Origin of the sequence: Actinomadura miaoliensis, assembly GCF_039536785.1 — a bacterium.
GTDB lineage: Bacteria > Actinomycetota > Actinomycetes > Streptosporangiales > Streptosporangiaceae > Spirillospora > Spirillospora miaoliensis.
Genome location: NZ_BAAAZG010000086.1, coordinates 1 through 56,318 on the forward strand (window position 1 = coordinate 1; position 56,318 = coordinate 56,318).

Annotated in this window: 49 protein-coding genes, 2 tRNA genes and 1 pseudogene (1 of these 52 running past the window's edge); 25 read left to right on the forward strand and 27 right to left on the reverse strand. The window is 73.6% G+C overall.

Translation table 11 applies throughout. The annotated features are described in order from the left end of the window. Positions 1-98 precede the first annotated feature (98 nt). Genes ABD811_RS42600 through ABD811_RS42610 form a run of 3 tightly spaced genes read right to left on the reverse strand, consistent with a single transcriptional unit; the run spans position 99 to position 1,836 of the window. Entirely contained in the window at positions 99-566 is a 468-nt protein-coding gene (locus ABD811_RS42600; RefSeq protein WP_344959278.1) for a hypothetical protein, read from the reverse strand. Further along, a complete protein-coding gene (locus ABD811_RS42605; protein WP_344959280.1) occupies positions 563-1,108 on the reverse strand; it encodes a MauE/DoxX family redox-associated membrane protein in 546 nt (181 codons plus the stop codon). The genes ABD811_RS42600 and ABD811_RS42605 overlap by 4 nt, the downstream gene beginning before the upstream one ends. Continuing rightward, a complete protein-coding gene (locus tag ABD811_RS42610; protein WP_344959282.1) occupies positions 1,105-1,836 on the reverse strand; it encodes a hypothetical protein in 732 nt (243 codons plus the stop codon). The genes ABD811_RS42605 and ABD811_RS42610 overlap by 4 nt, the downstream gene beginning before the upstream one ends. 219 nt (positions 1,837-2,055) lie before the next feature. Here ABD811_RS42610 and dut point away from each other — a divergent pair, with 219 nt between their 5' ends. Then, positions 2,056-2,529, forward strand: coding sequence for a dUTP diphosphatase (gene dut, locus ABD811_RS42615; protein ID WP_425549516.1), 474 nt, complete (start codon positions 2,056-2,058; stop codon positions 2,527-2,529). A gap of 3 nt (positions 2,530-2,532) precedes the next feature. Continuing rightward, a complete protein-coding gene (locus ABD811_RS42620) occupies positions 2,533-3,372 on the forward strand; it encodes a DUF3710 domain-containing protein (protein ID WP_344959284.1) in 840 nt (279 codons plus the stop codon). 84 nt (positions 3,373-3,456) lie between these two features. On the opposite strand, the gene ABD811_RS42625 is transcribed toward ABD811_RS42620, so the two are convergent. Next, complete coding sequence (locus ABD811_RS42625; RefSeq protein ID WP_344959286.1) at positions 3,457-3,939, reverse strand: CBS domain-containing protein; 483 nt, start codon at positions 3,937-3,939, stop codon at positions 3,457-3,459. A 97-nt stretch (positions 3,940-4,036) separates the two neighbouring features. Here ABD811_RS42625 and ABD811_RS42630 point away from each other — a divergent pair, with 97 nt between their 5' ends. Then, positions 4,037-4,861 carry a DsbA family protein gene (locus tag ABD811_RS42630; RefSeq protein WP_344959288.1) on the forward strand — a complete coding sequence of 275 codons (825 nt, stop codon included), beginning with the start codon at positions 4,037-4,039 and terminating at the stop codon, positions 4,859-4,861. A gap of 12 nt (positions 4,862-4,873) precedes the next feature. Here the strand turns inward: ABD811_RS42630 and ABD811_RS42635 are convergent, their stop codons facing one another. After that, positions 4,874-6,133, reverse strand: a complete 1,260-nt coding sequence (locus tag ABD811_RS42635) for a L,D-transpeptidase (protein WP_344959289.1) — start codon at positions 6,131-6,133, stop codon at positions 4,874-4,876. 270 nt (positions 6,134-6,403) lie between these two features. Between ABD811_RS42635 and ABD811_RS42640 the strand changes: the two genes are divergently transcribed. Beyond that, positions 6,404-6,829, forward strand: a complete 426-nt coding sequence (locus ABD811_RS42640) for an OB-fold nucleic acid binding domain-containing protein (RefSeq protein WP_344959291.1) — start codon at positions 6,404-6,406, stop codon at positions 6,827-6,829. Between the two features lie 25 nt (positions 6,830-6,854). Beyond that, positions 6,855-7,613, forward strand: coding sequence for a DUF3159 domain-containing protein (locus ABD811_RS42645; protein ID WP_425549517.1), 759 nt, complete (start codon positions 6,855-6,857; stop codon positions 7,611-7,613). A gap of 195 nt (positions 7,614-7,808) precedes the next feature. Here ABD811_RS42645 and ABD811_RS42650 read toward each other — a convergent pair whose 3' ends face one another. After that, positions 7,809-8,468, reverse strand: a complete 660-nt coding sequence (locus ABD811_RS42650) for a potassium channel family protein (protein WP_344959293.1) — start codon at positions 8,466-8,468, stop codon at positions 7,809-7,811. Beyond that, a complete protein-coding gene (locus ABD811_RS42655; protein WP_344959295.1) occupies positions 8,468-9,133 on the reverse strand; it encodes a potassium channel family protein in 666 nt (221 codons plus the stop codon). The genes ABD811_RS42650 and ABD811_RS42655 overlap by 1 nt, the downstream gene beginning before the upstream one ends. Before the next feature lie 176 nt (positions 9,134-9,309). Between ABD811_RS42655 and ABD811_RS42660 the strand changes: the two genes are divergently transcribed. Then, positions 9,310-11,361 carry an APC family permease gene (locus ABD811_RS42660; protein WP_344959297.1) on the forward strand — a complete coding sequence of 684 codons (2,052 nt, stop codon included), beginning with the start codon at positions 9,310-9,312 and terminating at the stop codon, positions 11,359-11,361. Between the two features lie 19 nt (positions 11,362-11,380). Then, positions 11,381-12,694, forward strand: a complete 1,314-nt coding sequence (locus ABD811_RS42665) for a class I SAM-dependent RNA methyltransferase (RefSeq protein ID WP_344959404.1) — start codon at positions 11,381-11,383, stop codon at positions 12,692-12,694. A 27-nt stretch (positions 12,695-12,721) separates the two neighbouring features. Here ABD811_RS42665 and ABD811_RS42670 read toward each other — a convergent pair whose 3' ends face one another. Both ABD811_RS42670 and ABD811_RS42675 read right to left on the reverse strand, forming a co-directional pair. Beyond that, positions 12,722-13,483 (reverse strand): class I SAM-dependent DNA methyltransferase, encoded by a 762-nt coding sequence (locus tag ABD811_RS42670; RefSeq protein ID WP_344959299.1) that lies wholly within the window; start codon positions 13,481-13,483, stop codon positions 12,722-12,724. Positions 13,484-13,560: 77 nt separating this feature from the next. Next, the gene (locus ABD811_RS42675; protein ID WP_344959301.1) at positions 13,561-13,884 is read right to left on the reverse strand and encodes a hypothetical protein; all 324 of its coding nucleotides are present in this window, start codon (positions 13,882-13,884) and stop codon (positions 13,561-13,563) included. 207 nt (positions 13,885-14,091) lie between these two features. On the opposite strand from ABD811_RS42675, the gene ABD811_RS42680 reads away from it, so the two are divergent. After that, positions 14,092-14,496: a helix-turn-helix domain-containing protein gene (locus tag ABD811_RS42680; RefSeq protein WP_344959303.1), complete on the forward strand. Its 405-nt coding sequence runs from the start codon at positions 14,092-14,094 to the stop codon at positions 14,494-14,496. Between the two features lie 152 nt (positions 14,497-14,648). Next, on the forward strand, positions 14,649-15,068 hold the full coding sequence (locus ABD811_RS42685) for a hypothetical protein (protein ID WP_344959305.1): 420 nt from the start codon (positions 14,649-14,651) through the stop codon (positions 15,066-15,068). Between the two features lie 36 nt (positions 15,069-15,104). Here the strand turns inward: ABD811_RS42685 and ABD811_RS42690 are convergent, their stop codons facing one another. After that, complete coding sequence (locus ABD811_RS42690) at positions 15,105-16,133, reverse strand: DUF1906 domain-containing protein (protein WP_344959307.1); 1,029 nt, start codon at positions 16,131-16,133, stop codon at positions 15,105-15,107. Between the two features lie 237 nt (positions 16,134-16,370). Between ABD811_RS42690 and ABD811_RS42695 the strand changes: the two genes are divergently transcribed. Then, a complete protein-coding gene (locus ABD811_RS42695; protein WP_344959309.1) occupies positions 16,371-17,345 on the forward strand; it encodes a hypothetical protein in 975 nt (324 codons plus the stop codon). A gap of 95 nt (positions 17,346-17,440) precedes the next feature. Beyond that, the gene (locus tag ABD811_RS42700) at positions 17,441-18,367 is read left to right on the forward strand and encodes an LLM class F420-dependent oxidoreductase (protein ID WP_344959406.1); all 927 of its coding nucleotides are present in this window, start codon (positions 17,441-17,443) and stop codon (positions 18,365-18,367) included. A gap of 459 nt (positions 18,368-18,826) precedes the next feature. On the opposite strand, the pseudogene ABD811_RS42705 reads toward ABD811_RS42700, so the two are convergent. After that, positions 18,827-20,077: pseudogene (locus tag ABD811_RS42705) on the reverse strand (MFS transporter); the annotation flags it as partial. A 211-nt stretch (positions 20,078-20,288) separates the two neighbouring features. Here ABD811_RS42705 and ABD811_RS42710 point away from each other — a divergent pair. Further along, entirely contained in the window at positions 20,289-21,044 is a 756-nt protein-coding gene (locus tag ABD811_RS42710; RefSeq protein WP_344959311.1) for a TetR/AcrR family transcriptional regulator, read from the forward strand. 8 nt (positions 21,045-21,052) lie between these two features. Here ABD811_RS42710 and ABD811_RS42715 read toward each other — a convergent pair whose 3' ends face one another. Next, complete coding sequence (locus tag ABD811_RS42715; RefSeq protein WP_344959312.1) at positions 21,053-21,904, reverse strand: TIGR02452 family protein; 852 nt, start codon at positions 21,902-21,904, stop codon at positions 21,053-21,055. A gap of 140 nt (positions 21,905-22,044) precedes the next feature. Here ABD811_RS42715 and ABD811_RS42720 point away from each other — a divergent pair, with 140 nt between their 5' ends. The 3 genes from ABD811_RS42720 to ABD811_RS42730 are packed head-to-tail and all read left to right on the forward strand — an operon-like array spanning position 22,045 to position 27,050. After that, a complete protein-coding gene (locus ABD811_RS42720; protein ID WP_344959314.1) occupies positions 22,045-22,947 on the forward strand; it encodes a DUF3152 domain-containing protein in 903 nt (300 codons plus the stop codon). Positions 22,948-22,995: 48 nt separating this feature from the next. Next, positions 22,996-24,495: a 3' terminal RNA ribose 2'-O-methyltransferase Hen1 gene (locus tag ABD811_RS42725; protein WP_344959316.1), complete on the forward strand. Its 1,500-nt coding sequence runs from the start codon at positions 22,996-22,998 to the stop codon at positions 24,493-24,495. Positions 24,496-24,515: 20 nt separating this feature from the next. Continuing rightward, complete coding sequence (locus ABD811_RS42730) at positions 24,516-27,050, forward strand: polynucleotide kinase-phosphatase (RefSeq protein ID WP_425549518.1); 2,535 nt, start codon at positions 24,516-24,518, stop codon at positions 27,048-27,050. Positions 27,051-27,128: 78 nt separating this feature from the next. Here the strand turns inward: ABD811_RS42730 and ABD811_RS42735 are convergent, their stop codons facing one another. Genes ABD811_RS42735 through ABD811_RS42745 form a run of 3 tightly spaced genes read right to left on the reverse strand, consistent with a single transcriptional unit; the run spans position 27,129 to position 30,088 of the window. Beyond that, positions 27,129-27,404, reverse strand: a complete 276-nt coding sequence (locus ABD811_RS42735) for a TFIIB-type zinc ribbon-containing protein (RefSeq protein ID WP_344959320.1) — start codon at positions 27,402-27,404, stop codon at positions 27,129-27,131. A gap of 59 nt (positions 27,405-27,463) precedes the next feature. After that, on the reverse strand, positions 27,464-28,390 hold the full coding sequence (locus tag ABD811_RS42740; protein ID WP_344959322.1) for a phosphotransferase family protein: 927 nt from the start codon (positions 28,388-28,390) through the stop codon (positions 27,464-27,466). Positions 28,391-28,438: 48 nt separating this feature from the next. Beyond that, entirely contained in the window at positions 28,439-30,088 is a 1,650-nt protein-coding gene (locus tag ABD811_RS42745) for a long-chain-fatty-acid--CoA ligase (RefSeq protein WP_344959324.1), read from the reverse strand. A 212-nt stretch (positions 30,089-30,300) separates the two neighbouring features. Here ABD811_RS42745 and ABD811_RS42750 point away from each other — a divergent pair, with 212 nt between their 5' ends. Next, the gene (locus ABD811_RS42750; RefSeq protein WP_344959326.1) at positions 30,301-30,858 is read left to right on the forward strand and encodes an NUDIX domain-containing protein; all 558 of its coding nucleotides are present in this window, start codon (positions 30,301-30,303) and stop codon (positions 30,856-30,858) included. Here the strand turns inward: ABD811_RS42750 and ABD811_RS42755 are convergent. Next, on the reverse strand, positions 30,855-31,787 hold the full coding sequence (locus ABD811_RS42755; protein WP_344959327.1) for a hypothetical protein: 933 nt from the start codon (positions 31,785-31,787) through the stop codon (positions 30,855-30,857). The genes ABD811_RS42750 and ABD811_RS42755 overlap by 4 nt on opposite strands. Positions 31,788-32,006: 219 nt before the next feature. On the opposite strand from ABD811_RS42755, the gene ABD811_RS42760 reads away from it, so the two are divergent. The 5 genes from ABD811_RS42760 to ABD811_RS42780 all read left to right on the forward strand — a co-directional run bounded on the left by ABD811_RS42760 (position 32,007) and on the right by ABD811_RS42780 (position 35,888). Further along, a complete protein-coding gene (locus tag ABD811_RS42760; protein WP_344959329.1) occupies positions 32,007-32,246 on the forward strand; it encodes a sigma factor-like helix-turn-helix DNA-binding protein in 240 nt (79 codons plus the stop codon). A gap of 304 nt (positions 32,247-32,550) precedes the next feature. Then, positions 32,551-32,635 (forward strand) — tRNA-Ser (locus ABD811_RS42765). A gap of 5 nt (positions 32,636-32,640) precedes the next feature. Further along, a tRNA-Met gene (locus ABD811_RS42770) sits at positions 32,641-32,713 on the forward strand. Positions 32,714-33,029: 316 nt separating this feature from the next. Next, a complete protein-coding gene (locus tag ABD811_RS42775; protein WP_344959331.1) occupies positions 33,030-34,907 on the forward strand; it encodes a glycoside hydrolase family 3 protein in 1,878 nt (625 codons plus the stop codon). A 9-nt stretch (positions 34,908-34,916) separates the two neighbouring features. Then, on the forward strand, positions 34,917-35,888 hold the full coding sequence (locus ABD811_RS42780; RefSeq protein ID WP_344959333.1) for a TAXI family TRAP transporter solute-binding subunit: 972 nt from the start codon (positions 34,917-34,919) through the stop codon (positions 35,886-35,888). On the opposite strand, the gene ABD811_RS42785 is transcribed toward ABD811_RS42780, so the two are convergent. From ABD811_RS42785 to ABD811_RS42795, 3 genes are all read right to left on the reverse strand, one after another. Further along, entirely contained in the window at positions 35,879-37,255 is a 1,377-nt protein-coding gene (locus tag ABD811_RS42785; protein WP_344959335.1) for a sensor histidine kinase, read from the reverse strand. The genes ABD811_RS42780 and ABD811_RS42785 overlap by 10 nt on opposite strands. Continuing rightward, complete coding sequence (locus tag ABD811_RS42790) at positions 37,255-37,950, reverse strand: response regulator transcription factor (protein WP_344959408.1); 696 nt, start codon at positions 37,948-37,950, stop codon at positions 37,255-37,257. The genes ABD811_RS42785 and ABD811_RS42790 overlap by 1 nt, the downstream gene beginning before the upstream one ends. 80 nt (positions 37,951-38,030) lie before the next feature. Continuing rightward, entirely contained in the window at positions 38,031-39,374 is a 1,344-nt protein-coding gene (locus tag ABD811_RS42795; protein WP_344959337.1) for an MFS transporter, read from the reverse strand. Positions 39,375-39,876: 502 nt separating this feature from the next. On the opposite strand from ABD811_RS42795, the gene ABD811_RS42800 reads away from it, so the two are divergent. Next, positions 39,877-40,599, forward strand: coding sequence for a GlxA family transcriptional regulator (locus ABD811_RS42800; RefSeq protein WP_344959338.1), 723 nt, complete (start codon positions 39,877-39,879; stop codon positions 40,597-40,599). On the opposite strand, the gene ABD811_RS42805 is transcribed toward ABD811_RS42800, so the two are convergent. From ABD811_RS42805 to ABD811_RS42830, 6 genes are all read right to left on the reverse strand, one after another. Then, positions 40,589-41,536 carry a polysaccharide lyase family protein gene (locus ABD811_RS42805; RefSeq protein WP_344959340.1) on the reverse strand — a complete coding sequence of 316 codons (948 nt, stop codon included), beginning with the start codon at positions 41,534-41,536 and terminating at the stop codon, positions 40,589-40,591. The genes ABD811_RS42800 and ABD811_RS42805 overlap by 11 nt on opposite strands. A gap of 4 nt (positions 41,537-41,540) precedes the next feature. Continuing rightward, positions 41,541-43,130 carry an alkaline phosphatase D family protein gene (locus ABD811_RS42810; RefSeq protein ID WP_344959343.1) on the reverse strand — a complete coding sequence of 530 codons (1,590 nt, stop codon included), beginning with the start codon at positions 43,128-43,130 and terminating at the stop codon, positions 41,541-41,543. Positions 43,131-43,244: 114 nt separating this feature from the next. Continuing rightward, positions 43,245-44,060, reverse strand: coding sequence for a carbohydrate ABC transporter permease (locus ABD811_RS42815; protein WP_344959345.1), 816 nt, complete (start codon positions 44,058-44,060; stop codon positions 43,245-43,247). Next, positions 44,057-45,082 carry a carbohydrate ABC transporter permease gene (locus tag ABD811_RS42820; RefSeq protein ID WP_344959347.1) on the reverse strand — a complete coding sequence of 342 codons (1,026 nt, stop codon included), beginning with the start codon at positions 45,080-45,082 and terminating at the stop codon, positions 44,057-44,059. Before ABD811_RS42820 ends, ABD811_RS42815 begins: the two co-directional genes overlap by 4 nt. Positions 45,083-45,087: 5 nt before the next feature. Continuing rightward, positions 45,088-46,383 carry an ABC transporter substrate-binding protein gene (locus ABD811_RS42825; RefSeq protein ID WP_344959349.1) on the reverse strand — a complete coding sequence of 432 codons (1,296 nt, stop codon included), beginning with the start codon at positions 46,381-46,383 and terminating at the stop codon, positions 45,088-45,090. Positions 46,384-46,429: 46 nt separating this feature from the next. Continuing rightward, the gene (locus ABD811_RS42830; protein WP_344959351.1) at positions 46,430-47,695 is read right to left on the reverse strand and encodes a Gfo/Idh/MocA family protein; all 1,266 of its coding nucleotides are present in this window, start codon (positions 47,693-47,695) and stop codon (positions 46,430-46,432) included. Positions 47,696-47,853: 158 nt separating this feature from the next. On the opposite strand from ABD811_RS42830, the gene ABD811_RS42835 reads away from it, so the two are divergent. After that, complete coding sequence (locus ABD811_RS42835; protein ID WP_344959352.1) at positions 47,854-49,056, forward strand: ROK family transcriptional regulator; 1,203 nt, start codon at positions 47,854-47,856, stop codon at positions 49,054-49,056. A 237-nt stretch (positions 49,057-49,293) separates the two neighbouring features. Beyond that, positions 49,294-53,082 (forward strand): glycoside hydrolase family 2 TIM barrel-domain containing protein, encoded by a 3,789-nt coding sequence (locus ABD811_RS42840; protein WP_344959354.1) that lies wholly within the window; start codon positions 49,294-49,296, stop codon positions 53,080-53,082. Positions 53,083-53,212: 130 nt separating this feature from the next. On the opposite strand, the gene ABD811_RS42845 is transcribed toward ABD811_RS42840, so the two are convergent. Continuing rightward, positions 53,213-54,106 carry a transporter substrate-binding domain-containing protein gene (locus ABD811_RS42845; protein WP_344959355.1) on the reverse strand — a complete coding sequence of 298 codons (894 nt, stop codon included), beginning with the start codon at positions 54,104-54,106 and terminating at the stop codon, positions 53,213-53,215. Between the two features lie 12 nt (positions 54,107-54,118). Further along, positions 54,119-55,435 carry a hypothetical protein gene (locus ABD811_RS42850; protein ID WP_344959356.1) on the reverse strand — a complete coding sequence of 439 codons (1,317 nt, stop codon included), beginning with the start codon at positions 55,433-55,435 and terminating at the stop codon, positions 54,119-54,121. Positions 55,436-55,988: 553 nt separating this feature from the next. Between ABD811_RS42850 and ABD811_RS42855 the strand changes: the two genes are divergently transcribed. Continuing rightward, positions 55,989-56,318 carry the beginning of a hypothetical protein gene (locus ABD811_RS42855; RefSeq protein WP_344959358.1) on the forward strand. Its footprint extends 357 nt past the window's final position, so only the first 330 of its 687 coding nucleotides appear in the window; its start codon is at positions 55,989-55,991; the stop codon falls past the right edge of the window.

Sequence of the window (56,318 nt, forward strand, 5' to 3'; positions counted from 1 at the left end):
CCCGAGCAGGGGCGGGCGCTCGCCCGGCACGCGGCGCCGGACGCGTCCGGCGCCCGGCGGGCGGGGGCCGCGCAGGGGCGGCACGTCCTCCAGGCTGATCACCGCGCCGCCTCCGGCGCCGCCAGCTCGCGCAGGGCCTCGGGCGAGCCCACGGGTTCGGCGGCGCGCACGTGCCCGGTGTCGTCCACGAGCACCGCGAACGGCGTGGCGGGGATGCGGTACGCGGCGAACAGGCCGTCGTGCTCGTCGGCCAGGACGGTCGCCGCGGCCGGCGCCGCGTCGGCCGGCGCCGGGCCGGAGAAGATCGCCCGGACCGGGCGGCCGAACGTCCCGGCGGCCGCCAGGACCTGCGCGCACACGCCGCAGTCGCGGTCCAGGAACAGCAGCAGGCCGGGGCCGAGGCGGTCGAACCCGGGCGCGGGCGACCCCGGGGCGGGGCCGAGCGGCGTGGTGCGCGGGGCACCCCGGCCCAGGGCGTGCACCTGCCGGACGAGCCCGGCCACCACCAGGGCCAGCAGAAGCAGCGCCGCCCACGTCACCAGCAGCGCACTGGTCTCGAAGCTCATCCGGCCGGGCTCCTCTCCCGCTCCTGCGCCATGGCGGGCGGGAGCGACCACAGCAGCACCGCCCACACCAGCCCCATGGCGACGACGATCAACGACTCGGCCGGGGGACGGGAGGCGGGCGGCCCCCAGACGGCACCGGCCAGCGCCAGGACCGCCAGCGCGCCCGCGCGGACGGCGACCCAGCCGGTCATGGGCGTCGAGGCGTCTCCCGCGCACCCGCAGGGCACCGCGTGCGTGCGGGTCCTCGCCACGTACGTCCCGTAGAGCGCGTAGGCCCCCAGCAGGACGGCGGCCAGAGCGAGGCAGGCGCACAGCAGATCGTCCAGGCCCAGCAGCAGCCCCGCCGCGGCCCCCGCGCCGGTGACCGCCTCGGCCGCCACCGCCAGCGCCGCCACCGGCCGCACCAGCGGACCCGGCACCGTCCCGTGCGCCCGGACCGCCGCGACGAGCACCCCGGGACGCCGCGCGTGCCCCCACAGCGAGACGGCCAGCACCACCGGAACCGTGACCGCCGCGATCCCGGCCGCCAGCCCGGCCGTCACCGGACCGCCTCGACCGCCAGCCCGGCCAGCCGTCCGGGAATCCGCTCGGCCAGATGCTCCTCCGGCAGCACCGTGACCAGCAGCGACCGCAGCGCCAGCAGGAAGTACAGGCCCTGCCCGGGCACGGTGTCCTGGAACAGTTCCCCGCCCGCGACCGACGCGCCCCGCCACGGCGGCAGGCGCCGCCGGGTCCGCGCGTCCAGCGCGGTGATCTCCAGCAGCCCGAGACCCGGCACCTCCTTCACCAGCATGGCGTCGGTGATGGCGGAGGCCGCCGGTGACGACGGGACCGAGGACTCGCGGCGGCGGGCGCGGCCGCGCGGCACGGCGATGATCCCGTCGTCGTGCTCGGTGAGCCGCAGCGCGTCGAAGAACGCCACCGCGTCGGCCGGGCGCGCGTGGTACAGGTGCGTGAACACCGCGTGGCGGCGTCCCTCCCATATCGCGGCCAGCACCGGCTCGCGCACGCCGGTGCCGGGGTCGCGGGTCGCGGTGCGGCCGGTGCGCAGCCGTCCGCCCTGGATGCGGAACTCCTGGTCGAGCCGCCGCACGCCGATGTCCTCGGCCCAGGCCAGCGCGTCGGCGTGGGTGCCGGCGGAGAACTCGTGCAGCCGGTCGGCGACGGCGACCCGCGCCACCGAGGTGACCGGACGGCCCAGGTCGTGCCGGCCCGACAGCCGGACCCGGACGCCGTCGAGCGACCGGTGGACGGCGACCTGGCGCCTCACTGCGGCCCCCTCTCCCGCGACCACGGAAGCGAAACACGACGAAAGTGACACTACGCGATCGAGACGTCACACGGTGCAATGTCCCCGGAAGTGGTCATCAGGCTGTAGGTAAAGTCCTTTCGGTGTTCCGGCGCGGCGTGCTCGGCACCGTTCACCGCGCCGCCCTCGGTACGCTCGGACGGTTCCCGGCGGCGCCCGACCGACCAGCGAGGTGACTTCGTGAGCAAGGTGGACGTGCTCATCCAGCGGCTCGACCCCGACCTGCCGCTGCCCGCGTACGCCCATCCCGGAGACGCCGGCGCCGACCTGGTCGCCGCGGTCGACGTCGAACTGGCCCCCGGAGAGCGCGCGATGGTGCCCACCGGCATGGCGATCGCGCTGCCGGACGGCTATGCCGCGTTCATTCACCCGCGTTCCGGTTTGGGCGCTAGGTTGGGGGTGACCATTGTGAACGCACCGGGTACGGTCGATGCCGGCTATCGCGGTGAGATCAAGGTGACCCTGCTGAACACCGACCCACGCGCCACCGTCCGGCTGCGGCGCGGCGACCGCATCGCCCAGATGGTCGTGCAGCGGGTCGAACACGCGGTCTTCCACGAGGTCGCCCAGCTTCCCGGGTCCGCCCGTGGGGACAACGGTTTCGGCTCCACGGGCGGGTTCGCGGATAATCGGTACGGTAACGAAGGAGCGTGAGTCGTGGCTTTTGGACGTCGCCGGCAGGCCGACAAGCCCGCCGAGGAGCCCGAGCGGACAGCCGACGAGCGGGCGGAGGCGGCGGACGCCGAGACCGAGGCCGAGACCGAGGCTCCCGCGCAGGAGGCCCCCTCCGACAGCGGGCCGTGGGACTCCCAGGACTCCTACCCCGAGATGCAGCGGCTGGACTTCGGGTCCCTGCTGGTCCCCGTGGCGCAGGGGCTGGGTTTCCAGGTGAACTTCGAGGCGACCCAGGTCGACGAGGAGGGCAACCCGCTGGACGCCCGGCCGGTCGCGGTGCTCGTCCAGTACGGCGAGAGCGCCATGCAGTTGCAGGCCTTCGCCGCGCCCAAGCGCAGCGGCATCTGGGACGACGTGCGCCGTGAGACCGCCACGGACATCCAGGAGCAGGCCAACGGCCAGGTCCAGGAGGGCGAGGGCCCGTTCGGTCCCGAGATGGTGGCCATGGTGCCCGCCGCGCTGACCGAGGAGGTCCTGGCGGAGATGCCGCAGGAGGTGCGCGAGCAGATCCCCCAGGAGTTCATCGACCAGGGCTGGGCGCCGCAGCTGATCCGCTTCCTGGGCGTCGACGGGCCGCGCTGGTTCCTGCAGGCCGTGGTGCAGGGCGCCGCGGTGCAGGACGAGGAGCAGTGGCAGGTCCTGGAGGACGTGCTGCGCAACGTGGTGGTGATCCGCGGCGAGCACCCCATGCCCCCGCGCGAGCTGCTGGAGCTGCGCGTGCCCAAGGAGTTCAACGAGGCCGACGAGCAGGAGCAGGAGGAGGAGAAGGTGCAGACCTTCGACCCCTTCGAACGCGGCCCGGAGATCACCGAGGTCCGCTGACCCCGCCGTCGCCCGCGGATCGGCCCCCGCGGCCCCCGCGGGCCGAGCAGGACCGGGCCCATCGACCATGGGCCCGTCCTGCGCTCAGCCGTCCTGTGCGGTGGCGGACGCGGGCAGCAGCCGCCCGAGCAGGTCGGACACGGTGATGGCGCCGATCAGGCGGGCCCGCCCGCCCTCGTGGCCGTCCACGACCGCCACCACCGGGCTGTGCGCGTCGGCCATCAGCGCGGCGATCTCCATCGCCTGCGCGTCGCCGGGCACCACCGGCAGGTGCGGCGCCCTCTCGGGGATCAGCACGTCCCGCACCTTCCGGCCGCCGAGCCGCTGGCACATGCGGTCGGCGTGGCCCTCGTCGTAGACGCGGGCCAGGGTCGGGTCGTCCTGGACATAGCGCGGGACGACGAACCGCAGGATCTGCGACCCGGGCAGCACCGCCACCGGGTGCTCGTCGTCGTCCACCACGATCAGCCCGGGCAGTCGCTGCTCGGCCAGCATCCGGGCCGCCTCCAGCGCGTCGGCGTCCAGCCGCGTGACGGGGAAGGGCCTCGCCAGTTCATGAGCCTGCACAACCTGGACGCTACTCCGCCGTGGCGGAGTCGGCACCGGGCGCTCCGATCATCCAGACTGGGGCCGGACCGGCCGTGTGGAGGAAGGGAGGCGTGCGGTGCCGCAGAGCGGTGACGAGCCCGCGGACGTGATCGAGGCGGGGACGGATGACGAGCGCGACGGGCGGCGCGGCGGCCCGCTCGCGCGCCTGTTCGGCGGGCGGTCCCGCCCGGCCGTCGCCGTCGCCGCCGCGATCGTCGTGCTGGGGGTGATGGCGTTCGCCGCGCTGACCCGCGACGGCGACCGGACGTCCGACCGCGCCGACGGGCAGGCCGGCATTCCCGAGGTGGAGGCGCCCTCGTCCCCGAGCCCCAACCCCACCCCGACGGTGACGTGGGCCGGCCCCACCCCGCCGCCCGCCGACCCCGCCCTGTTCAAGGGCAGCGACAAGGCGCCGGTCACGATCGTGGAGTTCGGCGACTTCCAGTGCCCCAAGTGCGGCACGTTCGCCCGCCGCACCAAGCCCGAGCTGACCCGCCGCTACATCGACACCGGGGTGGTCCGGCTGATCTGGCGCGACTTCCCCACGTTCGGCAAGGAGTCCATGCGGGCGGCGGTGGCGTCCCGCGCGGCGGCCCGGCAGGGCCGGTTCTGGCAGTTCCACGACGCCCTGTACGCGCGGCAGCCCCGCATGAACAGCGGCGAGATCGACGACGCGTTCCTGCGCGACGTGGCCCGCCGCGCCGGACTGGACCTGGCCCGCTTCGACGCCGACCGCCGCGACAAGAAGGTCCGCGGCGCCGTCGAGGACGACTTCGCGTTCGGCCAGCGGCTCGGCGTCCCCGGCACCCCGGCGTTCCTGATCAACGGCGAGCCGTTCTTCGGCGCGCAGCCGCTGTCGGCGTTCGAGCAGGCCATCCAGAAGGCCCGCGCCGCCCGCTGACCCGCGCGGCCGTCACAGGCGCGAGGGCCGGACCGGGTGTTTCAGCGCGCTGCCCGCCCGCCACACCGACCACGGAAGCTGCCAGTACCCCCAGCCGTTGTGCCACTCCAGGGGACGGTCGGTGCCGAGGATGGTGACGACGTCGCCCCGCAGCGACTGCCCGTAGAACCAGCGGGCGAACTCCGGGGAGGCGTTCACGCAGCCGTGGCTGACGTTCGCCCGCCCCTGCGAGCGGACCGACCAGGGCGCGGAGTGGACGTACTCGCCGCTGGAGGAGATCTGCACCGCGTGGCGGACCGTCTTCTTGTAGTAGCGGGGATCCTTGCGGTCGGTGACGCCCATCCACGCCGACGACATCACCACCGGGTCGGCCTTGCCCATGGTCAGGTGGACGCCGCTGGTGGTGGTGTACTTGCGGACCCCGCCCTTGCCCGCGCTGATCCCCGCCGACCGCACGGGACGGCCGTTCACCCGCACGGTCATGCGGTGCCGCGGCACGTCCACGGTGCTGATCCGGGACGGGCCCACGTGGAAGCCGGTCGCGTGGTCGGACCTGCCGTACACGCCCGGCGCCGCCCGCACCCCCGCGGTGTGCGCCACCAGCGCCACCCGCTGCCCGGCGGGCCAGAAGCGGCGCGGCCGGAACACCACCTGGCGGCCGTCCAGCCAGCGCCACGCGCCCGGCACGGGACGGCTCATGCGCAGCTCCAGGGACCGCTCCACGGCCGCGCGGTCGAGCACCGGCCGGTCGAAGACGACGATGACCGGCATGCCGACCCCGACCGCCTCGCCCGCGCGGGGCGTCACGTCGGCGATCCCGAACGTGGCCTGGGGGCGCAGTGTGCTGAACCGGGCGGTCGCGGCCGTGGGGCGGTCCCGTTCGACGCCGGTGGAGTCGACGGTGTAGGCGGTGCCGGGACGCAGCGTCCAGCGCGTCCGCCAGGTGCGGCGGTCGCGCGACATGCGTCCGGGCGCGCGGGTGCCGTCGGCGGCGCGCACGACGACGCGGCGCAGCGTCCCGCGCCGCGCGGTGACCACGACCCGGCGGTCGGGCCGCACCCCGCGCGTCCCGTGCGCGGGCGTGATCAGGATGGGCGGCGGCACGGACGGCGCGGCCGCCGCCCCGAACGCGCGGGCCGCTCGTCCGTCCCCGCCGGTCTCCTCTCCGCCTCCGCCGCACGTGGCCAGGGCGGTGAGGGCGGCCGCGAGCGTCGCGGCCGCGCCTCCGGCCGTCCAGTTCCTCCAAGTCCGTGCGTTGCCCCTGCGCAGCATCCTGTCCCCGTACCGTCTGCCGTGACCTGCGATGAGAATCCCTCGGTGGCGATTCGCCTACCGAGGGTGACGTCCACCAAAAACTAGACGTCGAGCGGCCCGGGCGGGGGGAGGCCGCCGAAGTCGCGCGTCTCGATTGGGTGACGGAACGGGCCGCCGCGCCGTGGCACCGGCGCCGCCCGCCCGACTTGTCGAACGTCGCCCCGGTTTCCACGGGTTCACCCCTGTCACCCCCGACAGTTCCTCCTTGGGATGCCTTACGCTTCGAACATGGACGAGGTGCCGGCCGACACGCGGGCCGAGACACGCAGGACCCCCGAGTCCGACCGCGGACGCGGCGGACTGCGACGCTTCCTGCGCCGCATGACGTCGAGCAAGGCCGAGATGGAGGCCGAGGAGCTGCAGAAGACCAGCGGGGCGGAGGGCGCCACCCCCATCACCGCCTGCGCGGCGCGCAAGCGCGCCTGCGTGGCGGGTACGCTACGTACGGTGACCCTGCGGCCCCGTGGCGGAGCGCCGGCCCTGGAGGCCGAGCTCTACGACGGCACCGACGTGATCAACCTGGTCTGGCTGGGCCGCCGCAAGATCGCCGGGATCGACCCGGGGCGGCGGCTGCGCGCCGAGGGCCTGGTGAGCGTGCAGGACGGTCGCAAGGTCATGTTCAACCCCCGCTACGAGCTGCGCGGGTCCGCGTGACCGTGCCGCGGGCGGGGGCGACCCGGTGAACGAGCGCGAGGCGAACGGGGGCGGCGTGGCCGCGGACGACGAGGGCGCGACCGGCGGGGCGGGGACCTCCGCCCCGGCGGCCGGCGAGGGCACGGCGCGTGGCGAGGGCGCCGCGCACGACACGGTCGAGGCGGCGGTGCGGGCGCAGCTGTCCAAGGCCCTGGGCGGCGTCCGCGGCATGATCGAGGCCGCCGTGCCCACCATCGCCTTCACCACCGCCTACGTGGCGAGCAAGGACGTCAAGCTGGCCGCGAGCATCGGGGTGGGCGCGGCGGTGCTGCTGCTCGTCGTGCGGATCGCGCAGCGCTCCACCCCGCAGTTCGTGCTCAACAGCCTGGTGGGCATCGCGATCGCGGCGTTCTTCGCGCTGCGCTCGGGCCGGGCCGAGGACGCGTTCGTCCCCGGCATCCTGCTCAACGCCGCCTACGCGGTCGGCATGATCTTCTCGATCGCGGTGCGCTGGCCGGTGGTGGGGTTCATCATCGGCTCCGTCACCGGCGACCCCACCGGCTGGCGGTCCGACCCGGGCGTGGTGCGGCTGTGCACGCGGCTGACCTGGCTGCTGGCGGTGCCCAACGTGCTGCGCGTGGCCGTGCAGTACCCGATCTACCTGGCCGACGGCGACCAGAGCGCCCTGCTGGGCCCCGCCAAGATCGTGATGGGGTGGCCGCTCCAGGTCGCCGCCCTGGCCACCATGGTCTGGCTGCTCGCCCGCGGCCGCACCCCCCTCACTCCGCCCCGCCACTCCGCCTGACCGAGGCGAGGAGCACAGGGGCGGTGTGCCCGCGGAGAGCGCGGGCCGTTTGCTCCTCGTGATTTTGCCCAGGGGGCGACCCCCTGGAACCCCCGAGGTGCAGGGGGGCAGTGTGCCCGCGGAGAGCGCGGGCCGTTTGCTCCTCGTTCTTCCCCCGTGATCGCCCTGCGGGCGCTCGGCGCCCGCAGGGCGGGGTCAGCGGGCGCCGAGGAGTTCGGCGAGTTCCTCTTCCACGTCCTGGCTGGCGACGAACATCAGCTCGTCGCCCGGTTCGAGGGTGTCGTCGCCGCTGGGGACCAGCACGCGGCCCTCCCGCAGGATCGCCACCAGCGCGGTGTCGCGCGGCCAGGACACCGAGCCGACGCGCTCGCCGCCCAGCGGGGCGTCCTCGGGCAGCGTCAGCTCGACCAGGTTGGCCTCGCCCTGCCGGAACGTCATCAGCCGGACCAGGTCGCCGACGCTGACCGCCTCCTCGACCAGGGCCGACAGCAGCCGCGGCGTCGAGACCGCCACGTCCACGCCCCACGACTCGTTGAACAGCCACTCGTTCTTGGGGTGGTTGATACGGGCCACCACGCGCGGCACCCCGTACTCGGTCTTGGCCAGCAGCGACACCACCAGGTTGACCTTGTCGTCCCCGGAGGCGGCGACGACGACCTGGCAGCGCTCCAGCGCCGCGTCGTCCAGCGAGGCGATCTCGCAGGCGTCGGCCAGCAGCCACTCGGCCCGCGGCACCGTCTCCACCTTGATGGCGCGCGGGCTCTTGTCGATGAGCAGCACCTCGTGGCCGTTCTCCAGCAGCTCCTGGGCGATGGAACGGCCCACCGCCCCGGCTCCGGCGATCGCGACCCGCATCACACGTCCTCCTCGCTGCGCGTGGCCACCGCCGCGTTGACCCGCTCCAGGTCGTCGGCGCGGGTCATGATGTGGACGATGTCGCCGTCCTGGATCACGGTGTCGGCCTCGGGCACCAGGGCCTCGCCCATCCGTGACAGAAATGCCACCCGCGTGCGGGCGGCCTCTTCCAGCGCGGCCACCTTGTCGCCGACCCAGGCGGGGCCGAGGTCCAGTTCGGCCAGCACGACCTCGCCGGTCGGGTCCCGCCACAGCGGCTCGGCGCCCTCGGGCAGCAGCCGGCGCAGGATCTGGTCGGCCGTCCACCGCACGGTCGCGACCGTCGGGATGCCGAGCCGCTGGTACACCTCGGCGCGGCGGGGGTCGTAGATGCGGGCGACGACGTTGTCGACGCCGAAGGTCTCCCTGGCCACCCGGGCGGAGATGATGTTGGAGTTGTCGCCGCTGCTGACCGCCACGAAGGCCGACGCCTGCTCGATCCCCGCCTCGGCGATGACGTCGCGGTCGAACCCGAACCCGGTGATGCGCCGGCCCTTGAAGCCGCTGCGCAACCGGCGGAACGCCTCGGGATTCTGGTCGATGATGGCCACCGAGTGGCCCTTGTCCTCCAGGATGTGGGCGAGCGTCGACCCCACCCGCCCGCAGCCCATGATCACGATATGCACGGCCGTTCCTTCTCCGGTTGCCCCCAGGATCGGTCCCGCTCGGACGATCCATGCCGGGCTGCAAAACTACACATCCGCCCAGGCAAGTACTACCCAACCGGGCGGACCTCCAGCCACCGGAACGCCCGGGACGGGCCGGTGCGAACGGCGCGGCACCGGCGGCTAGAGTCTCATCCGTGTCGAAGGCTTCCGACCTCGTCAAGCGGCTGGTCGTCGGCAGGGCCCTGCGCAGCACGCAGCTGCACGAACAGCTGCTGCCCAAGCGCATCGCGCTGCCGATCTTCGCCAGCGACCCGCTGTCCTCGGTCGCGTACGCGCCGCAGGAACTGCTCATGATGCTGGCGGTCGCCGGAGCGTCATTCTACGCCTACGGGCCGTGGATCGCCCTGGCGATCGTCTTCTTGATGGCGGTCGTCGTCGCGTCGTACCGGCAGAACGTCCACGCCTACCCCAGCGGCGGCGGCGACTACGAGGTCGCCACCGTCAACCTGGGGCCCAACGCCGGGCTCACCGTGGCCAGTGCCCTGCTGGTCGACTACGTGCTGACCGTCGCGGTGTCGGTGTCGTCGGGGGTGGACAACATCGGCTCGGCCGTCCCGATCATCGGGGAGAACCCGGTGATCGCCGCGCTGGCCATCATCACGCTGCTGACCGTGATGAACCTGCGGGGCGTCCGGGAGTCCGGGACGTTCTTCGCGATCCCCACCTACGCGTTCGTCGTCGGCGTGCTGTGCATGGTCGTCTACGGGCTGTTCCGGCTGGGCGTGCTCGGCGACCACCTGCGCGCGCCGACCGCCGACCTGGAGGTGCGCGCCGAGCAGAGCGACCTGGCCGGGTTCGCCGTGCTGTTCCTGCTGCTGCGGGCGTTCTCGTCCGGCTGCGCCGCGCTGACCGGCGTGGAGGCGATCAGCAACGGGGTGCCGGCGTTCCGCAAGCCCAAGAGCCGCAACGCCGCCACCACGCTGCTGATGATGGGCATGATCGCGGTCACCATGTTCTGCGGCGTGATCGTGCTGGCGCTGGAGTCGCACGTGCGGGTGGCCGAGAACCCCGCCCACGACCTGCTGCGCAACGGGCAGCCGGTGGGGGCCGGCTACATCCAGGAGCCGATCCTCACCCAGGTCGCCTCGGCGGTGTTCGGCGGCGACTCGCTGCCGTTCTTCTACATCGCGGTGGTCACCGCGCTGATCCTGTTCCTGGCCGCCAACACCGCCTACAACGGCTTCCCGGTGCTCGGCTCGATCCTGGCGCGCGACGGCTACCTGCCGCGCCAGCTGCACACCCGCGGCGACCGGCTGGCGTTCAGCAACGGCATCATCATCCTGGCGACCATGGCCGGGCTGCTGGTGTACGCCTTCCAGGCCGAGGTCACCAAGCTGATCCAGCTCTACATCGTGGGCGTGTTCGTGTCGTTCACGCTCAGCCAGATCGGCATGGTGCGGCACTGGAACCGGCACCTGGTCACCGAGACCGACCCGGCCAAGCGCCGGCACATGAAGCGCTCGCGGATCATCAACGCGGTCGGCGGCTCCACGACCGGGTTCGTGCTGGTGGTCGTGCTGCTGACCAAGTTCACGCACGGCGCGTGGATCGTGTGCATCGCCATGCCGGTGCTGTTCCTGATCATGAAGGGCATCCGGCGGCACTACGACCGGGTGCGCGAGGAGCTGACCCCCACCGGCGAGGACGTGGCGCTGCCCGCCCGCAACCACGCGATCGTGCTGGTGTCCAAGCTGCACAAGCCGACGCTGCGGGCGCTGGCGTACGCGCGGGCGACCCGGCCCTCCACCCTGGAGGCGGTCACCGTGGCCGTCGACTCGGAGGAGTCGCAGCGGCTGCAGGGCGAGTGGGACGCCCTCGACCTGCCCGTCCCGCTGAAGATCCTCGACTCGCCGTACCGGGAGGTCACCCGGCCGGTGCTGGAGTACGTCAAGAGCGTGCGGCGCAAGAGCCCGCGCGACGTGGTGACGGTGTTCCTGCCCGAGTACGTGGTGGGGCACTGGTGGGAGCACCTGCTGCACAACCAGAGCGCGCTGCGGCTCAAGGGGCGGCTGCTGTTCGTGCCCGGCGTGATGGTGACCAGCGTGCCGTGGCAGCTGGCCTCGTCCGACCGGCTCAAGGGGCGCCCGGAGCCGCCCGGCCCGGGGTCGGTGCGGCGGCCGTACCGCGAGGCCCCGCGAGGGGACGGGCTGCACGCCGGCGGCGGTATCGTGTCCAAGCGTGACTGATCTGGGGGCGGACCCGGGCATGGACCCGGAAGCGGACGAACTCCTCGAACTGGAAGTGGGCGGCGTCGGCAACGGCGGCGTCTGCGTGGCCCGCCACGAGGGGCGGGTGGTGTTCGTCCGGCACGCCCTGCCGGGGGAGCGCGTGCGGGCGCGGGTGACCGAGCGCACCAAGCGGTTCCTGCGCGCCGACGCCGTGGACATCCTGGAGGCGTCCCCCGACCGGGTGCAGGCGCCGTGCCCGTTCGCCGGGCCGGGCCGCTGCGGCGGCTGCGACTGGCAGCACGCGTCGCTGCCCGCGCAGCGCCGGCTCAAGGCGGCCGTCGTGGAGGAGCAGCTGCGGCGGGTGGCGGGCATCGAACGCACGGTCGTCGTCGAGGAGCTGCCGCACGCGCCGGACGGCCTGGGCTGGCGCACGCGGGTGCAGTTCGCCGTCCGCCGCGACGGCGCCGTCGGCCTGCACCGGCACCGCTCCCACGACATCGAGCCGATCGACGAGTGCCTGATCGCCCACCCCGGGGTCGAGGTGATGGGCATCGAGCGCAAGCCCTGGCGCGGCGCCGCGTCCGTCGAGGGCGTCGTGTCCGCCGCGACCGGTGACCGGGTGGTGGTCGTCCGCGGCGGCGCGAAGGCGCGCGTGCCCCGCCTGGACGTGCCCGTCCGGCTGGTGCGCGGCCGTCCCGCGCCCGGGACGCAGATCCCGTACGTGCGCGAGGAGGTGTCCGGGCGCCTGTTCCAGGTCAGCGGCAGCGGCTTCTGGCAGGTGCACCCGGGCGCCGCGCAGGTGCTCACCGACGCGGTGATGGACGCCCTGCAGCCCCGGCCCGGGGAGATCGCCCTCGACCTGTACAGCGGCGCCGGGCTGTTCGCCGCCGCCCTCGGCGAACGGGTCGGCCCGGACGGGCTGGTGGTGGCCGTCGAGTCGGACGCCCAGGCCGTCCGGGACGCCAAGTTCAACCTGCGCGACCTGCCCCAGGTGGCCGTCGAGCGCGGCCAGGTCGCCGACGTGATCGCCGAGCTGGAGTTCGGCCGCGCCGATGGCGGCTCCGACCGCGCCCAGCCCAAGCGCGGCGACCACCGGCGCGGCGCCCGGGTGCGGGGCGCCGACGTGATCGTCCTGGACCCGCCCCGTGCCGGGGCGGGCCGCGAGGTGGTCGAGCATGTCGCCCGCCTGGGCGGCCGCCGGATCGCCTACGTCTCGTGCGACCCGGCCACCCTTGCCCGCGACCTGTCCTACTTCGCCGACCGCGGCTGGACGCTGGCGAACCTGCGCGCCTTCGACGCCTTCCCCATGACCCAGCATGTGGAGGTCCTGGCGGTGCTGACCAGGGGCTAGAGTGCGGCCGGGTGGGCCGGCTCCGGGTCAGACGTGGGTGAGGCGGAGCTTGGACTGGCGGTGGCCGGTCAGGTCCCAGTCGTCCATGGGCCGGGCGGACAGGCCGTGCCGGGCGGCGAGCGCGACGAGCGTGCCGGTGCGGTAGTAGAAGTCCTCCCGCAGGACGTGGTGCTCCTCCCCGTCGGTGCGGTTGAAGGTGAAGTCGAAGAAGCCGCCCGGGGCCAGCACCCGCCCCACGTTCGCCAGGCACTCCTCGATGACCTGGACGGGGGAGTGGGAGAACACGCTGTGGGCGTGCACGACGGTGAAGTAGGCCGCGGGCAGGAAGTCCAGGCGCAGGTCGCGCACCAGCGTCAGGTGCGGTAGGCGGTCCTGCAGCCCGTCCCGGACGATGGTGTCCTGGGCGGCCAGCAGGATGTCGGGGGAGATGTCCACCCCGTAGTAGTGGCCGGGCTCCAGGAACCGGACGAACAGCCGTCCCGCGCGCAGGTTGCCGCAGCCGATCTCCAGCATCCGGTCGCCGGGGGACAGCCCGTGCCCGGTCAGGTAGTCGAACTGGAGCCTGCCGAGCCGCTCCCAGTGCTCGGGCGACGGCGTGCCGACCGCGCCGTTCGGGCTGCGCGCCGCGTCCGAGCGCATCACGGCCCGGTAGTAGCTCACGTGGTCGCGGGCCCGCGTCCGCAGCCAGGCGTCGCGGGCCAGCCTGCGCGCGTACGGCACGACGCGCCGCGGATTGCGGACGGCGTATCCCACCTTGTACGACAGGCGGGAGCGATTCTTGGCCTCCATGGGCAGAGCATGCCCAACCCGGACGAAGCGGAACGCCCGGAGCGTCCGCCGTCGTGCCGCACGCGACACCGCGGCCGTCAGCGGCCGAGGAGGGCGACGGCGGCGCCCACCACGGTCGAGGCGACGGCCGCCAGCAGGGACAGCAGCGCCACGGTGTGGCGGAAGCGGTTGTCCAGATGGCCGCGGGTCACCTGCTCGCGTTCGATGGCGACCAGCCGGTCGCCGAGCTCCTCCAGCAGCCGCGCCTGGTCCTCGGCGCGGCGCTCCTGCACGTCGGCGCGCTGGTGCAGCAGCGCCATCCGGCCCTCCAGCCCGGCCAGCCGGACGTCGACGCCGCGGCGCAGTTCGGCCAGTGCCAGTTCCATGGTGATCGGTCCAGTGATCGGTCCGTCGTCGGTCACGTCGAACCCGCCCCTTCGTTGGTGTTCGTGCGGGCCGCGCCGGGGACCGGGTCTGTGCCGGGGGACCGGAGACGCGCGTCTCGGCGGACCCGTCTCCACACTAGGAACCTATCGGTAACACTGCAAGAAGGAACCGGTAATTAATGGAAAGGATGATGAAGAAAACCTTCGCCGTTCGGTTACTGGATGTTCCTGAATGTTTCCGTCATGCTGAAACGCATGGGTGGTGAGCTGGACCGGGGTCGGGTCGCCAAGTACGTGGTGGCCCGCCGGGGAGCGCTCGGCCTGACGCAGGAGCGCCTGGCCGAACGCGCGGGGGTCACCGTCAAGACGGTCTACAACCTGGAGTCGGCCGAGCGCTGGCCGCAGGCGCGCACCCGCGCCGCCATCGAGGAGGCGCTGGAGTGGCGGCCGGGCGACCTGGTGCGCATCGCCGAGGGCGGCGAGCCGGCCCCGGGCCGGGACGGGACGCCGGACGAGATGGCCGTGGCGCTGCGCGAGCTGGAGGAGCTCAACGCCTACTTCGCCGACCTGCAGGCCGACTCGGGGGACAAGCGCCGGATGGCCCTGGCCTTCCTGCGCGCCCTGTACGGGGAGCCGGAGGGGCGCTGACCGGCGGCTCCGCCCGGGATTTTCCGTGATCTGAAAAGATTTCCGGAACTGACCGGTTGTTGCGCCCCTGACAGCCGGGCACACTGGGGGTGCCGGTTCAGGTCAGGATCCTCCGGCCTGGGCCCACCCCGCGGTGAAGGAAGTGGTCGCCCATGCGCGCAGTCGGACGCGCGTCGGCTGTCCGGTGCGCCCTTTTCCGGTATGCGCTCGCCCGGTATGCGCTCGTCCGGTGCGCGCTCGCCGCCGCGGCGGCCGGCGCGGGGGCCGCCGCCGTCGCCGTGCCGCTGCGCGGCCTCGCCGAGGTGCTGCTGATCGCGGTGAACGCCGCGCTGGCCGTCGTGGTCCTGGGCACGGGGCTGTGGACGGTCCGGCTCGCGCGGGAGCTGCGCGAGGGGCAGGCCGAGCTGATCCGCCACGTCGAGCTGCAGACGCGCGTGCTGCACAACGCCGCCCGGCTCGCCGCCGCGGCCGCCCGCTCCGACGAGCGTGGCCCGGGCGCCGGCCCGGGTGCCGGCCCGCAGGGGCCGGACGTCACGCCGCCCGAGCCGCGACGTCCGCCGGACGAGCGGTAGCCGCCCCACGTGACCGGGCGCGGCGCGGACGCCCGGTCACGTGCGCCAGAAGAGCAGTTTCGCGCTGCCGCCGGTGACGGCGGCCTCGGCGCCGCCGTGCTGGACGACCTGGAAGCGCACCCGGTGGCCGTCGTTGACGGTGTCGGCCGACACCCCGTACAGCACGTTGGTCTCGTCGCCGGAGGACACGAAGTCCTGCACCGGCCCGACGTCGAACCGCGCGGTGTCGCCGGCGTCGACCTCGATCAGCCGCGCCTGGACGCGCGTGCCCGCCGGGACGCCGCGCAGCCTCACCGCCGCGGTGAGGCTGTACCGGGCGGGGCCGTTGAGCAGGCTCGGGCCGCCCTCGTCGGCGTGCTGGTGCTCGCTGTCGGCGTATTCCTTGTCCCACCGGATCGTCGTCCACGTGCCGGGGGCGAGCGTCTGCTCGCCGGTGACGCCGACGGACACGTAGTCGGGCATGTCGTCCTCCCCGGGCGAGACGCCGACGCGCCACTGCCCGTAGTCGTCCTTCATGGCGCGGTCGTAGTCGACGCCCACACCGTTGATCTTGTGGTCGTTGGAGTACTGCTGGATGTGGGCGCGCGCGTCCCACTTCCCGCCCGACCAGGCGTAGGTCTGCCACGCCCAGCGGGCCTTGCCCGCGTCCAGCGCGCGCTTGGTGGGGCCGTAGCCCGCGTACAGGCCGACCCGGTCGCGGCCGATCACCGACGCCGCGCCGTCCAGGTAGGCGTTGACGGCGGCCTGCTGGCTCGCGGACGCGTCGAAGTCGACGGCGAAGTAGATCGGCCGGTCCTCGGGCATGCCGCAGTTCGCGGCCTGCTTGGCGGCGTCCCGGGCGTCGGCGGCGCCGCCCGAGCGGCCCGACAGCGCCCGCCGCGCCGTGGTCTCCCACACGACGACGAGCCACAGGCCGGCCCGCGACAGCTGGTCGGCCTCGGCCCGGGTCAGGTTCTTGCCCGAGGTGTCGTGCGACAGGTAGCGGCACACGAACCTGGCCCCGGCCTTCTTCAGGGCGTCCGGGCCCGGGCGCCCCCAGGCGTAGTCGACGCCGAACACGCTCATGCTCACTCCACGTGGCGACAGCGGTCGTTGTGTAGTCGATTCAACCTGCCCAGATGGGGCGTCCGCAGAGAATCGCTCATATTTCGGGGCGTCCTGGCCGCCTCGACAGGCCGACCGTTACTTGGCGAAAGGTTGACGTGACCGCCGGTGCGACACGCCGCCGCCGCGCTAGTAACTCGTCCGGGCCCCGGCTACAACTGATCTGCTCTGATCGGCCGGGGTCACGGGGGGACCATCATGATCGAGAAGGTGGGCGTGCGCGCCGTCGCGCGCGGCCTCGTCGTACCGCTGACCGCGGTGCCGCTGCTGGCGACGGCCCAGGCGGCCGGGCCCGCGGGCGCCGCCGAGACGCGGCCCTGGCCGCCCACGGGCACCGCGACGTCGGCCTGGCCGTCCGGCGTGTACGGCGCGCCGTCGCTCGCGGGGTCCCGCGGCGGCAGGTCCAAGGCGGCCCGGGGGATCATCATCACCACGGCCGCTCCGCGGGGGCCGCTGCTGCCGGGACGCACCTACAGCTGGCCGTTCGCCGTGACCAACAAGAACCGCAGGCGGGTCGGCCCGCTGGTGCTGCGGATGCGGATGTCCAGGCCGCTGATCTACGTGTCCGGGCAGCGCCACTGCGCGTTCGGCCGCGGCGTGGCGGCCTGCCGGCTCGGGACGCTCAGGCCGGAGCAGACGGTCGTGGGCGTGCTGACCGCCCGGGTCGCCCGGACGGCCAGGCCGGGCCAGGCGGTCGGCGGCAGGCTCACGGTGACGTGGGGACGGCCGTCCACGGTCAGCCACGCGTTCCCGCTGGTGAAGGTCGCCCGGACCGCCGACCTGTCGGTGCTCCACCGGGCGTCGGCCCGCGTCCGCTCCGGCCGCCCCATCACCTACCTGGTGCGGGTGCACAACGCGGGGCCGTCGCCGGCGCGGGGCGTCGTCGTCGCGGCCAGGGTGCCGGGCGGCCGCAGGAACGTGGTGCGGATGATGCGCGGAGGCTGCCGCCGCCACGAGTACTTCCTGATGTGCCACCTCGGGACGATCGCGCCCGGTGGGGACAGGACGCTCCGCTACAGGCTCATGCCGCGCCGCGCCGGCTGGGGGCCGCGTCCGGGCGCCGTGGTGCGCTCCGGCGCCAAGGTCACCGCGTCGACCCCCGACCTCAACCTCCGCAACAACGCCGCCGTCGCCGCCACCAGGGTCCTGCCCGCGCGCCGCGGCCCGTGGTGACCGCCTCGCCGCGATCTCGCCGTCCGCGCTGACCGGGCCCCGGTTTCCGGGGCCCGGTGGCGTGTGCAGTGTCGGTTTGGTACCAGGATGGACCCATGCGTCTTCGGATCTTCACCGAGCCCCAGCAGGGGGCGAGCTACGAGACACTGCTGTCGGTGGCCAAGGCCACCGAGGACCTGGGGTTCGACGCCTTTTTCCGCTCGGACCACTATCTGAAGATGGGCGAGGTGACCGGGGAGCCGGGCCCGACCGACGCCTGGATCACGCTGGCCGCGCTGGCCCGCGAGACGTCCCGGATCCGGCTGGGCACGCTGATGACCGCGGCCACGTTCCGCTACCCGGGGCCGCTGGCCATCGCGGTGGCGCAGGTCGACCAGATGAGCGGCGGCCGGGTGGACTTCGGCATCGGCACCGGCTGGTTCGACGCCGAGCACACCGCCTACGGCATCCCGTTCCCGAGCCTGAAGGAGCGGTTCGACCGGCTGGAGGAGCAGCTGGAGATCATCACCGGGCTGTGGCGGACCCCCGCCGGTGAGACCTACTCCTTCGAGGGCAGCCACTACGCGCTGACCGACTCCCCGGCGCTGCCCAAGCCGGCCCGGCCGGACGGCCCGCCGATCCTGCTCGGCGGTCTCGGCGCCAAGCGCACCCCGCGGCTGGCGGCCCGGTACGCCGACGAGTTCAACGTGCCGTTCGCCAAGGTGGACGACACCGGCGCCGCCTACGAGCGGGTCCGCGCGGCCTGCCGGGAGGCGGGACGGACCAGGCCGATGGTGTACTCGGCCGCCCAGGTGGTGTGCGTCGGCCGCGACGAGGCCGAGATCAGGCGGCGGGCCGACGCGATCGGCCGCCAGGTGCCGGAGCTGCGCGAGAACGGCCTGGCCGGCACGCCCGGCGAGGTCGTCGACAAGCTCGGCAGGCTCGGTGAGATCGGCACCGAGTGCGTCTACCTCCAGGTCCTCGACCTCGGCGACCTGGAGCACCTGGAGCTGATCGCCGCCGAGGTTCTCGGCAAGGTCTGACACTCCGTGCCGTAACGGGCCGCCGCCGGGTGCGTCCTCCTGCGGGCGGGCGTGCCGGGGGAGCAGGAAGGTCACCAGGAACGTCAGCCCGAGCATCCCGACCACGACCCACAGCGTCGCGGTCATCGCGTCACTGAAGCCCTCCTTGGCCGAGCGCTCCGCGGCCGTGCCGACCGCCTGGCGGACGGCGGGGGCCGAGGCCGGAGCGGCGGACGCGGCCGCCGCCACGTCGCGTTCCAGCCGGACGCAGGATTCGGGGACCCCGGCGCCGTCCTCGGCCGAGGCGCGGTCGCGTCCGCAGGCGCGCAGGTCGTCGACGATGAGGTCGCGCTGCGGGGCGGCGACGGAGGCGGCGGCGAGCCGGTCGCGCAGGGCGGGCGCGGCGTGCTCGGCCTCGGTGACGACCTGCCCGCCGAGCAGGCCGAAGAAGACGGTGCCGAGCACGGCGGCGCCGAGCGCGCTGCCGAACTGCTGGACGGCGGTGAGCGTGCCGCTCGCGGACCCGGTCTCGTGCGGCTCCACGCCCGACACCACGATGTCGAAGAACGGGGCCATCAGCAGGCCCATGCCGATGCCGCAGACGAGCAGGGCGGGGGTGAGCTGCCACGGCCCGACCCCGGTGCCCGCGATGTTCAGGGTGAGCGCGACGGCGGCGACCCCGGCGGCCATGATGGCGGTGCCGCCGTGGATGACGGGGCGTCCGAACCGCTGCACGGCCTGCGCGACGCCGAACCCGGCGATGATGCCGAGCGACCACGGCACCTGGGACAGCCCCGCCTTCAGCGGCGAGTAGCCGAGCCCCATCTGCAGATAGAGGCTGAACACCAGCGCGAAGCCGGTCATGCCGGCGAAGAACACGACGCCGACCAGCAGCCCGGCGGTGAAGCCCCGCTTGCGGAACAGGCCCGGGATGACGAGCGGGTCGCGTCCCGCGCGCTGGCGGCGCGTCTCGTACCAGGAGAAGACGCCGAACACCGCGACCGACAGGGCGAGCAGCGCGAAGATCCAGGCGGGCCAGTCCAGCTCGCGGCCCTGGACGAGCGGGTAGACCAGCAGGCCCGCGCCGAGCGCCGCCAGCGCCGCGCCGGGCAGGTCCAGGCGCGTGGTGTCCCCGCCGCCGTCCCGGGGCAGGTAGCGCAGGCCCGCCAGGACGGCCGCCAGGCCCAGCGGCAGGTTGATCAGGAAGATCATGCGCCAGCCGGTGCCGAACAGGTCGGCGCCGGTCAGCCAGCCCGCCAGCACCGGACCGCCCACCGACGACAGCCCCATGACCGGGCCGAAGGCGGCGAACGCCGTGCCGACCTCCTTCGGCGGGAACATCCGCTTGATCATGCCGAGGCCCTGCGGCAGCATCAGCGCGCCGAACAGGCCCTGGGCGACCCGTGAGCCGACCAGCATGCCGGGCGACTGGGCGAGTCCGCACAGCAGCGAGGCCGCGGTGAAGCCGGCCGCGCCGACCAGGAACATGCGGCGGCGCCCGTACAGGTCGCCGAGCCGCCCGCCGGTGATCAGGCCGATCGCCATGGCCAGCGTGTAGCCGGCGGTCAGCCACTGGACGGTGCCGGCCGAGCCGCCGAGGTCGGCGCGGATGGTGGGCGCCGCGATCGCGGTGATCAGCGCGTCCAGCATGTCCATGATCTCGCCGGCGAGGATCACTATCAGGGCCGCCCAGCGCCACCGGTAGGCGGGGGCGGCGTCCGTGTGGGACATCGATTCTCCAGAGGGGTTCGGGGGCGGGGGAGCCACCCGCGAAGAACACTGTTCGTCGTTACGAACGCTGTTCTATGTTGGGAACATCGTTCGTGTCAAGTACGCTGTTCGTCATCTGTGGAGACGAGGGGCCGGCCGCAATCTCTCTCCAATAGAGAAGATATATCGCGTTAGCGGCCCGTCAAGATGTATCGCGAAAACGGGAGGTTCCGTGTCGGACACCGGCGCCCCGGAGATGCCCGCACCACCGTGGCGCAGCAGGCGCAGGCCGGCCGCGCCGCCGCGCCAGCCGCTCAGCCAGGAGCGCATCGTCGACGTCGCGCTGCGTCTGCTGGACGCCGAGGGGCTGGAGGCGGTCAGCATGCGCCGCGTCGCGCAGGAGCTGGGCACCGGCCCGGCCTCGCTCTACGCGCACGTCGCCAACAAGGACGAGCTGTTCGAACTGATGCGGGAACGGGTCGCGGGGGAGGTGCGCCTGCCCGAGCCGGACCCGGCGCGCTGGAGCGAGCAGATCCGGGAGACGGCCCGGGAGATGCACCGGGTGCTGAGCGCGCACGCCGACATCGCCCGCGTGTCGATGGCCACCATCCCCACCGGGCCCAACGCGATGCGCATCGGCGAGGGACTGCTGTCGATCATGCTGGCGGGCGGAGTGCCGCCCCAGATCGCGGCCTGGACGATCGACCAGATCTCGTTGTACGTGACGGCCCACGTGTACGAGGGCTCGCTGCACCTGGCCCGCCAGCGCGCCAGCGGCGAGAGCGTCGAGGAGTACATGACGGGGTTCCTCGGCCAGGTCCGCGACTACTTCGCCAGCCTGCCGCCCGACCGGTTCCCCAGCATGGTGCGGCACGTCGGGGAGCTGATGAACGGCGACGGCGACGACCGGTTCGAGTTCGGCCTCGACCTGCTGATCCGCGGCCTGGAGTCCTACGTCGGCGCCCGCCCGGCCGGCGCCGGCCCCTGACGCGGGCGTCAGCCGGTCAGGGGCGCGAGGACGCGTTCGAAGGCGACCTGGCGGGGCGCGCCCTTGGCCGTGTCCCACACGGCGAACACCACGTGGTCGAAGCGGCCGGCGAACTCGCCGCCCGCGGCCAGCGGCTCGGCGAACGCCTGGGCGACCTCGGCCGGGTCGTTGCGGAACACGCCGCAGCCCCACGCGCCCAGCACCAGCCTCCGGTGGCCGTGGTGCGCCGCCACCGCGAGGATCTTGCGGGCGCGCAGGCGCAGCACCTCGGGGATCCGCGCGGCCACCCGCTCGTCGCGGATCGCGCCGCGGTTGGGCGCCGGGGAGGTGAGGAACGCGACGTCGTACGGCTCCTCCAGCAGCCGCCCGGCGTCGTCGCGGAACACCGGGACGTCCGGGGAGTAGATCATGTGGTCGCTGTAGAGCAGGTCGCCCTGGGCACGGTGGAAGTCGTAGTACTCGCGGGCGGCCGTCAGCGAGGCGTACAGCGCCGACGAGCGGGCGAGCCCCTCCTCCTGGGCGTGCGCGCCGTTGAGGAACCCGCCGCCGGGGTTCTTGGCGGACGCGAAGTTGAGCGCCAGCGGCGTGTGACCGGGTTCGCGCAGGCGGCGGGCGGCCGCAAGAGTGGTCTCCCCGGTCACCTCGACGCGTGTGCCGCCGCCCGTCCCGGCCGCGGGCGCGTCCGGCAGCCGGGCGAGCAGCCCGTCGAGCTCGGCGGGGCGGTGCAGCACGGTGCCGCGCACCGCGGCCTCGATCCGATCGGCGACGGCCACGGTACGGCCGGACGGCGCGGTATAGTCGCCGCGCTCGATGATGGCCACGGTCTGCTGGGCGGTCTGCCGCCGGGGATGTCTGCTCATGGCGGCACGAGTCTGCCGGGGCGGGGCGGACGCCGCCAACCGGTTTTCCCGCCTTGATCAGCGATAAGTCGTGATTTTGCAACATTTAGGGTGCTTTCTGGCATCCTGGGCGGGCCATGGAGCCACCAAGATCACGAAGCGTGCCGTCCCCGCCGGACGCCCGCGAACCCGGCATCGACCCGGGCGCCCGCGGCGTCCCCGCGGCCTTCGACGAACAGCTCGAACAGTCGCTGGGAGCCGGACGGCGGCGCCGCGCCGGCACGATCGCCCTGGGCGCCCTCGCCACGCTGCTGGTCACGGCGGCCATCGTCGGCATCGGCGCGTTCGTCTTCCAGGGCGGGCTGATGGGCGGCGGCGCCTCCAGCGCCCACGTGCGGAAGACGACCGCCCCGCCCGCCACCGGCGACGCGCGGCCCCGCATGGAGGCCGAGCCGTCGGCCCCGCCCAGCATCAAGCCCACGCGCGAGACGTACATACCGAAACGCGGCACCGGCAAGTTCTCCCGCCCCAAGGGCGCGAACAAGACGGTCGGGCGCGGCGGACGCCTCATGCGCTACATGGTCGAGGTGGAGGGCGGCCTGCGGCAGGACCCCACGGAGTTCGCCCGCAGCGTCGACCGCATCCTGGCGGACCCGCGCGGCTGGACCGCCGCGGGACGGGTGTCGTTCCGCCGCGTGGACTCCGCCCCCTACGACTTCGTGGTGCGCCTGGCCTCACCCGGCACCACCGACAAGCTGTGCGCCGCCTACGGCCTGGACACCGAGGGCAAGGTGAACTGCGCCGGAGGCAAGGAGGTCGTGGTCAACCTGCGGCGCTGGCTGCTGCTCACCCCCTACTACAAGGGCAAGCCGGACGACTACCACGCGCTGACCATCAACCACGAGGTCGGCCACCGGCTCGGGTACGACCACGTCACCTGCCCCGGCAAGGGCCGTCCCGCGCCCGTCATGCAGCAGCAGATCTTCGGGCTGAAGGGCTGCGTCATCAACCCCTGGCCCTACGACCGCAAGGGCCGCTACATCACCGGTCCGTCGGTGCCCTGACCCGAAAACCCGTGGGGCCGGACGACGGGGCTCCGCCACACTGGCACGGTGCTTCTGACGATCACCACGACGATGGCGCCCGCCACGGACCTCGGCTACCTGCTGCACAAGCACCCCGACCGCGCGCAGGCGTTCGAGCAGTCCTTCGGCACCGCGCACGTCTTCTACCCCGACGCCGACGAGCGGCGTTGCACCGCCGCGCTGCTGCTGGACGTCGACCCGGTGAAGCTGGTGCGCACGCGCGGCAAGGGCACCCCGGACTTCTCCCTCGGCCAGTACGTCAACGACCGCCCCTACGCGGCGTCGTCCCTGCTGGCGTCCGCCATGGCCAACGTGTTCCGCAGCGCGATGCGGGGCCGCTGCGACTCGCGTCCCGAACTGGCCGCCGGGCGGCTGCCGCTGGAGATCCGGCTGCCCGCACTGCCGTGCCGGGGCGGCGCGGAACGGGCCGAACGCTGCTTCGCGCCGCTCGGCTGGAATGTCGAGGCCGTCCCGCTGCCCCTGGACCCCGGGTTCCCCGAGTGGGGCGACTCGCGCTACGTGTCCCTCACGCTGACCGGCGAGCTGCGGCTCGCCGACGCCCTCAACCAGGTCTACGTGCTGCTGCCCGTGCTGGACGACGCCAAGCACTACTGGATCGCCCCCGACGAGGTCGACAAGCTCATCCGCGCCGGCGAGGGCTGGCTGGCCTCCCACCCCGACCGGGCCGCGATCACCCGCCGGTATCTGGCCGGCCGGCACGGACTGGTACGGGCCGCGCTGGGCCGGCTCGCCGACGCCGACGACGCCCCCGAGGACGCCCTCGACCGCGACCCGATCGAGGAGGAGCCGCCCGCCGCCGACCCCACCGCCGCCGAGCCGGGCGCCCCCGAGCCGGACGACGCGGCCGGGGCCGCCGCGCCGCCGGTGCCGCTGGCCGAGCGCAGGATGCAGGCGGTGCTGGAGACCCTGCACGCCGAACGCGCCCCGCGCGTCATCGACCTGGGCTGCGGGACCGGCCGCCTGCTGGCGCGGCTCAAGCAGGACCGCTACTTCGAGAAGATCACCGGGGTGGACGTCTCGCACCGCGCCGTGCAGATCATGCACCGCCGCGGCCTGCCCGACGAGCACGGCCCCGACCGCGAACCGCGCGTCGAGGTGTTCCAGGGCGCGCTCACCTACGCCGACGAGCGGTTCGCCGGGTACGACGCGGCGGTGCTCATGGAGGTGATCGAGCACGTCGACCCGCCCCGGCTGCCCGCCGTCGAGCAGGTGGTGTTCGGCGGGGCGCGGCCGCGGCTGGTCATCGTCACCACCCCGAACGTGGAGTACAACGTGCGCTACGAGGGCCTGGCGCCGGGCGCCGCGCGCCACCCCGACCACCGGTTCGAATGGACGCGCGCCGAGTTCGCGTCCTGGGCCGGCCGGGTCGCCGAGACGTTCGGCTACCAGGTGCGGTACGTCCCGGTGGGCGACGACGACCCGCAGGTCGGCCCGCCCACCCAGATGGCGGTGTTCTCGCTCGGCGCGGGGACCGCGGCGCGGAAGACGAACGGGGGAGACGCGTGACCGAGATCAGGGTTCCCGAGATGGGGCTGGTGGTGCTGGTCGGCGTGTCCGGCTCGGGCAAGTCGCACTTCGCGGCCCGGCACTTCAGGCCCACCCAGGTGGTGTCGTCGGACTACTGCCGGGGCGTGGTCGCCGACGACGAGAACGACCAGTCCGCCTCCGGCGACGCGTTCGACCTGCTGCACTACATCGTCCGCAAGCGGCTGCGGCGCGGGCTGCTGACCGTCGTGGACGCCACCAACGTCCAGCAGAAGTCGCGCGAGCAGCTCGTCCGCATCGCCAAGGAGCACGACGTGCTGTCGGTGGCGATCGTGTTCGACGTGCCCGAGCAGGTCGCGGTCGAACGCAACGCCGCGCGCGCCGACCGGCGGCTGCCCGACCACGTCGTCCCGCGGCAGCGCCGCGAGCTGCGGCGCGGCCTGCGCTCGCTCGGCCGCGAGTTCAAACGCGTGTACGTCCTGCGCGACGTCGCCGAGATCGACGCGGCGACCATCGTCCACGAGAAGGCCTGGACCGACAAACGGGAGCTGACCGGCCCGTTCGACGTCATCGGCGACGTGCACGGCTGCCGCGCCGAACTGGAGGACCTGCTCGGCGACCTCGGCTACCAGATCGAGCGCGACCCGCTCGGCCGGGCCGCCGGCGCCCGCCACCCCGAGGGCCGCACCGCCGTGTTCGTCGGCGACCTGGTCGACCGCGGCCCGGACACGCCCGGCGTGCTGCGCCTGGTCATGGGCATGGTGGAGGCCGGCACGGCCCTGTGCGTGTCCGGCAACCACGAGGCCAAGCTGGTGCGGGCGCTGCGCGGCCGCAAGGTGCGGGTCGCCCACGGGCTCGCCGAGTCGCTGGAGCAGCTCGCCGCCGAACCCGACGACTTCCGCGCCGCCGCGCTGGCGTTCATGGACGGCCTGATCAGCCACTACGTGCTCGACGAGGGACGACTCGTCGTGGCGCACGCCGGGCTCAAGGAGTCCTACCACGGCCGGGCGTCCGGGCGGGTGCGGTCGTTCGCGCTGTACGGCGACACCACCGGCGAGACCGACGAGTACGGACTGCCCGTCCGCTACCCGTGGGCCAGGGACTACCGGGGCAAGGCCATGGTCGTGTACGGGCACACGCCCGTGCCCCAGCCCGAGTGGATCAACAACACCATCTGCCTGGACACCGGCGTGGTATTCGGCGGAAAGCTGACCGCGCTGCGCTACCCCGAACGGGAACTGGTGTCGCGTCCGGCGCGCCGGGTCTGGTACGAGCCGGTGCGCCCGCTGCACCCCGCCCCGGGCCACGCCGCCCCGGGCGGGCACCGCGAGAACACGGCGCTGAAGATCGAGGACGTGCTCGGCAACGAGGGCGTGGAGACCCGGCTCATGGGCCGCGTCGCCGTCCGCGAGGAGAACGCGCTGACCGCGCTGGAGGTGATGAGCCGGTTCGCGGTCGACCCGCGCTGGCTGGTCTACCTGCCGCCGACGATGGCGCCGTCCGCCACCTCCGCGCTGCCCGGCTTCCTGGAGCACCCGGCCGAGGCGCTGGCCGCGTACCGCGACGCGGGCCTGAACCGCGTCATCTGCCAGGAGAAGCACATGGGCTCGCGCGCCGTCGCGGTCGTCTGCCGGGACGCGTCGGTGGCCGCCGCCCGGTTCGGCGTGGACGACGGCACGACCGGCGCCGTCTACACCCGCACCGGACGGGCGTTCTTCAACGACCCCGCGCTGACCGGCGCGCTCCTGGACCGGCTGCGCACCGCGATCGGCGCCGCCGGGCTGTGGGACGAGCTGCGGACCGGCTGGCTGGTGCTCGACGGCGAGCTGCTGCCCTGGTCGGCCAAGGCCATGGAGCTGATCAGGACCCAGTACGCGGCGACCGGCGCGGCCGCGCGGGCCGCCCTGCCGGCCGCCGCCGACGTGCTCGCCCGGGCGTCCGCGCGCGGCCTGGACATCGCTGACCTGCGTGGACGCGTCGACCGGCGGCTCGCCAACGCCGCGCTGTTCCGCGACGCCTACGCCCGCTACTGCTGGACGGTGGACGGCCTGGACGGCGTGCGGCTGGCCCCGTTCCAGATCCTGGCGGGCGAGGGCCGCGCCTGGGCCACGGCCCGCGAGCACGACTGGCACATGCGGATCGCGGCCCGGCTCGCCGAGGCCGACCCGTCCGGACTGCTGCTGGCGACCGAGTCGCGCGTCGTCGACCTGGCCTCGCCGGAGTCGGAGCGGGACGTCACCGGCTGGTGGGAGGAGCACACCGGACGCGGCGGCGAGGGCATGGTCGTCAAGCCGCTCGGGCCGTTCCCGGAGGACCGGAAGATCCAGCCCGGGATCAAGTGCCGGGGCCGGGAGTACCTGAGGATCATCTACGGACCGGACTACACCGAGCCGGGCACCCTGGAGCGGCTGCGCGGGCGGTCGCTCGGCCGCAAGCGCTCGCTGGCGATGCGCGAGCACGCCCTCGGCGTGGAGGCGCTCGACCGGCTCACCTCGGGAGAGCCGATGTGGCGGATCCACCAGGCGGTGTTCGCCGTCCTCGCCCTGGAGTCCGAACCCGTCGACCCCCGCCTGTAGGCCGGGGGCGTCCGCCGCGCGGCAGGGCGGCGCGCCGATGCCTCGGGTGTCGGCACGCCGCCGGGACGAGACGTCCGCTCAGGTCGTGAACAGCATGTGGAACAGGCCGCCGTGGTGCGGGCGGTGGTAGTGCCCGCCACCGTGGTGATGGTGGTGCACCTGCCCGGGCGCACCCCACGCCGGCGCGGCCGGGGCCGCGGGCGGCGGGGCGGCGTGGGCCTGGCCCTCCAGGCGGCTCAGCGCCTCCAGTTCCCCGTAGTCGAGGAAGATTCCGCGGCAGTTGTCGCATTGCTCGATGTGGACGCCGCTACGGGTGTAGGTGCGCATCACGCCGCGACATTTGGGGCAGTGCATCGCCTCATCGTCCTTCCGTAAAAATCCCCAGGTGGGCTAAATGTAGGGCAGCTCGAACGCTACGTCATTCCTGGTCCCGCCTCGGAGATGCGCCTGCAGGTGTCGACGAGCGCCCGCTCGGGCCCGTCGAGCGGACGGCCGTCCGCCCGCGCCGATATGACGCACGTGGCGGCGATCTGGATCGCCAGAGTTCGCGCGGGCAGGTCCAGGGCCCGCCACGGGTCGCCGTCCGCGGGCACCGCCGGCCCCCCGGCCTCCCGGTAGGCGCTCAGGAGACGGGCCCAGTCGCCGGGCGGCAGCACCCCCGCCGAGAACAGCGCCGCGGGCCGCGCCAGGTCCCAGGCGGGGTCGCCGCGTCCCAGGTCCTCCACGTCGATGAGCCGCCAGCCGCCCTCCCCGGTGCGCACCATCTGCCCCAGATGCCAGTCCCCGTGGATCAGCCGGTGCGGCGTGGCGCCGTCCGCGCCTCGGTCGTCTTCCCCCGCGCGGATCCACGACGGCAGGGTGGCGAACGCCCGGCGCACCTCGGCGGCCTCCGGCCCGTCCGGCAGGCGCCGCACCAGCCGCCCCACCCGGGCGGGACGCCCCCACGGCGGCGCGTCGGCCGGAACCGGACACGTGTGCAGCGCGGCCAGCAGCCGGCCGGCCTCCTCCCACGGCACCGCGTCCGGGCTGACCGGCTCCCCGTACGGCCACACGGTCACCACCCGGCCGTCCACCCGCAGCGGCCCGTCCAGCGGAGGCAGCAGCAGCGCCGGCAGTGACGCCGCCACCCGCATCCGCCGCTCCAGCGGCGGCCCGCCGTCACGGTCCGCCTGGTGCGCCTTGACGACCACGTCACCGACCCGCACCACCAGCACCCCGTGCCGGTCGTACAGCACCACCGCCTCATCACCGCTTGCGGCCCGGGCGCGGCCGACCTCGGCGAGCCGCTCGAACAACGCCGGAGACGACGAATGGGGGGAACGGGCGACGGGGGGACGCATCCGCTCAGTCAACCACTCACCAGGAGGTCCCGGGCGAGAACTCCCGGGTCAGCGGGTGGCGGCGGCGTCGCGCAACTGCCGGCGGACCACCTTGCCCAGGACGTTGCGGGGCAGATCCTGACGGGGCCGGAACTCGGCCGGCACCTTGTAGTGCGACAGGTACCTCGCGCAGTGGCGGCGCAGCTCCTCCGCCGAGAACGGGTAGGCCGGGTGCTCGACGACATAGGCGACGACGCGTTCGCCGCGCCGCTCGTCCGGCAGGCCGACGACCGCGCAGTCGAACACCGCCGGATGGCGGCGCAGAACCTGCTCCACCTCGCCGGGGAAGACGCTGAACCCGCTCACCTTGATCATGTCCTGGCGGCGTTCCAGCAGCGTGATCCAGCCGTCCGGGCTCATCACCGCGATGTCGCCGGTGCGCAGCCACCCCTTCGACAGCACGCGCGCGGTGGCCAGCGGCTGGTTCCAGTACCCCGCGAACACCTGGGGGCCGCGCACCACCAGCTCGCCCGGCTCGCCCGGCGGCAGCGGCCGGGTCGGGTCCCCGTGGTCGACGATCACCGCGTCGGTCAGCGGCAGCGGCAGGCCCACGGTGTCGTTGCGGGCGCCGCCGCCGAGCGGGTTCGCGGTCAGCGCGGGCGACGCCTCCGTCTGCCCGTACGCCTGGATCAGCCGGCCGGCGTGCCCCAGCGCGTCCAGCCGCCCCAGCGTCGCGGCGGTCAGCGGGCTGCCGCCCGATAGCAGGATCCGCACCGGGTCCAGGTCGGACGGCCGGAACCGTGGGCTGTCGAGCAGCTGGTCGTACAGCGTCGGCACGCCCGGGAACACGGTGGGACGATGCCGCCGCAGCGCCCGCACCACCCGCTCCCCGTCGAACCGGGGCAGCAGCACGACCGAGCCCGCCTTCAGCACCGGCGCCACCAGGCAACTGATCATGCCGAACGTGTGGAACAGCGGCAGCACCGCCAGGGTGACCTCGCCGCCGTCGGTGACCTCCACGTCCCACGCGTGCTGCTGGCAGGCGTTGGCGACCAGATTGCGGTGGGTGAGCATGGCGCCCTTGGGACGCGCCTCCGTGCCGCCGGTGTAGGCGATGACGGCCAGGTGCCGCGACGGGTCGAGCCGGAACTGCCGCACGCGCCGGTCCGCCGGCCGCTGCAGCTCGGCGAACGGCACCACGTCCGGCCCGGCGGGGACCTCGGCGACCAGCGCCGCGCGGCGCCGCCGGGCCGCCGGCAACGGCAGCCGCAGCGCCGCCCGCGCCGCCGGGGGCAGCGCGTCCCCGATCGAGGTGACGATCAGGTGTTCCAGCGGCGCGGCGTCCCGCGCGGCCCGCACCGCCGGCAGTGAACGGTCCAGCACCACCGCGGCGCGCGGCGCGCAGTCGGCGAGCTGGTGGCGCAGCTCCTCCGCGGTGGACAGCGGGTTGTGCGGCACCGCGATCGCGCCGCGCCGCAGCACCCCGAAGAACGCGATGACCAGCTGCGGGCAGTTCGGCAGCACCAGCGAGACCCGGTCGCCCGGCTGCACGCCGAGCCGGTGCAGCCCGGCGGCGAACCGGTCCACGGCCTCGCGCAGCTCCCGGTAGCGGATCCGGCCGCCATGGAAGATCAGGGCGGGCCGCCGCGGATGCCGCGCGGCGGCGTCGTCCAGCAGCCGGGGCACGGCGACGTCCGGGATCGCCGGCTCGGCCGGCACCCCGGGCTGGTACCACCGCAACCACGGCCGTTCTCTGTGTGACGACTGCCACATATCCGTGGATTCAACCACCTGTCACGCCGGCGTGTCCGCCCACTCGCGCATCGTCCCCGCGCCGCCGGAAGGCCCGCGCCGCCGGGGCGGTGCGCCCCCGGCCCGGCGCGTCCCGGGCCATGATGGGAGGGAACGGCGACGACAGCAGCGAGGTGACCATGACGCCTGAACCGGCGGTGCGCCGGGTGTCCTCCCGCGTGGTCTACGAGAACCGGTGGATGACCGTCCGCGAGGACCTCGTCCAGCGGCTCGACGGGTCGCGCGGCATCTACGGGGTCATCGAGAAGGACGACTACGCCCTGGTCATCCCGGCGGAGCGGGACGGGTTCCACATGGTCGAGGAGTACCGCTACCCGATCGGGCGGCGGACGTGGAACTTCCCGCAGGGCTCCCACCCGGACCACCGCGGCGGCGACCCCGAGGCGCTGGCCCGGCGGGAGCTGGTCGAGGAGACCGGGCTGCGCGCCGGCACGATGACGCCGCTGGGCCGCCTGCACAGCTCGCACGGCACCAGCAGCCAGGGCGTCCACGTGTTCCTGGCGACCGGGCTGACACCGGGCGAGCACGCGCGCGAGCCGGAGGAGCAGGACATGCGGCAGCGGTTCGTGACCCGGGCCGAGTTCAAGCGCCTGGTCCGGGCGGGCGAGATCACCGACGACGCCACCGTGGCCGCATACGCCCTGCTCCTGCTGCACGAGGAGAACGCGCCGGGCTAACCCTGCTCGTCGAGGAGCCGCCGCACCAGGTCGGCGAAGGCCTCGTCGCTGAGCAGGCTCGCCCTGGCGTTCTCCTTGTCGATCTCGACGCGGACCGGGCGCAGGTCGGGCACGCCGCCGCCCGCCAGCGCCGCCGCCTCGTCCAGCGCCTCGTAGGCGCCGGGACGCCACCAGTAGACCTCCGGGGTGAGCGCCTTCTCGCCGACCTCCACGTGCCGGGCCGCCAGCGCCTGCACGGCCTCCAGCGCGGAGAAGATCTGCGTCTGCCCGATCGGGTGGACGAGCAGCAGCTCGGGGATCGGGAAGGCCACCAGCGCCCCGTGCGGGGACGCGGCCGGGTCGACATAACGCTTCAGCACGTGCATGTGCGCACCGACGTAGCGGTGCTCGCCGCTGATGTGCGTCAGCGGCACCCCGTACAGCTCGCGCGTCATGATGTGGTGCGGCTCCCCGTCCACCGACCGCGCCAGCGCCCGCGCGAACGCCTCGTCGGCGCTCGTGCCGCCCAGCGCGGACTTCTGCAGGGGCGAGATGGAGTCGGGATAGTCGACGACTACGGACTCCAGCAGGCCGGGCGCCAGCGGCCGGACGACCAGCGTGTCCCAGACCTCCTGCGGCAGGGCGTCCTCGGTGTAGATCCGCACGCGCAGGTCGTCGGCGGGCAGCGCGTCCTCGCGCACCGCCTGGCGCAGCTCGGCGTCGCGGCGCAGGTTCTTCTCCATCTGCTCGACGAACTCGGCGGCGATGCCGGGCAGCGCCGCCATCGAGTTGCGCCCGGCGTGCCGGCGCCACTCCTGGACGTCGCCCTTGACCTGCGTGCCGTCCGGCAGGGTGACGGCGACGGTGGCGGCGTCGGGAAGGATCGCCTCGTAGCCGCGGTCGGCGAACGCCTTGAGCAGCGCGCGGCCCAGCACGTCGGGCTCGGTCATGTTCTCTCCGTGGGGACATATAGGCATGAAGGCTGACTCGGGGTTCGACTCCCCAACCGCCCCACTGGTTCACGGCGACCGCACCGACGCCCACGCCCCTCCGCCCGCCGCGCCCGCCCGCCCCCGCGTCCCCGCGCACGGGATAAACGTCCCTGAGCGCTTCCTTAAGCCCGCCATAAGGGGATCGCCGGGGGTGGTGGGAGATGCGAGGTTCTGGGTGTGGCACTGCGAACCGGCAAGAGCGCGGGCCAGATGGCGCCCGCCCCCATGCACGAGCCCGCCGCGCGGGCGTTCCGGTCGCTGTCGTGGGCGCACCGGGAGATCCTGACCGAGACGTACTTCCGCAGGCGGTCGGTCAACGAGGCGGCCGCGTCGCTCGGGCTTCCGGTGGAGGTCGTCAAGGCCCGCGTCTATCACGCCCTCAGAGCGCTGCGGGAAGCGTGCGAAGCCCCCGGCTGAGACGATCCGCGGACCGGCGCGGGGCGCCCGCGGGGCACCGCCCGCGCCCCGCGCCGGCCATTCGCGCCGCCGCCGGATTCGGCGGCGTGGAAAACGTCTTGCACGCCCGGGAACAATTGCGGCAACCTGAATGTCGTAACGAAGCGAGACCGAGAACGGAAGGAGCCGGCGATGCGGCGTCACAGTAGCCGAATGCGCAGCCTGTCCGGTCTTGGCAGCGGACGCGGCGGGACGTGACGGAACCGTCCTGACCTGCGCACCGCCTGGCGACCGGAGTTCGCACAGGCGGTTTTCTCATTTTCTCGGAGGGTTGGCCGAGCGGTAAGGCAGCGGCTTGCTAAGCCGTCGTCAGGGTCCCCCCTGCGCGAGTTCGAATCTCGCACCCTCCGCCCCCGGCGGATAGGAACGCTGGCGCGTTCGGCGGTCCCATAAGCCGCATGAGGAGGGTTCGATTCCCTCATCCGCCACGTCCCGGCGGCCGGCCGGATCATCGTGTCGCCCGCAGTTCACCATCAGGGAAGCGAGACCCAGGTGGTCTGCGGCGCGAACCTGTCGTTGTCCTGCCGTCGCGCTCGTCCGCGCGTCCGCCGTGGTCATCCGGTCCGCCAGGGAGGTGGAGGCCGGCGGAAGGAGCGTAGGACGCGGTGACGTCCCCGGGCCGGGGGGCGGGTGGGGCGGCCGGTAGTGGACGGGGGGTGGTCGCGGGGGACGGAGGGGCTTAGGTTGCCTGCGATGAGAGGGGAACGCACGGTCCGCTGAACTGTTGCCCACCCCGGAGGCGAGATGAGTCGCTCCCCGTCCCGTTCCCTGCCCGGCCGCCGGGCGAAGACCGCCGTGCTGGCGGCGGCGCTGCTGGCGTTCACCGGCGCCGGTGCCGCCGTCCCCGCGGCGGCGCAGACCGCCCGGCCCGCGACGGGCCCCGGCTACCTCGACGCGCGGCGGCCCGTGCGCGACCGCGTCGAGGACCTGCTGTCCCGGATGACGCTGGACGAGAAGATCGGCCAGATGACGCAGGCCGAACGCGGCAGCGTCACCCCCGACGACGTCACCCGCCACCGCATCGGGTCGGTGCTGTCGGGCGGCGGGTCGACGCCCACCCCCAACACGGCCGAGGCGTGGGCGGACATGTACGACGGGTTCCAGCGCGCCGCGCTGGCCACCCCCCGGCGCATCCCGATGATCTACGGCGTGGACGCCGTGCACGGCCACAACAACCTGGTCGGTGCGACGATCTTCCCGCACAACATCGGGCTCGGCGCCACCCGCGACCCGGACCTGGTGCGCGATGTCGGCCGCGCCACCGCCGAGGAGGTCGCGGCCACCGGCGTCGACTGGACGTTCGCGCCGTGCCTGTGCGTGGCCCGTGACGACCGGTGGGGCCGCACGTACGAGTCGTTCGGCGAGGTCCCCGAGCTGCCCGCCGCCATGTCGGTGATCGTGGACGGGTTCCAGGGCAGGCGGCTGGACGGCCCCGCGTCGATCCTGGCCACGGCCAAGCACTACGTCGGCGACGGCGGCACCGCCGGCGGCGACGACCAGGGCGACACCCGGATCTCCGAGGCCGAGCTGCGCCGGATCCACCTGCCGCCGTTCCGGGCGGCGGTGCGGCGCGGCGTCGGCTCGGTGATGATCTCCTTCAGCTCGTGGAACGGCGTGAAGCTGCACGGGCACCGCTACCTGGTCACCGACGTGCTGAAGAAGGAGCTCGGCTTCGACGGCTTCGTCGTCTCCGACTGGAACGGCATCGACCAGATCGACGGGCAGCCCGGGTTCACCCCGCAGGAGGTCGCCACCGCGATCAACGCCGGGATCGACATGGTCATGGTGCCGCAGGACTGGCGCCGCTTCATCGACACGCTGCGCGGCGAGGTGCAGGCCGGGCACGTGTCCATGGCCCGCATCGACGACGCCAACCGGCGCATCCTCACCAAGAAGTTCGAGCTGGGCCTGTTCGAGCGGCCGTTCACCGACCGCCGCCTCCTGCGCACGGTCGGCAGCGACCGGCACCGCGCGCTGGCCCGCCGCGCCGTGGCCGAGTCGCAGGTGCTGCTGAAGAACGACGGCGGCGTGCTGCCGCTCGCCCGGAACAACAACAAGATCTTCGTGGCGGGCAGGGCCGCCGACGACATCGGCATCCAGAGCGGCGGCTGGACGATCACCTGGCAGGGCTCGCCGGGGAACATCACGCCCGGCACCACGATCCTGCAGGGCATCCGGCAGACGGCCGGGCCGTCCACCACCGTGGACTACAGCCGGGACGGCTCGGGCATCGACGGCTCCTACCGGGCGGCGGTCGCCGTCGTCGGCGAGCTGCCGTACGCCGAGGGCGAGGGCGACCGTCCCGACGGCATGGGGCTGGACGCCGGCGACCTGGCGACGATCGAGCGGCTGCGCGCCTCCGGCGTCCCGGTGATCGTCGTGCTGGTGTCCGGACGGCCGCTGGACGTCGCCGCGCAGCTGCCGGGCTGGAACGCGCTGGTGGCGTCCTGGCTGCCGGGCACCGAGGGACGCGGCGTCGCCGACGTGCTGTTCGGCGTCACCAGGCCGACCGGCAAGCTTCCGATGACGTGGATGCGAAGTGTCGACCAGCAGCCGATCAACCGCGGAGACGGCAAGAAGCCGCTGTTCCCGTACGGCTACGGCCTCACCTACCGACGGTAACGTGGGCGGGTGCCGCCCGCAGCCTTCGTCCCGAGCCGCCGCGGCGTCCTGCGTCTGGGCGCCGCGGCGGCCGCGGCCGCGCTGGCGGCGGGCTGCTCGGACGGCTCCGGCGGCGGACGGCGGCGGCTGGTCCTGGCGGGCGGCCCCACCGACGGGCAGTACGAGCCGTTCGCGCGGCGGCTGGCCCAGGAGCTGCGGCGCCGCGTCAGCGGCCTGACCGTCGACGTGCTGACCACCTCGGCCAGCGTGGAGAACCTGCGGATGCTCGCGACGGGCCGCGCCGACCTGGCGCTCGCGCTCAGTGACAGCGCCGCCGACGCCGTGGCGGGGCACGGCGCGTTCCGCGCGCCGCTGCCGGTGACCGCGCTGGCCCGGATCTACCTCAACTACACGCACCTGGTGGTGGCCGAGGACTCGCCGGTGCGGCGCGTCACCGACCTGGCGGGCCGCCGCGTGTCGCTGGGCGCGGAGGGGTCGGGCACGGCCGTGGTGGGGGAGCGGGTGCTGGAGGCGGCCAAGCCGCCGCGTCCCGTCCGGACGGTCAGGCTGGGGCTGGCCGAGTCGTGTGCGGCGCTGGCGGGCGGCGATGTGGAGGCGTTCTTCTGGTCCGGGGGCGTGCCGACCAAGGCGATCGCCGACCTGGCCGCCCGCACGCCGGTGCGGCTGGTGCCGCTGGACGGGCTGATCCTGGCGCTGCGCCGCGCGCACGGCCCGACGTACGTGGGCGTGTCGGTGCCGGCGGGCACGTACCGGCAGGCCACGGAGGTGCCCACGGTCGGCGTGCCCAGCTTCCTGGTGGCGCGCCGCGACCTGTCGCCCGGCCTGGCCGAGACGGTGACGCGCGTGATGTTCCACGCCCGCGACCGCCTGCCGGGGCCCGAGGTGCCCGGCAGCTACCTGGACGAGCGGTACGCGATCGGTACCGGCACCGTGCCGCTGCACCCGGGCGCCGTCCGCTACTACCGCTCCGTCTACGGCTGACCGAACGCGTCGAGCGGCAGGCGCAGCTCGACGACCAGGCCGTGCGGGTCGGCGGGCCGCAGCGCGAGGGTTCCGCCGCCCGCGCGGGCCAGCTCGTCGGCGATGGCGAGGCCGAGTCCGCTGCCCTCGACGTTGCCGTGGCGGGGCGACCGCCAGAACCGGCGCCGCGCGGCCTCCAGTTCGTCCGGGTCCAGGCCGGGGCCGTCGTCGGCGACGCGCAGCACGGCCGTGCCGTCGCACGCCGACAGCGACACGGTGACGTGCCCGCCGTCCGGCACGAACTTGATGGCGTTGTCGATGGCGATGTCGGCGACGCGTCCGGCGGTGTCGGGCGGGCAGTGCGCCGTGAGGCGTTCCGGCAGGTCGGCGTGCAGGTCGACGGTACGGGCCGCGGCGACCTCGCCCCAGGCGTCGAGCCGGGGCGCCAGCTCGGCGACCAGGTCGACCGGCCCGGCCGCCGCGCCCGTGCCGGACTCCAGGCGGGCCAGGGTGAGCAGGTCCTCCAGCATCGCGCCCAGCCGGTCGACCTCCTCCAGGGCCTGCCGGTGCTCGTCCGCGCCGGTGTCGCGCAGGTGCGGCTGCAGGTTCTCCAGCCGCAGCGACAGCACGGCCAGCGGGGTGCGCAGCTCGTGCGAGGCGTCGGCGACGAAGGCGCGCTGGCGTTCCAGCGCCGCCGACACCGCGTCGGCCATGGCGTTGAACCGCTCCTCCAGGCGGCGCAGCTCCGACGGGCCCGGCCCGCCGACCGCGGCGCGGGCGTGCATGCGGCCCGCCGCGATCGCCTCGGTGGCGGCGTCCAGTTCGGCCACCGGACGCAGCGTCCAGCGGGTCAGCCGCCGTGCCGCCACCACGGCGACGGTGAACGCGGCGGCAGCGGCGGCGGCCAGGGTCAGCCACACCAGCGCGATGTCGCGGCGGGCGTCGATGGTCGGCGCCTCGACCAGCACCATGCCGACGACCTGCGCGTCGCGCCCGGCGGGCTCGGCCACCACCACGCGGTCGGGGCCGAACGGGGTGACCAGCGGCAGCCGTTCGGTCGTGCGCCCGGCCAGGGCGCGCCGCACCGCCACGGCGGCGGGCGGGTCCACGGTGCCGGAGCGGATCAGCACGGCGCGCGAGTCGTCGCGGACCTCCACGCCCGCCCCGTACAGGGAGGCGTACCGGCGCACCTCGCTGACGAGCACGGAGGTGTCGCCCTCGCGGACGGCCTGGTCGGTCAGCTCGGCCAGGCGGGTGGCGTCGGCGCGCCGGTCCAGCAGCAGCACGCCCGTGCGCTGCTGGGCGTACGCCCAGGCCAGCGGCACCGCCAGCGCGAGCACCAGCCCGCCGATCAGCGCCAGGTAGGTCAGCAGCAGACGGCGGCGCATCAGTCCTCGACGCCCAGCCGGTAGCCGGTGCCGCGCAGCGTGCGCACCAGCCCCGGTCGGCCCGTCTTGGCCCGGATTCCGGCGATGTGCACGTCCAGCGACCGGGACGCGGCGAGGAACGCGTCGCCCCACACCGCGTCCAGGATCTCCTCGCGGCTGCGCACCACGCCCGGCTCGCGCGCCAGCAGCGCCAGCACGTCGAACTCGCGGCGGGTCAGGGTGACGGGGGCGCCGGCCACGGTGATCTCGCGGGCGCGCAGGTCGATCCGCACGTCCCCGGCCTGGACGATCTCGGGTGCGGCGGCGGCCGGGTCGGCGGGCGCGGGGGGCCGGCCGGGCGGCGGGACGGAGCGGCGGGCCACCGCGTCCATCCGCGCCAGCAGCTCCATGATCCGGAACGGTTTGATCAGGTAGTCGTCGGCCCCGGCGCGCAGGCCGCGCAGCACGGCCCGCTCCTCGGTGCGCGCGGTGATCACGATGACCGGCACGGCCGACACCCGGCGCAGCCGCCGCAGCATGTCCAGGCCGTCCATGTCGGGCAGGCCGAGGTCCAGCAGGACGAAGTCGCAGCGGTCCTTCAGCCGCAGCCCGTCGTCGGCCCGCACGACCCGCTCGACGCGGTGGCCGCGCCCGGCCAGGGCCGTGGTGAGCGCGTCGGCGAGCCGGTCGTCGTCCTCGACCAACAGCACCCGCATGCCCACCCCGTCCGGCACAGACCTACCCTTGCCCCTTCCCGGAGCAAGGGTAGGTGCTCGCAGGCCGGCTTCGCGCCAGGTCAGCCGCGGCCCGCCAGTTCGGCGGCCGGGGCCTTGTCGGCGCGGGACAGGACGGCGTGCCGCGTCTCGCGCATCGTCACGTACACGACCAGCGACACCGCCGCGCAGCCCGAGACGTACCAGTAGAACCCGGACTCGATGCCGCCCTGCTTGAACCACAGCGCCACGTACTCGGCGGTCCCGCCGAACATGGCGTTGGCCAGCGCGTACGGCAGCGCCACGCCGAGCGCCCGCACGTGGGTGGGGAACAGTTCGGCCTTGACCACCGCGTTGATCGAGGTGTAGCCGGTGACGATGACCAGGCCGCCCAGCATCAGCGCCAGCGCGGGCCAGAAGCCGCTGACGTCCCGCAGCGCCGTCATGATCGGCACGGTGCCCAGCATGGACCCCACGCCGAACGAGATCAGCAGCGGCCGGCGGCCGATCCGGTCCGACAGCGCCCCGGCGGCGGGCTGCAGGAGCATGAACACCGTCAGCGCGCAGAAGCTGACCAGCGTGGCGTCGTCCTTGCTCATGCCCGCGGTGTTGGACAGGTACTTGGTCAGGTAGGTGGTGTAGGTGTAGTACGCCACCGTACCGCCCATGGTCAGGGCGATGACCAGCGCGAACTCCCGGCGGTGCCGGAACAGGCCGCGCAGCGTGCCGCGTTCGGCGGGTTCGGCGGCGTCCTCCTCGGCCTCGTAGGCCTCGGTCTCCAGCAGGTTGCGGCGCAGGTAGAACACCACCGCCGCGCCCAGCGCGCCGACGATGAACGGGATCCGCCAGCCCCAGGAGTGCAGCGTGTCCTCCGACATGGTGCGCTGCAGCAGGATCTGCAGGCCGAGCCCGCACAGCTGGCCGGCGGTCATCGACACGTACTGGAAGCTGGAGAAGAAGCCGCGCCGCCCGGGGGTGGACGCCTCGGTCAGGTACGTGGCGCTGGCCGCGTACTCGCCGCCGACCGACAGGCCCTGCAGCAGCCGCGCCACCAGCAGCACCACGGCGCCGAAGTAGCCGACGGTGTCGTAGGTGGGCGCGATGGCGATCAGCAGCGCGCTGACCGACATCAGCGTGACCGTGGCGGTCAGCGCGGCCTTGCGGCCGCGCCGGTCGCCGAGGCGCCCCAGCAGCCAGCCGCCGACCGGGCGCATGAAGAACCCGACGGCGAAGATGCCCATCGTGTTGAGCAGTTGCGCGGTCGAGTTCCCCTTGGGGAAGAACGAGGCCGCGAAGTAGACGGCGAAGCTGGAGTAGACGAACCAGTCGTACCACTCGACCAGGTTGCCGATCGAACCGCCGACCAGCGCCTTCCACGGGCGCCGAACGGGCCGGGACGGCGTGCCGCCGGACAACGTCGTCGTCACCGGGCACCTCCTCGCATCACGGGACGGGAACGGGGTGACCTGCGTCACCGCAGGCCCCCGAAGCGTCACCGATCCGCCGAACCCCGTTCAAGAACGAAGCCCCAGATCTAACGTCCGCTTAACAAAGAGGACATCCGCGCCGCCCTGGGCAGGCTTCACGCGGGCTCAGGCCGCGCCCAGAGTCTGGGACAGGACGTCGTCCAGGGGCGTGGGCTTGAGCCCGAACGCGTCCTCCATCGCCGACGAGTCGACCAGGAACGGCCGGTGCGACATGTGCGTCGTCTCCCACAGCTCGCCTCCCGCCACAGCCGGGCGCGGGTCGAGCCCTCCGGCCCGGTCGCGGCCAGCGGGCGCGCCTCGGTCAGCGGCCCGTCCACGGGGCCGCAGCCGTACAGGTTGCCGAGCATGACGTAGCCGGCGCCGGCGCCTTCGGCCGCCGACAGCACCGATCCGAACAGCGGCGGGAGGGTGTCCGGCCAGGTGTGGTACAGCGCCGCGGGCCATGCCCGACGGTCCACACCGCATCGTGTTCGTGCTCGTACCGCCCGTGATGGCGTTCGACGTGTCGATCGCGCGGATGGTGTTCGGCGCCTTTCCCGATCGCTACCGCGTCGTGCAGTGCGCGGCCGAGCCGGGGCCGGTGGAGGACGTGGGCGACATGGGCATCGTCGCCTCGCACGGGCTGGACGCCGTCGACGACGCCGGCACGGTGATCGTCGTGGGCGGCGGCGGGCGGGAGGACGTCGACCCGCGCGTGCTGGAGGCGGTCCGGGACGCGGCGGCGCGGGGGGCGCGGACGGCCGCGATCTGCACCCGCGTGTTCGTGCTCGCGCAGGCGGGCCTGCTCGACGGCCGCCGCGCCACGACGCACTGGGGTCTGACCGGCGAGCTGGCCCGCCGCTTCCCCGAGGTGGAGGCGGTGCCGGACGTGCTGTACGTCGCCGACGGACCCGTGCTGACCTCGGCGGGCGCCGCCGCGTGCGTCGAGCTGTGCCTGCACATGGTCCGGGCCGACCACGGCGCGGCGGTGGCGGCGGAGGCGGCGCGGCTGTCGGTGGCCGCCCCCGCGCGTCCCGGCGACCAGGCGCAGGTCGTGCGCACGCCGCTGCCGCCGCCCGCGCGGGACGACCTGGCCGCCACCCGGGCGTGGGCGCTACGGCACCTGGACAGGCCGCGCGCGTGGGGACGACCCCGCGCGCCTACCGCCTGCGCAGTCAGCGGGTGAAGACGCCCAGCGCGTCGTAGACGTGCCAGGAGCCGACCTGCTTGTCGATGGTCAGCGCGTTCTCGCCCGTGCGCAGTGCGGAGCGGGGCAGTTCCAGCTCCACGTAGGACGGCTTGAGCGGGGTGCCGGGCAGCGTCGCGTCGCCTTCCAGGGAGCCGCGGGTGCCGCCGTTCTCCAGCTTGACGTCCCGCACGGGGGTGCCGTTCAGCCCGAGGTTGATCGTGCCGGGGATGGACGCGTGCGTGTCCAGCAGCCAGATCGCCAGCCACACCTCGCCGTCCGGCACCGCGTCCAGCGCGAAGCGGAACGTGGTGCGGGTCGACTTGGGGTTGCCCGCCCAGGAGTCGGACGGCCCCGGCTGGATGTACGACCAGTCGGTCTTCGGGTCGCTCCTGCCGTGGGTGAAGTCCACGCCGCCCGGGAAGCGGGTGCGGTACTGGGCGTAGCCGTTGGGCGCCAGTGCCAGTTCCAGCGACTTGTGGTCGAACGTCCCGACGGTCGCCAGCGGTGTGCCCGACACGGTGACGGATTCGGTGCTGTGCGCGGCGATCTCGCCGGAGGGGCGGCTGCGGTTCCCGGCCGCGTCCACCACCACGACGCGGTAGTACCAGTCCTGGCGCCGGCCGCCCATGCGATCGTGCAGGAAGCTGGTGTAGACGGTCTTGCCGAGCAGAGTGTCGGGCCCGATCGCGAAGCCCTTGGTCCGCGACCCGTAGACGGCGTAGTGGTCGACGAGCGGCTTGTACGCCTCGCCCTCCCAGGTCAGGCGGATCCGGCCGATCTCGCCGGCGGCGCGCGGGCGGCGCACCGGCTTCGGCCGGGGGCCGGACGCGGCGGAGGCCTCGGCGGCGGACGGGGTGAACACGAGCGCGGCGGGGACGGCGGCGGCGCCGATGCCGAGCGCGGTGCGTCGAGCGACGTTTCCCTGGCTGCTCACGGGCTCACACCTCCCGGTTCAGGCCGGGACGTCCGGCCTCGGTGACGAATCGGGCCGCGGTCGCGACGGGCGCGCCGGGGCGGCTGACGTAGGCGACGGTCCTGTACTCCGACGTCAGCGTCTTCGGGGTCAGGGTGCAGCTGACGTAGCCGCGGCGGGCGTTGTAGAGCTTGACGTGCGGGTTGCTCAGCCACAGCGGGCCGGTGGAGTCGGTCTCGCCGCCGTCGCCGTCGGATCCGATGGACCCGGTCACCAGCTCGGTGCCGATCGTGGCCGACCCCGGGTCCTTCCAGTCGGCCTTCAGCTCGGCGGCCACGTGCCGGTGGATGTCGCCGGACAGCACCACCGGGTTGGCGATGCCGTGCCGCCGGAACGCGGCGAACAGCCGGTCCCGGTTGGCGGGGAAGCCGTCCCACATGTCGTTGCTGTAGAGCTCGCCGGCACCGGTGTCGCGGTCGATCTGGGCCATGACGACGCCGCTGCCCAGCAGGTTCCACACCGCGTCGGAGCGGCGCAGCCCGTCGTACAGCCACCTCTCCTGCTCGGCGCCCAGGATGGAGCGGCGCGGGTCCAGGCGTTCGGGGGAGTTGTCGATGACGGCCCCGGCCGGGTAGGTGTCGCGGTACTGCCGGTTGTCCAGCATGTCGATCTGCGCGAGCCGTCCCCAGTGCCGCCGGTGGTAGAGCGCCATGGCGGGGCCGTCCGGCAGCATCGCGCCGCGCAGCGGCAGGTGCTCGTAGAACGCCCGGTAGGCCACGGCGCGGCGGCGCAGGAAGTCGGCGGGCGGCACGCCGGTCTCCGACCAGTCGCCGGCGTGGTTGTTCTGCACCTCGTGGTCGTCGGTGGTGAACAGCCACGGGGCCAGAGCGTGCACGGCCTGCAGGTGCTCGTCGGTCTTGAACAGCGCGTACCGCAGCCGGTGCTGCTCCAGCGTGTTGATCTCCACGCCGTGTTCGGGGCCGAGCGGCAGCGGCTCCTGGCGCCACCAGTTGCTCTTGGTGATGCCGTACTCGTAGATGTAGTCGCCGAGGAACAGGACCAGGTCCAGGTCCTCGGCGGCCATGTGCTGGTAGGCGGTGAAGTGCCCGTGGTACCACGCCTGGCAGGACGCGGTGGCGAACCGCAGCCGCGCGGGCGTGGAGCGCGGGTCGGGCGCGGTGCGGGTCCGGCCGGCCGGGCTCAGCTCGCCGCCCGCCTTGAACCGGTAGAAGTACTCGCGGCCGGGGCGCAGCCCGTGCACCTCGACGTGCACCGAGTGCGCCAGCTCGGGCGTGGCGATGGCCTGGCCGCGCTTGACCACGCGGGTGAACGCCTCGTCCTCGGCGACCTCGTACCGCACCGTGTAGGGGCGCGGCGGCATGCCGCCGTGGCCGTCGGCCTCCAGCGGCCGGGGCGCCAGGCGCGTCCACAGCACGAACCCGTCCGGCTGCGGGTCGCCGGACGCGATGCCGAGGGCGAACGGGTCGGCGGGGACCTTGCCGCCGACGGTCTCGTCGGCGGCGGCGTGGCCGGTGCCGACCGCGAACGCGGCGGCGCTCACGCCGGTGAGCGTCAGGAACGACCGGCGCCCGGCGGCGGGCAGGGATGATCTCATGCGCGGCTCCAGAGTGGGGGGATGGCCGTGAACGGCCTGACCAGGCACGATTAATGAAAGAGGGTTGCGAATGGAGGGCGATCGGGAGATGACGTCCCGCTCAACGGGAGGTGATCACTTGAGGCCGCCGGAGGTGAGCCCGGCCACGATGCGGCGCTGGAACAGCAGGACCACGACCACCAGCGGGACGGTCACGATCACCCCGGCCGCCATCTGGGTGCCGAACGGCTGGTCGTAGCCGTGCTGGCCGGTGAACTGGGCGACGATCACGTTGGCGGTCTTCATCCGCTGCTCGTTGACCATGCTCACCGCGATCAGGTACTCGTTCCAGGCCACCACGAACGTGATGATCGCGGTGGTGAACACGCCCGGCGCGGCCAGCGGCATGATGATCTTGCGGAACGCCTGGCCGGGGGTGCAGCCGTCCACCATGGCCGCCTTCTCCAGCTCGAACGGCAGCCGGCGGAAGAACGAGGTCAGGTTCCACACCGCCAGCGGCAGCGCGAACGACAGGTTCGGCACCACCATGGCCTGGTAGGTGTTGATCCAGCCGATGTCGGTGAACAGCCGCAGCAGCGGGACGATCAGCAGGCTGCCGGGGAACATCGAGGTCGACACCACCAGCGCCAGCACCAGCCGCTTGAACCGGAACCGCAGCCGGGCCAGCGCGTACGCCGCCGACACCCCGACGACCAGGGTGAGCACGGTGGTCGTCCCGGCGACGATCACGCTGTTGCCCAGCGCCCGCCAGAACCCGTTGCCCGGCTCGAACACCGCCCGGTAGTTCTCCAGCGACACCGGGCTCGGGATCGGCGACCTGTCCAGGATGTCGCCGCTGCGGCGCAGGCTGGACACCACCATCCAGTAGAACGGGGCCAGGCAGAACACCGCCACCAGCACCGGCGACAGCCGGTCGGCGAGCCGCCTCATCGCGCCTCCTCCCCGTCGTCGCCGATCACGTCGGCGCCCAGCAGCCGCACGAACACGTACGCGGCCACCGCGATGTACAGGAACAGGACGGTCGCGACCGCCGCCGCGGGCCCGTACCGCAGGTTCATCGCCTCGTCCCAGGCCAGCTGCGACAGCGTCTCCACCGACGGCTTGCGGGTGCCGACCAGCACCTGCGGCAGGTCGAACATGCGCAGCGCGTCCATCATCCGGAACATCACCGCCACCAGCAGCGTCGGCTTGACCAGCGGCAGCGTGATCGACACGAACCGCTGCCAGGCCCCGGCGCCGTCCACCCGGGCCGCCTCGTACACCTCGTCGGGGACGATCTGCAGCCCGGCCAGCACCAGCAGCGCCACGAACGGCGCGGTCTTCCAGGTGTCGGCGACTATCACGGCGAGGCGGGCGGCGCCGCCGTCGGCGGTCCACAGCACCTCCCGGCCGAGCACCGCGTTGGCCACCCCGTCCGCGGAGAAGATCCACCGCCACAGCAGCGCGGAGATCGCGGTGGGGATCGCCCACGGCACCAGCACGCTGGCGCGGAACAGCCCGCGGCCGCGGAACGCCCGGTGCATCAGCAGCGCCATCGCCAGGCCCAGCACGGTCTCGATCGCGACGGTGACGACGGTGAACAGCGTGGTGTTGGCCATCGCGGTCCAGAACCGGTCGCTCAGCGGGCCGGTCAGCAGCGCGGTGTAGTTGTCCAGTCCGCTGAACCGCTCGGCCTCCACCACGAGCCCGTCGGCGTCCAGCTCCTCGCGGGTGGTGTGCAGGGAGTCCCACACGGCGGCCACGATCGGGAAGGCGATGACGACGGCCAGCACCGCGAAGGTGGGGGAGAGCAGGAGCGCGGCGAGCCGCCCCTGCCCGTCTCCCGTACGGCGGCGCGGGCGGCGCCGGCCCCGGCCGGGCCCCTCGTGGCCTTGGGGAGAAGGCCCGGCCGGAGACGTGCCCGACGCCGGCGCCGCCTGCCCGCGGCGCGCGTCGGTGGTGGTGTGGCCCATGGTGCTCAGTCGGCGAGGCCGGACAGGGCGTTCTGCAGGTCGGCCGCGGCCTGGTCGACCGTCTTCTTACCGGTGACGGCGGCGGTGACCTGGTCCTGGATCGCGGCGGTCACCTCGCTGTAGCGGACCGCGACGGGCCGCGGCTTGGCCGCGTCCAGGCTCTTCTTCAGCACCGGCAGGTACGGGTACTGCTTGATCATCGCGGCGTCGTCGTACAGCGCCGAGCGCGACAGCGGGAACGACTGCTCCTTGCCGTACTCGCGCTGCACGTCCAGGCTCACGATGTAGGCGATGAAGTCGCGCGCGGTGGCCTGGTGCCTGGAGAACGCCGACACCGCCAGGTTGTTGCCGCCCAGCGTGCCCGAGCCGAGCCCGTCCTTGCCGGGCAGCGGCGCCACGTCGAACTTGCCGTTCACCTTGGACGTGCCGTCCTCGGCGGACGCCAGCGCGTACACGTACGCCCAGTTGCGGTGGAAGACCAGCTTGCCGTCCTGGAACGCGCGCCGCCCCTCCTCCTCCTTGAACGTGACGGCCTTGGAGGGGATCACGCCCTGCTTGTAGGAGTCCACCAGGAACCGCAGCCCGTCCTTGGCCTGCGGCGTGTTCACCTGCGGCTTGCCGTTCGCGTCGAACACCTGCCCGCCCGCCGACTGCACGGCCTCGGAGTAGTTGACGGTCAGGCCCTCGAACTTGTCGAGCTGGCCCGCGTAACAGTCGACGCCCTTGCCCTCGGGCGTGCGGCCGACCTTGTCGCAGGCGTCCCGCAGCTGTGCCCAGGTGGTCGGCGGCTCCTTCACGCCCGCCGCCGACAGCAGGTCCTTGCGGTAGTAGAGGATGCCGGTGCCGGTCAGCCACGGCGCCGCGTACAGCTTCCCCCGGTACATCCCGGTCTGCAGCGCGGCCGGGACGAACGAGCCGGTGTCCAGCTTCTCCTGCGCCAGCGGCAGCACCCACCGGCGCGCGGCGAACTCGGCCGTCCACACCGCGTCCAGCCGGATCACGTCGTAGGCGTCCGACTTGATCTGCGCGTTCTGCACCAACTGCTGGCGCGTCTGGTCGCCGTCCTCCGGAAGCTCGATGATGCGCACCTGCTCCTTGGGGTGCGCGGCGTTCCACTTGCCGACCAGCTTCTGGATCGTTCCGGTGAGGTCCTTGCCGGTGGCGAACGTGATGTTCCCCCGGCCCTCGTTGGTGGACGGCACCGACGACCCGCCGTCGCCGTCCCCGCCGCACGCGCCCAGCGCCAGGGTCAGGGACAGCGCCCCCGCCACACCGCCCGCCCAGCGTCGTCTCGTCGTCATCGGTTCGCTCTCCCTAGATCACGTTCCACACGTCACGTTCCACAGGTCACGTCGTATGCGGGTCGATCTCCACGACGGTCCCGGTGCGCCGCGCCCGCTCGGCCGCCCACACCACCCGGTGCGACGCCAGGCTCTCGCGGGCGTCGCTGGTGAGCGGGGTGTGGTCGCCGTCGGCGAGCGCGGCGATGAACGCGTCGGCCAGCGCGGCGTCGGCCTCGTCGTGCCGTCCGTCCTCCGCCCGGTTCGCCTCGCCGGTGTCGTAGGTCTCCACCTCGCCGGTGACGAAGTCGCGCAGCGAGATCCGTACGCCGTCGCCCTCGATGCAGCCGGCGGTGCCGAAGATGCGGGTCTGCCGCTGGGCGTACGGGGAGAAGGCGGTCACCGTGAACGAGGCGGTCGCCCCGGAGGGGAACTCCATGTTCACCACCTGGTGGTCGACCACGTCGTTGTCGCAGGCGTACACGCAGCGCCCGTAGGGGCCCTCGCGCAGCGCCCGCAGGACGCCCTGCTCGGTGAGGTCCTGCGTCACCGCGCCGAGCGGCCAGGTCTCCCGGTCGGGGTCGCCGAGGCAGGAGAGGTACAGGCGGGTCGCCGAGTAGGGGCACCGCTTCTCCACGGGGCAGTCCACGCAGCGGTCCGCGGCGCCCTCGGGCCGGTTCTCGGGACGGAAGTGCGACAGCCGCCCGAACGAACCCACCCGGGACGGGATCTCGCCCATCACGTGGACGAGCCAGTCGACGTCGTGGCAGGACTTGGTCAGCAGCATGGGGCCGGACTCGTCCTCGCGCCGCCAGTTGCCGCGCACGTAGGAGTGGGCGTGGTGCCACCAGCCGACCGGCTCCAGATGCTGCACGCTGGTCGGGGTGCCGATCCGGCCGCTCTCGACCAGCTCTCTGATCATCCGGGTGTAGGGCGTATAACGGAGCACGTGACACACGGCCAGCATCGAGCCGCTCCGCTCGACGGCCTCCAGCACCCGCACCGCGTCGGCCTCGCTGGTGGCCATCGGCTTCTCCAGCAGGATGTGGTAGCCCAGTGCGGCGAACCGCACCGCGGGCTCGGCGTGCTCGGCGTCCTGCGTCGCGATGATCACGCCGTCGGCGACGCGGCCGGCGGCGGCCAGGTCCCGCCAGTCGGCGAAGGCGCGCTCGGGCGGGATGCCGTGCCGCTCGGCGAACCGGCGGCGGCGCTCCGGGTCCGGCTCGGCCACCGCGACCACCCGGGCCCGCCCGGTCTCCAGGGCCCGCCGGGCGTAGGTGGCGCCCCGCAGACCCGCCCCCGCAACCGCGAGCGTGGGCCCCGTCCTCTGCATGCCTCGTGCCTCCTGACCTGGACCCGCGCCGCGCACGGCGCACGCCGGCGGCCGCCCGTCCGGACCGTCCCGGCCGCGCTCCGCGACTTACGCAAGGTCATTTCGTAAGAAGTTTTGCAATAATGTCCTCGGTCCGCCGACCCCTGTCAAGAGGTGCCGTGTCCCAATCCGCCCATCCCGGCCGGCCCGGCGGCTCGCCGGGCGATCCCGCCCGTCCGGCCGCGACCGGCCGCCCCGCGGGCGCGCCCCTGCACGGGGGCGACCCGTCGGTGCTGCGCCGGCTCAACTCCGCCGCCGTCCTGCGCGCCCTGCGCGACGGCGGCGAGCCCACGCTCAGCGAGCTGGCCAAGCGGGTCGGGCTGTCGCGCCCCACCACCGAGGGCGTCCTCGGCGAGCTGGCCGAGCGCGGCCTGGTGGCCGAGGTGGCGCCCCGCGCCGGGCACGGCCTGGGGCGCCCGGCGCGGCGCTACCGGTTCCGCGGCGAGGCCGGGTACGCGCTGGGCGTGGAGATCGACGCGCACTGGACCCAGCTGTTCCTGGCCGACCTGACCGGCCGGGTCGTCGGCTCGCACCGGCTGGACCTGGACGTGTCGCTGGCCGCGTCCGACCGCCTGGCCGCGGTGCGCGCCGCCGTCAAGACGTGCCTGGCCGAGGCGGGCGTCGCGCGGTCGCTGCTGTGGGCGGTCGGCGTCGGCACCCCCGGTGTCATCGACCCGGACGGCACCATCGCGTTCTGCACCGTCGTGCCCGGCTGGCAGGGGCTCGGCCTGGGCCGCGAGCTGGGCCGCTCGTTCAGCTGCCCGGTCCTGGTGGAGAACGACGCCAACCTGGCGGTGATGGCCGAACGCTGGCGCGGCGTGGCCCGCGACGTCGACGACGTGGTGGCCGTGCAGGCGGGCCTGCACACCGGCGCCGGCGCGATCCTCGGCGGCCGGCTGCACCGGGGCCGCTGGGGCGCGGCGGGCGAGGTCGGCATGCTGCCCGAGCTGGGCTGGCGCGACACCACCGCCGGGCTGATCGGCGAGTCCCACCCCGAGCTCGGCACCGGCCGCGCCGCCGAACGCGTGCTGACCGCCGCCGCGCAGGGCGACCCGCGCGCCGCCGCCCTGGTGCGGCAGCTGGCCCGCCGCATGGCCAGGGGCGTGGCCGTCATGGTGCTCGCGCTCGACCCCGAGATGGTCGTGGTGGGCGGCGCCCTGGCCGGCGACCGCCTGGTCGCCGAGCTGCGCGAGCAGGTGCGGCCGCTGACCCTGAGCCCGACCCGCATCGAGGTCTCCACCCTCGGCGACGAGGCGGTCGGCCTCGGCGCGGTCCGGCTGGCCCTCGACCGCATCGACGAGGACCTCTTCCGCATCGACTGACCGGATTCCGGCCCGCCTGTTTCCGGCGCGGGGGAGGGGGGCGCAACCCGGTCGCCTGGCGAATTCCGCCACGTCCCGGTGACATCTGTGGCGTCTGTCGCCACACTCCGGCACGTTCGTTGACGTGATCACCCGCGGCGCCTAGCGTCCCAGAACGAGGGCTTCACCTCATCCGTCAGAACGCCGTTTCGGGCGTTGTCAGGGGGCTGCGCCCGGCCAGAGGAGGCACCGCGACCCATGCCCCCACCCCTGCTCCCACCCCTGGGCACCCTCGTCCGCTCCCGACTGCTGCTCGTCCTGGCCGTCGTGCTCGCCGCCACCGGGCTGGCGACCGTCCCGGCCGCCGCGCGCAGCGCACCGTCCGGGCCGCCGCCCGACGTCTACACCTACCTCGACGACCCCCAGATGACCGCCGAGGGGCAGGAGCCCCCGCACTCGGTGCTGCGCCCGTACGACGACCGCGACGACGCCGCCGCCTCGCGCGGGTCGCGATGGGAGCGCTCACTCGACGGGGAGTGGCGCCTCGCCATGGCAGACCGTCCCGCCGAGGTCCCCGAGGGCTTCTACCGCGAGGGGTACGACACCTCCCGCTGGACCAAGGTGAAGGTGCCGCACACCTGGCAGAGCGACCGGCTCGACCACCCGATCTTCCGCAACATCCCCACCGAGATGGTGCCGGACGACCCGCCCCGCACGCCCAAGGACGTCAACCCGACGGGCGCGTACGTGAAGCGCTTCGACGTTCCCTCAAGCTGGGACGGCCGCCGCGTCTTCCTGCGGTTCGAGGGCGTCACCAGCGCCTACCTCCTGTGGGTGAACGGCCGGTACGTCGGCTACGACCAGGGCGGCTACACGCCCGCCGAGTTCGACGTCACCGACCACGTGCGCAAGGGCGCCAACACCGTCGCCGTCCAGGTGCACCGGTGGAGCTCCGGGTCGTACCTGGAGGACGTCGACCAGTGGCGTTACAGCGGCATCTTCCGGTCGGTGTGGGCCTACTCCACGCCCAAGACCTACGTGCGCGACGCCTACGTCACCACCGACCTGGACGCCTCGTACCGCGACGCCACCCTCAACGCCACGCTGACACTCGCCAGCAAGCAGGGCGAGCGGGGCGAGCACACCGTCAAGGCCACCCTCGTCGACCCCCGGGGCCGCCGTGTGCAGACCTTCTCCGGGACGACGACGGTCACCGGCGACACCGCGACGCTCAAGCTCAGCGCGCCCGTCGCCGACCCCGCCAAGTGGACCGACGAGACACCGAACCTCTACACGCTCGTCCTGGAACTGGCCGGGCCCGACGGCCGCGTCACGCACACCACCAGCGAGACGATCGGCTTCCGCGAGATCGAGGTCAGGAACCGGCAGCTGCTGGTCAACGGCAGGCGGATCCTCATCAAGGGCGTCAACCGCCCCGAGACCGACCCCGACACCGGACGCCACCAGACCCGCGAGCGGATGGACGCGGACGTCGCGCTGATGAAGCGGCTCAACATCAACGCGATCCGCACCGCGCACTACCCGTCCGACCCGTACCTGTACGACCTGGCCGACCGGCGCGGCGTCTGGATCGACGACGAGGTCGACATCGAGACCCACAACTGGGAGAACTGCAACCGGGCCGCGCCCAACGACTGCCTGGCCGACCGTCCCGAATGGCAGAAGGCGTTCGCGGAGCGCTTCCAGGCGATGGTCGCCCGCGACAAGAACCACCCCAGCGTGCTGATGTGGGACACCGGCAACGAGGCCGGGCTCGGTGTCGCGCACACCAGGATGGCCGAGTACGCCACCGCGACCGACCCGACGCGGCCGCTGTACCACCAGTCCAACTCGCCCGACGGGGACGCGCCGTTCGCGCACGTGTGGGGGCCGCGCTACCCGACCCCGGCGCGGCTGGAGCAGCAGGCGAACTCCACCACCAAGCCGATCATCATGGGGGAGTACGCCCACGCGATGGGCAACAGCCTCGGCAACTTCCGCGAGTTCTGGGAGGTCGTCCGCAAGTATCCGCAGGTGCAGGGCGGCTTCATCTGGGACTGGGCGGAGGCCAACATGCGGCACCCCCTGACCACCACGCCCGACTCGTCCGGGAACAAGATAAAGAGCTGGATTCAGGGCATCCCGAAGGTCGTCGACGGACATGAGGGGAAAGCGCTTTACTTCTCCGGCCTGGATGACTTCGTCGAGGTCTACCGGGATCGCCGGCTCGACATCACCGGCACCGCCGTCACTCTGGACGCGTGGGTCAAGCCGGTGCGGCCCTGGACCGGCGACTTCACGATGATCGCCAAGGGCGACCACCAGTGGGCGCTGAAGATGAGCAACGAGAACACCCTGGAGTTCTTCGTGCACAGCGGCACGTGGCGCACCGTCCGCGCGCCCGTCCCCGCCGACTGGTACGACCGCTGGCACCGCGTCACCGGCACCTACGACGGCACCGCCGTCCGCCTCTACGTGGACGGAAGCGAGGCCGCGCGGGTCCCGTTCACCGGGGCCATCGACTGGTCGTCGGCCGACCTGAACATCGCCCGCAACCCCGAGACCATGCAGGACAACGACCACGGCCGGTTCGCCAAGGGCACCATCGACCAGGTCCGCGTCTACCCCCGCGCCCTGACGGCCGAGGAACTGGCGTCCGGCGCCGACCCGAAGAAGGACGCGGCGCTGGCGCTCGACTTCGACCAGTTCGACACCGAAGGCTCGTTCCTGTCCAACGGGCAGAGCCTGTCGGGAGTCGACGGCCTGGTCGGCTCCGACCGCTTCGTCCAGCCCGAGACCGCCCAGCTCGCCTGGGTGCACTCGCCGATCCGCGTCACCCGCTCCGGCGAGACCGTCACGGTGGCCAGCGAGCGGACCTTCGCCGGCACCTCCGACCTGGAGCTGCGCTGGCGCTACACCGAGGGCGACCGGGTGCTGCGCTCCGGCCGCGAGCCGCTGAGGCTCGACCCGGGCGGCTCGACGCGGGCGTCCATCCCGGCGCCGCCCGCCAACCCGTCCGACGCCGAGCGGTGGCTGACCGTCGAGGCCGTCCTGAAGGACCGCGAGTGGTACGCGAGGCCCGGCCACGTCGTCGGGTTCGGCCAGTTCCCGGCGGGCGGGACGAAGGTGCCGCACGTCCGCAGGCCCGCCACCGGAACCGTCGAGACCGCCCAGAACGACAAGGAGGTCATCGTCACCGGACGCGACTTCCGGTACGTCTTCGACAAGGCCGAGGGCACCCTCACCTCGATGCGGTACAAGGGCACCGAGCTCGTCGAGACGGGCCCCGAACTGGACGTGTGGCGTCCCCCGATCAGCAACGAGACCTACACGTGGGGCAACGCCGAAGGCGAGAACTGGCGCCGCGCGGGCCTCGACCGCCTCGTCACGACGCCGACGTCCGTCACCGCCACGCCCGGCGCCACGGCCAGGGTGCAGATCACCAGCCGCGCCCAGGCGCCCGGCCACAACGCCTGGTTCGACCAGACCACCACCTACACGGTGGACGGCTCGGGCCAGATCGAGCTGAGCCACCACGTCAGCCCCCAGGGCGACGCACGCACCCTGCCTTACCTGGCCCGCGTCGGCTACACGGTGAAGACGCCCGAACGCTTCGAACGCTTCGCCTGGTACGGACGCGGCCCCGTGGAGAACTACAACGACCGCAAGGACGGCACCCCCATGGGCGTGTGGTCCTCCACGGTGGACGAGCAGTACGTCGACTACTACCGGCCCCAGGACCACGGCAACCACGACGACGTGCGCTGGGCCATGTTGTCCGACGGCCGCGCGGGGCTGCTGGTGGGCGGCGACCTGGAGGTCAGCGTCACCCCGTACGACGACCTGGACCGCGCCCTGTACCCGTTCGCGCTCAAACGCAACCCGGGGTGGAACACCCTGCACGTCAACCACGCCGTCACCGGCGTGGGCGACACCCCCAACCCGGTCCGCCCCGAGTACCAGGTGCGCCCTGACCGCGACTACACCTACACCACGATCCTGCGTCCCCTGACCCCCAAGGAGGCCCGCACCGGCACCCTGAACTGACCCCTCGCCGACCGGCCGGCCGGGCCCCTTCTCGGGACCCGGCCGGCCGCACGCGAGAATTCCCTTTTCGGTGGCATTTCCGACTTGCTGCCGAAAGTCATGTGAAACGCGGCCGGGTGTTTTCGGATGATCACTCGATGGGCGGGGTGGGGCGGTTCTCGGGATGCAGGAGGCGGGGCGCGGCGGGGCCGAGATGCCTGCGGACGATCCGCTCCCAGCGGCCGTCCCGGATCATCTGGTTCAGCGTCCGGTTGATCAACGCGCGGTCGGCCGGATCGCCCTTGCGCATGCCGATGCCGTACTTCTCGCGGTGGCTGGAGAACGGCTGGCCGAGCAGCCGCACCCGGCCCCGGTAGCGCGGGTCGCGGGCGAATCCGGCCAGGATCGAGTCGTCGGTGGACATCGCGTCGACGGTGCCGTCCAGCAGCAGGGGGAGGCAGTCGCCGAAGCCGTCGACGAGGCGCAGGTGCCGCCTGGCCCAGGCGTTGCCGATGTCCTGGGACCCGCCGAACCGGATGGCCAGCCGCAGCGGTGAGCTGGAGCCCTGCGCCCCGCAGGTGATCTTGTCCTTGAGGTCGTCCAGCCCCGTGATGCTCCGGTCGTCCGAGCGGATCAGGGTGTCCTGCGCCGAGATCAGGTAGGGCCCGGCGAAGTCGATCACCTTCAGGCGTTCCTCGCTGATGGAGTAGCTGGCGATCACCAGGTCGACACCGCCGTTCAGCAGCAGCCGCTCGCGGTTGCCGGAGACGACGGGCTGGAAGACCGGCTCGACGCGCAGCGCCTTGGCGATCTCGGTCGCGATGTCGACGTCCAGCCCGGTGCACTGGCTGCCCGCCGCGTTGCACAGCCCGATGCCCGGCTGGTCGGCCTTGATGCCGACGCGCAGCGCCCGGTTCATCGCGTACAGCGGGCCGTGGGACGCGCTGGGCACGGGCTCGGGCGTGGCCTGGCGGCACGCGGCGGCGGTGAACAGGGGCAGCAGCGCGGCGACGGCGGCCAGGCGGAAAACGGAGCGGTGCGGCATCGTGGTCCTCGTTCAGCCGGGCGCCGTCGCCCGCGACCCCGCCGGGTCCAGGCGAAGCGTGCACTGGGGGTCGGTGACCAGGCGGGTGACGACCAGGCGCAGCTCCCGGCCGCCGCGTCCGCCGAGGGGCACCACCTGGGTGATGTCGGTCTGCCCGGGACGGGAGGTGAACGAGGGCAGCGGCCGCCCGTCGGCCTCGGCGTGCGCGGTGATCCGCATCCCGAACGTGCAGGCCGAGACGGGGTCGGTGGGGGTCACGGTGAGCCGGACGCGCAGCGTCCAGTCGGTGCCCGCCGGCAGGCCCCGGCTGAGGGTGAACACTGGACGCTGGGACGCGGTGACCTCCTGGGCGGGCGCGGCGAACTCGACCGTGTGGGCCGGCGGACCGGCGAGGAGCAGCCGGTCGGCCGCGACGCCCGCGAACGCCGCGAGACCGGCCGAGGCCATGGCCAGGGCCGCCGCCCGCCTCCGCAGCCGGTCGGCGCGCCTGCGCGCCTCGTCCCGCTCGTCCCGTGCTTGTTGCCGTGCCCGTGCCTCCTCCCGCGCCCTGGCCGCGGCCTCGTCGGCCCGGGCCGTGGCTTCGTCCGCCCTGGCCGTGGCTTCGTCCGCCCGGGTCGTGGCTTCGTCGGCCCGGGCTGTGGCGTCGTCGGCCCTGGCCCTGGCCTCGTCGAGCAGCTTCTCGGCCTGCCGCGCCCGTTCCAGCGCCTGGTCGCGTTCGGCCAGCAGGCCGGAGAGGTCGGCGGGCGCGGGCTCCTCGGCCCGCACGCTGGCGCCGACGTGGACGCCGGCCTGGCGCAGTTGCTCCAGCGCGGTGTTCAGATAGCCCCAGACGGTCAGCGACCCGTCCCCGATGTCGGGCTCCTGCCCCTGGTCGGCCTGCCGCCACCATTCCAGCCACGACCTGCGGGTCCCGTACTCTCCGGCGGCGAAACCGTCCGGGTCGTTCTCCGCCAGGAACTCCAGGAGCACGGCGACGCACACCTCGACGCGGCGCCGCGGCGGCGTCCGGCCCGCCGGGAACTTCCCGGAGACCAGCTCGCCGATCCGCTGCCCGCCCGCCTTGGCCCGGCGGCCGTCGGTGCGGGCCAGGCCGCTCTGCTCGACGTCGTTCTTCCGGGCGACCAGGGTGGTCAGCCGCTCCCGGTCCGCGCCTCCCGGGCTTTCCCGCAGCCGCGTCTCGGCCTGCTGGCCCTCCGCCATCCAGTCGCACAGCCGCCGCTCCAGCTGCGCGTGCGAGACGCCGTGGGAGTTCACCGCCAGGTCGAGGGCGCGCAGCATCGCGATGAAACGCACCGTCGACGGCTTGATCTCCCGTTTCGGCCTGGGCACGGCCGCCAGCACCTCCCGACCCCTCCCGGATTTCCCGATCATTGGGAAACCCCGGGAATCATTACCTGCCTGGGAGGATAACCGGGAGTACTCGGATGTGGCGGGAACATCTCGTTCGGCAGGCCGAATGTGCACAAGTAAGTAGAACGGCGGGAGATCATGTGGAACGCATGAGGCGCCCGCCGCCGCCGCGTCGCTATTGACGGATAACGGCGTCCATATTCGGGGAAGCGCGTCCGGATGTGTAAGGGGATTGCTCTCCCCCCGCGCGGGACCGGCGGACTAACGTCGCATTCGACAGCGAGATCAGGCACGGGCGATCCCCTGACGACCTGACCGAAACAGCCGGGCGACGACCCGCCATCGCGGGCCCGGCCCGGCGGCCGCGCGGCGCACCGGATCCGCACGCCGCGCCACCGGCTCTTCCTGAGGACCCGGCGGACGGAGGGCCGTCGCCGCCTCCGGCGCCGCCGCGCCCCGGCGGACGACGCCGGCCCGGACGCGGCGGCCCCCGCCCGCCCAGGGGCAATCTCGCAGGCAGGAGGTCGACTCCATGACTTACGAACAACCCCCGGCGTACCAGCCCATGCCGGCGCACCGCAACGACGCCGACGTGTCCGGCACGTACTGCCCCATCCTGTTCTTCGACGTGGCGAGCTTCGGCCGTCCCGACCGCGACGCCGACATCCAGCTGGCCGTGCGGCGCGGGCTCTACCAGATCGTCTTCGGCGCCCTCGACCGCGTCGCCGTGCCCCGCACCGTCTACTACCGGCAGGACCACGGCGACGGCGTGCTCGCCGTCCTCCCGCCCACCGTCCCCGCCCGCGCCCTCGCCGAGGGCCTGCCGATCTGGCTGCACCTGGAGATCCGGCGGCACAACAAG

What these genes read in the sequence shown, in the direction of transcription:
- ABD811_RS42840 (WP_344959354.1), top strand. Translation starts at nt 49,294, where the DNA reads ATGCCCCCACCCCTGCTCCCACCCCTGGGCACCCTCGTCCGCTCCCGA.
- ABD811_RS42800 (WP_344959338.1), top strand. Translation starts at nt 39,877, where the DNA reads ATGCCCGACGGTCCACACCGCATCGTGTTCGTGCTCGTACCGCCCGTG.
- ABD811_RS42730 (WP_425549518.1), top strand. Translation starts at nt 24,516, where the DNA reads ATGGGGCTGGTGGTGCTGGTCGGCGTGTCCGGCTCGGGCAAGTCGCAC.
- ABD811_RS42665 (WP_344959404.1), top strand. Translation starts at nt 11,381, where the DNA reads ATGGACCCGGAAGCGGACGAACTCCTCGAACTGGAAGTGGGCGGCGTC.
- ABD811_RS42715 (WP_344959312.1), bottom strand. Translation starts at nt 21,904, where the DNA reads ATGAGCAGACATCCCCGGCGGCAGACCGCCCAGCAGACCGTGGCCATC.
- ABD811_RS42825 (WP_344959349.1), bottom strand. Translation starts at nt 46,383, where the DNA reads ATGACGACGAGACGACGCTGGGCGGGCGGTGTGGCGGGGGCGCTGTCC.
- ABD811_RS42600 (WP_344959278.1), bottom strand. Translation starts at nt 566, where the DNA reads ATGAGCTTCGAGACCAGTGCGCTGCTGGTGACGTGGGCGGCGCTGCTT.
- ABD811_RS42750 (WP_344959326.1), top strand. Translation starts at nt 30,301, where the DNA reads ATGACGCCTGAACCGGCGGTGCGCCGGGTGTCCTCCCGCGTGGTCTAC.
- ABD811_RS42670 (WP_344959299.1), bottom strand. Translation starts at nt 13,483, where the DNA reads ATGGAGGCCAAGAATCGCTCCCGCCTGTCGTACAAGGTGGGATACGCC.
- ABD811_RS42690 (WP_344959307.1), bottom strand. Translation starts at nt 16,133, where the DNA reads ATGAGCGTGTTCGGCGTCGACTACGCCTGGGGGCGCCCGGGCCCGGAC.
- ABD811_RS42815 (WP_344959345.1), bottom strand. Translation starts at nt 44,060, where the DNA reads ATGAGGCGGCTCGCCGACCGGCTGTCGCCGGTGCTGGTGGCGGTGTTC.
- ABD811_RS42650 (WP_344959293.1), bottom strand. Translation starts at nt 8,468, where the DNA reads ATGCGGGTCGCGATCGCCGGAGCCGGGGCGGTGGGCCGTTCCATCGCC.
- ABD811_RS42680 (WP_344959303.1), top strand. Translation starts at nt 14,092, where the DNA reads ATGCTGAAACGCATGGGTGGTGAGCTGGACCGGGGTCGGGTCGCCAAG.
- ABD811_RS42820 (WP_344959347.1), bottom strand. Translation starts at nt 45,082, where the DNA reads ATGGGCCACACCACCACCGACGCGCGCCGCGGGCAGGCGGCGCCGGCG.
- ABD811_RS42775 (WP_344959331.1), top strand. Translation starts at nt 33,030, where the DNA reads ATGAGTCGCTCCCCGTCCCGTTCCCTGCCCGGCCGCCGGGCGAAGACC.
- ABD811_RS42700 (WP_344959406.1), top strand. Translation starts at nt 17,441, where the DNA reads ATGCGTCTTCGGATCTTCACCGAGCCCCAGCAGGGGGCGAGCTACGAG.
- ABD811_RS42790 (WP_344959408.1), bottom strand. Translation starts at nt 37,950, where the DNA reads ATGCGGGTGCTGTTGGTCGAGGACGACGACCGGCTCGCCGACGCGCTC.
- ABD811_RS42640 (WP_344959291.1), top strand. Translation starts at nt 6,404, where the DNA reads ATGGACGAGGTGCCGGCCGACACGCGGGCCGAGACACGCAGGACCCCC.
- ABD811_RS42740 (WP_344959322.1), bottom strand. Translation starts at nt 28,390, where the DNA reads ATGCGTCCCCCCGTCGCCCGTTCCCCCCATTCGTCGTCTCCGGCGTTG.
- ABD811_RS42845 (WP_344959355.1), bottom strand. Translation starts at nt 54,106, where the DNA reads ATGCCGCACCGCTCCGTTTTCCGCCTGGCCGCCGTCGCCGCGCTGCTG.
- ABD811_RS42830 (WP_344959351.1), bottom strand. Translation starts at nt 47,695, where the DNA reads ATGCAGAGGACGGGGCCCACGCTCGCGGTTGCGGGGGCGGGTCTGCGG.
- ABD811_RS42755 (WP_344959327.1), bottom strand. Translation starts at nt 31,787, where the DNA reads ATGACCGAGCCCGACGTGCTGGGCCGCGCGCTGCTCAAGGCGTTCGCC.
- ABD811_RS42685 (WP_344959305.1), top strand. Translation starts at nt 14,649, where the DNA reads ATGCGCGCAGTCGGACGCGCGTCGGCTGTCCGGTGCGCCCTTTTCCGG.
- ABD811_RS42695 (WP_344959309.1), top strand. Translation starts at nt 16,371, where the DNA reads ATGATCGAGAAGGTGGGCGTGCGCGCCGTCGCGCGCGGCCTCGTCGTA.
- ABD811_RS42785 (WP_344959335.1), bottom strand. Translation starts at nt 37,255, where the DNA reads ATGCGCCGCCGTCTGCTGCTGACCTACCTGGCGCTGATCGGCGGGCTG.
- ABD811_RS42635 (WP_344959289.1), bottom strand. Translation starts at nt 6,133, where the DNA reads ATGCTGCGCAGGGGCAACGCACGGACTTGGAGGAACTGGACGGCCGGA.
- ABD811_RS42735 (WP_344959320.1), bottom strand. Translation starts at nt 27,404, where the DNA reads ATGCACTGCCCCAAATGTCGCGGCGTGATGCGCACCTACACCCGTAGC.
- ABD811_RS42810 (WP_344959343.1), bottom strand. Translation starts at nt 43,130, where the DNA reads ATGAGATCATCCCTGCCCGCCGCCGGGCGCCGGTCGTTCCTGACGCTC.